This window comes from Pyramidobacter sp. CG50-2, from assembly GCF_003612005.1.
Classification (GTDB): Bacteria; Synergistota; Synergistia; order Synergistales; family Dethiosulfovibrionaceae; genus Pyramidobacter.
This window is the reverse complement of sequence record NZ_RAWT01000005.1, coordinates 1-57,671: the sequence shown is the minus strand read 5'-3', so window position 1 is coordinate 57,671 and position 57,671 is coordinate 1. Positions and strand designations below refer to the sequence as shown.

General features: G+C 60.2%; 52 protein-coding genes and 1 other RNA gene (1 of these 53 running past the window's edge). 9 read left to right on the top strand and 44 right to left on the bottom strand.

The genetic code is table 11. The features are described 5' to 3' along the window. The 23 genes from D7D26_RS01920 to D7D26_RS01810 form a co-directional block, all read right to left on the bottom strand. Positions 1–574 carry the 5' portion of a radical SAM protein gene (locus tag D7D26_RS01920; RefSeq protein WP_120371803.1) on the bottom strand. It extends 335 nt beyond the left edge of the window, so the window shows 574 of its 909 coding nt (coding positions 1–574); the start codon lies at positions 572–574; the stop codon falls past the left edge of the window. A gap of 68 nt (positions 575–642) precedes the next feature. After that, positions 643–1,836 carry a phosphoglycerate kinase gene (locus tag D7D26_RS01915; RefSeq protein ID WP_120371802.1) on the bottom strand — a complete coding sequence of 398 codons (1,194 nt, stop codon included), beginning with the start codon at positions 1,834–1,836 and terminating at the stop codon, positions 643–645. A 1-nt stretch (position 1,837) separates the two neighbouring features. Beyond that, positions 1,838–2,860: a type I glyceraldehyde-3-phosphate dehydrogenase gene (gene gap, locus D7D26_RS01910; protein ID WP_078015357.1), complete on the bottom strand. Its 1,023-nt coding sequence runs from the start codon at positions 2,858–2,860 to the stop codon at positions 1,838–1,840. A 129-nt stretch (positions 2,861–2,989) separates the two neighbouring features. Further along, entirely contained in the window at positions 2,990–3,868 is an 879-nt protein-coding gene (whiA, locus tag D7D26_RS01905) for a DNA-binding protein WhiA (protein ID WP_120371801.1), read from the bottom strand. Then, positions 3,865–5,004 (bottom strand): gluconeogenesis factor YvcK family protein, encoded by a 1,140-nt coding sequence (locus D7D26_RS01900; RefSeq protein WP_120371800.1) that lies wholly within the window; start codon positions 5,002–5,004, stop codon positions 3,865–3,867. Before D7D26_RS01900 ends, whiA begins: the two co-directional genes overlap by 4 nt. Next, positions 5,001–5,888 (bottom strand): RNase adapter RapZ, encoded by an 888-nt coding sequence (gene rapZ / locus D7D26_RS01895; RefSeq protein ID WP_120371823.1) that lies wholly within the window; start codon positions 5,886–5,888, stop codon positions 5,001–5,003. Before rapZ ends, D7D26_RS01900 begins: the two co-directional genes overlap by 4 nt. Positions 5,889–5,899: 11 nt before the next feature. Further along, the gene (locus tag D7D26_RS01890) at positions 5,900–6,580 is read right to left on the bottom strand and encodes an SPOR domain-containing protein (RefSeq protein ID WP_078015360.1); all 681 of its coding nucleotides are present in this window, start codon (positions 6,578–6,580) and stop codon (positions 5,900–5,902) included. Positions 6,581–6,659: 79 nt separating this feature from the next. Beyond that, the gene (ftsZ, locus tag D7D26_RS01885; RefSeq protein WP_078015361.1) at positions 6,660–7,832 is read right to left on the bottom strand and encodes a cell division protein FtsZ; all 1,173 of its coding nucleotides are present in this window, start codon (positions 7,830–7,832) and stop codon (positions 6,660–6,662) included. A gap of 14 nt (positions 7,833–7,846) precedes the next feature. After that, positions 7,847–9,130 carry a cell division protein FtsA gene (gene ftsA / locus D7D26_RS01880; protein ID WP_233543429.1) on the bottom strand — a complete coding sequence of 428 codons (1,284 nt, stop codon included), beginning with the start codon at positions 9,128–9,130 and terminating at the stop codon, positions 7,847–7,849. Between the two features lie 51 nt (positions 9,131–9,181). Then, positions 9,182–9,943: a hypothetical protein gene (locus tag D7D26_RS01875; RefSeq protein WP_147413027.1), complete on the bottom strand. Its 762-nt coding sequence runs from the start codon at positions 9,941–9,943 to the stop codon at positions 9,182–9,184. Positions 9,944–9,969: 26 nt separating this feature from the next. Further along, positions 9,970–11,400 carry a UDP-N-acetylmuramate--L-alanine ligase gene (gene murC / locus D7D26_RS01870; protein ID WP_120371797.1) on the bottom strand — a complete coding sequence of 477 codons (1,431 nt, stop codon included), beginning with the start codon at positions 11,398–11,400 and terminating at the stop codon, positions 9,970–9,972. A gap of 14 nt (positions 11,401–11,414) precedes the next feature. Next, positions 11,415–12,524: a UDP-N-acetylglucosamine--N-acetylmuramyl-(pentapeptide) pyrophosphoryl-undecaprenol N-acetylglucosamine transferase gene (locus D7D26_RS01865; RefSeq protein WP_158606231.1), complete on the bottom strand. Its 1,110-nt coding sequence runs from the start codon at positions 12,522–12,524 to the stop codon at positions 11,415–11,417. Further along, on the bottom strand, positions 12,467–13,480 hold the full coding sequence (locus D7D26_RS01860) for an FtsW/RodA/SpoVE family cell cycle protein (RefSeq protein WP_233543428.1): 1,014 nt from the start codon (positions 13,478–13,480) through the stop codon (positions 12,467–12,469). Before D7D26_RS01860 ends, D7D26_RS01865 begins: the two co-directional genes overlap by 58 nt. Before the next feature lie 67 nt (positions 13,481–13,547). Then, positions 13,548–14,858, bottom strand: a complete 1,311-nt coding sequence (murD, locus tag D7D26_RS01855; RefSeq protein ID WP_120371794.1) for a UDP-N-acetylmuramoyl-L-alanine--D-glutamate ligase — start codon at positions 14,856–14,858, stop codon at positions 13,548–13,550. 72 nt (positions 14,859–14,930) lie between these two features. Then, complete coding sequence (locus D7D26_RS01850) at positions 14,931–15,899, bottom strand: phospho-N-acetylmuramoyl-pentapeptide-transferase (protein WP_078015368.1); 969 nt, start codon at positions 15,897–15,899, stop codon at positions 14,931–14,933. Next, entirely contained in the window at positions 15,896–17,266 is a 1,371-nt protein-coding gene (locus tag D7D26_RS01845) for a UDP-N-acetylmuramoyl-tripeptide--D-alanyl-D-alanine ligase (RefSeq protein WP_158606230.1), read from the bottom strand. The genes D7D26_RS01850 and D7D26_RS01845 overlap by 4 nt, the downstream gene beginning before the upstream one ends. Then, positions 17,263–18,762: a UDP-N-acetylmuramoyl-L-alanyl-D-glutamate--2,6-diaminopimelate ligase gene (locus tag D7D26_RS01840; protein ID WP_120371792.1), complete on the bottom strand. Its 1,500-nt coding sequence runs from the start codon at positions 18,760–18,762 to the stop codon at positions 17,263–17,265. The genes D7D26_RS01845 and D7D26_RS01840 overlap by 4 nt, the downstream gene beginning before the upstream one ends. 15 nt (positions 18,763–18,777) lie before the next feature. Next, positions 18,778–20,394 carry a peptidoglycan D,D-transpeptidase FtsI family protein gene (locus D7D26_RS01835; protein ID WP_233543427.1) on the bottom strand — a complete coding sequence of 539 codons (1,617 nt, stop codon included), beginning with the start codon at positions 20,392–20,394 and terminating at the stop codon, positions 18,778–18,780. 118 nt (positions 20,395–20,512) lie between these two features. After that, positions 20,513–20,821: a hypothetical protein gene (locus tag D7D26_RS01830; protein WP_147413025.1), complete on the bottom strand. Its 309-nt coding sequence runs from the start codon at positions 20,819–20,821 to the stop codon at positions 20,513–20,515. Positions 20,822–20,862: 41 nt separating this feature from the next. Beyond that, positions 20,863–21,804, bottom strand: coding sequence for a 16S rRNA (cytosine(1402)-N(4))-methyltransferase RsmH (gene rsmH, locus D7D26_RS01825; protein WP_120371789.1), 942 nt, complete (start codon positions 21,802–21,804; stop codon positions 20,863–20,865). After that, positions 21,794–22,231 carry a division/cell wall cluster transcriptional repressor MraZ gene (gene mraZ, locus D7D26_RS01820; RefSeq protein ID WP_199674648.1) on the bottom strand — a complete coding sequence of 146 codons (438 nt, stop codon included), beginning with the start codon at positions 22,229–22,231 and terminating at the stop codon, positions 21,794–21,796. The genes rsmH and mraZ overlap by 11 nt, the downstream gene beginning before the upstream one ends. 309 nt (positions 22,232–22,540) lie before the next feature. Then, positions 22,541–22,884, bottom strand: an RNA gene (gene rnpB / locus D7D26_RS01815) — RNase P RNA component class A. A 262-nt stretch (positions 22,885–23,146) separates the two neighbouring features. Further along, on the bottom strand, positions 23,147–23,707 hold the full coding sequence (locus D7D26_RS01810) for a hydrolase (protein ID WP_120371788.1): 561 nt from the start codon (positions 23,705–23,707) through the stop codon (positions 23,147–23,149). 172 nt (positions 23,708–23,879) lie between these two features. Between D7D26_RS01810 and D7D26_RS01805 the strand changes: the two genes are divergently transcribed. Next, positions 23,880–24,365 (top strand): DNA-deoxyinosine glycosylase, encoded by a 486-nt coding sequence (locus D7D26_RS01805; protein ID WP_120371787.1) that lies wholly within the window; start codon positions 23,880–23,882, stop codon positions 24,363–24,365. A 70-nt stretch (positions 24,366–24,435) separates the two neighbouring features. Here the strand turns inward: D7D26_RS01805 and D7D26_RS01800 are convergent, their stop codons facing one another. Both D7D26_RS01800 and D7D26_RS01795 read right to left on the bottom strand, forming a co-directional pair. Then, positions 24,436–25,398: an ArsA family ATPase gene (locus D7D26_RS01800; RefSeq protein WP_078015376.1), complete on the bottom strand. Its 963-nt coding sequence runs from the start codon at positions 25,396–25,398 to the stop codon at positions 24,436–24,438. Positions 25,399–25,408: 10 nt separating this feature from the next. Next, the gene (locus D7D26_RS01795) at positions 25,409–25,705 is read right to left on the bottom strand and encodes a hypothetical protein (protein ID WP_120371786.1); all 297 of its coding nucleotides are present in this window, start codon (positions 25,703–25,705) and stop codon (positions 25,409–25,411) included. A gap of 394 nt (positions 25,706–26,099) precedes the next feature. On the opposite strand from D7D26_RS01795, the gene D7D26_RS01790 reads away from it, so the two are divergent. Then, a complete protein-coding gene (locus D7D26_RS01790) occupies positions 26,100–29,162 on the top strand; it encodes a hypothetical protein (RefSeq protein ID WP_147413024.1) in 3,063 nt (1,020 codons plus the stop codon). Between the two features lie 147 nt (positions 29,163–29,309). Beyond that, positions 29,310–30,140 carry a nucleoside phosphorylase gene (locus D7D26_RS01785; RefSeq protein ID WP_120371784.1) on the top strand — a complete coding sequence of 277 codons (831 nt, stop codon included), beginning with the start codon at positions 29,310–29,312 and terminating at the stop codon, positions 30,138–30,140. A gap of 101 nt (positions 30,141–30,241) precedes the next feature. On the opposite strand, the gene D7D26_RS01780 is transcribed toward D7D26_RS01785, so the two are convergent. The 3 genes from D7D26_RS01780 to metF are packed head-to-tail and all read right to left on the bottom strand — an operon-like array spanning position 30,242 to position 34,171. Continuing rightward, positions 30,242–32,635: a homocysteine S-methyltransferase family protein gene (locus D7D26_RS01780; RefSeq protein WP_120371783.1), complete on the bottom strand. Its 2,394-nt coding sequence runs from the start codon at positions 32,633–32,635 to the stop codon at positions 30,242–30,244. Next, positions 32,619–33,245, bottom strand: coding sequence for a vitamin B12 dependent-methionine synthase activation domain-containing protein (locus D7D26_RS01775; protein WP_158606229.1), 627 nt, complete (start codon positions 33,243–33,245; stop codon positions 32,619–32,621). The genes D7D26_RS01780 and D7D26_RS01775 overlap by 17 nt, the downstream gene beginning before the upstream one ends. Positions 33,246–33,292: 47 nt before the next feature. Next, entirely contained in the window at positions 33,293–34,171 is an 879-nt protein-coding gene (gene metF, locus D7D26_RS01770; RefSeq protein WP_078015429.1) for a methylenetetrahydrofolate reductase [NAD(P)H], read from the bottom strand. Between the two features lie 380 nt (positions 34,172–34,551). On the opposite strand from metF, the gene D7D26_RS01765 reads away from it, so the two are divergent. Continuing rightward, positions 34,552–35,397 (top strand): AraC family transcriptional regulator, encoded by an 846-nt coding sequence (locus D7D26_RS01765; RefSeq protein WP_120371781.1) that lies wholly within the window; start codon positions 34,552–34,554, stop codon positions 35,395–35,397. Between the two features lie 125 nt (positions 35,398–35,522). Here the strand turns inward: D7D26_RS01765 and sdaAA are convergent, their stop codons facing one another. Together sdaAA and sdaAB are read right to left on the bottom strand one after the other, a co-directional pair. Further along, complete coding sequence (gene sdaAA / locus D7D26_RS01760) at positions 35,523–36,404, bottom strand: L-serine ammonia-lyase, iron-sulfur-dependent, subunit alpha (protein ID WP_120371780.1); 882 nt, start codon at positions 36,402–36,404, stop codon at positions 35,523–35,525. Continuing rightward, a complete protein-coding gene (sdaAB, locus tag D7D26_RS01755; protein WP_120371779.1) occupies positions 36,401–37,084 on the bottom strand; it encodes an L-serine ammonia-lyase, iron-sulfur-dependent subunit beta in 684 nt (227 codons plus the stop codon). The genes sdaAA and sdaAB overlap by 4 nt, the downstream gene beginning before the upstream one ends. 245 nt (positions 37,085–37,329) lie before the next feature. On the opposite strand from sdaAB, the gene D7D26_RS01750 reads away from it, so the two are divergent. From D7D26_RS01750 to D7D26_RS12110, 3 genes are read left to right on the top strand one after another with little or no spacing between them, the layout of a single operon-like run. Continuing rightward, entirely contained in the window at positions 37,330–39,114 is a 1,785-nt protein-coding gene (locus tag D7D26_RS01750; protein ID WP_120371778.1) for a hypothetical protein, read from the top strand. Between the two features lie 56 nt (positions 39,115–39,170). Continuing rightward, positions 39,171–39,518: a hypothetical protein gene (locus tag D7D26_RS12115; protein WP_147413023.1), complete on the top strand. Its 348-nt coding sequence runs from the start codon at positions 39,171–39,173 to the stop codon at positions 39,516–39,518. Then, the gene (locus D7D26_RS12110) at positions 39,515–40,507 is read left to right on the top strand and encodes a hypothetical protein (RefSeq protein WP_147413022.1); all 993 of its coding nucleotides are present in this window, start codon (positions 39,515–39,517) and stop codon (positions 40,505–40,507) included. The genes D7D26_RS12115 and D7D26_RS12110 overlap by 4 nt, the downstream gene beginning before the upstream one ends. Here D7D26_RS12110 and D7D26_RS01740 read toward each other — a convergent pair. The 3 genes from D7D26_RS01740 to D7D26_RS01730 all read right to left on the bottom strand — a co-directional run bounded on the left by D7D26_RS01740 (position 40,393) and on the right by D7D26_RS01730 (position 43,875). Then, positions 40,393–41,457, bottom strand: coding sequence for a threonine aldolase family protein (locus tag D7D26_RS01740; RefSeq protein ID WP_233543426.1), 1,065 nt, complete (start codon positions 41,455–41,457; stop codon positions 40,393–40,395). The genes D7D26_RS12110 and D7D26_RS01740 overlap by 115 nt on opposite strands. Before the next feature lie 9 nt (positions 41,458–41,466). Further along, positions 41,467–42,534, bottom strand: coding sequence for a butyrate kinase (buk, locus tag D7D26_RS01735; protein WP_120371776.1), 1,068 nt, complete (start codon positions 42,532–42,534; stop codon positions 41,467–41,469). Between the two features lie 261 nt (positions 42,535–42,795). After that, positions 42,796–43,875, bottom strand: coding sequence for a bifunctional enoyl-CoA hydratase/phosphate acetyltransferase (locus D7D26_RS01730; protein WP_255415960.1), 1,080 nt, complete (start codon positions 43,873–43,875; stop codon positions 42,796–42,798). 90 nt (positions 43,876–43,965) lie between these two features. Between D7D26_RS01730 and D7D26_RS01725 the strand changes: the two genes are divergently transcribed. Next, on the top strand, positions 43,966–45,867 hold the full coding sequence (locus D7D26_RS01725; protein ID WP_233543425.1) for a S9 family peptidase: 1,902 nt from the start codon (positions 43,966–43,968) through the stop codon (positions 45,865–45,867). 114 nt (positions 45,868–45,981) lie between these two features. On the opposite strand, the gene D7D26_RS01720 is transcribed toward D7D26_RS01725, so the two are convergent. The 6 genes from D7D26_RS01720 to D7D26_RS01695 all read right to left on the bottom strand — a co-directional run bounded on the left by D7D26_RS01720 (position 45,982) and on the right by D7D26_RS01695 (position 50,629). After that, the gene (locus D7D26_RS01720) at positions 45,982–46,821 is read right to left on the bottom strand and encodes a Jag family protein (RefSeq protein WP_120371774.1); all 840 of its coding nucleotides are present in this window, start codon (positions 46,819–46,821) and stop codon (positions 45,982–45,984) included. A gap of 29 nt (positions 46,822–46,850) precedes the next feature. Further along, entirely contained in the window at positions 46,851–47,777 is a 927-nt protein-coding gene (locus tag D7D26_RS01715; protein WP_120371773.1) for a YidC/Oxa1 family membrane protein insertase, read from the bottom strand. Positions 47,778–47,784: 7 nt separating this feature from the next. Continuing rightward, positions 47,785–48,075 carry a membrane protein insertion efficiency factor YidD gene (gene yidD / locus D7D26_RS01710; protein ID WP_274703147.1) on the bottom strand — a complete coding sequence of 97 codons (291 nt, stop codon included), beginning with the start codon at positions 48,073–48,075 and terminating at the stop codon, positions 47,785–47,787. Beyond that, entirely contained in the window at positions 48,056–48,433 is a 378-nt protein-coding gene (locus D7D26_RS01705) for a ribonuclease P protein component (protein WP_078015439.1), read from the bottom strand. Before D7D26_RS01705 ends, yidD begins: the two co-directional genes overlap by 20 nt. A 10-nt stretch (positions 48,434–48,443) precedes the next feature. Next, entirely contained in the window at positions 48,444–48,578 is a 135-nt protein-coding gene (gene rpmH, locus D7D26_RS01700; RefSeq protein WP_078015440.1) for a 50S ribosomal protein L34, read from the bottom strand. A 110-nt stretch (positions 48,579–48,688) separates the two neighbouring features. Then, positions 48,689–50,629 (bottom strand): ATP-dependent DNA helicase, encoded by a 1,941-nt coding sequence (locus D7D26_RS01695; protein ID WP_120371772.1) that lies wholly within the window; start codon positions 50,627–50,629, stop codon positions 48,689–48,691. Between the two features lie 194 nt (positions 50,630–50,823). On the opposite strand from D7D26_RS01695, the gene rpsT reads away from it, so the two are divergent. Then, positions 50,824–51,105: a 30S ribosomal protein S20 gene (gene rpsT / locus D7D26_RS01690; protein WP_120371771.1), complete on the top strand. Its 282-nt coding sequence runs from the start codon at positions 50,824–50,826 to the stop codon at positions 51,103–51,105. Positions 51,106–51,186: 81 nt separating this feature from the next. Here rpsT and holA read toward each other — a convergent pair whose 3' ends face one another. The 5 genes from holA to D7D26_RS01665 form a co-directional block, all read right to left on the bottom strand. Then, positions 51,187–52,101, bottom strand: coding sequence for a DNA polymerase III subunit delta (gene holA, locus D7D26_RS01685; RefSeq protein ID WP_120371770.1), 915 nt, complete (start codon positions 52,099–52,101; stop codon positions 51,187–51,189). Beyond that, positions 52,102–54,612 carry a leucine--tRNA ligase gene (gene leuS, locus D7D26_RS01680; protein ID WP_078017159.1) on the bottom strand — a complete coding sequence of 837 codons (2,511 nt, stop codon included), beginning with the start codon at positions 54,610–54,612 and terminating at the stop codon, positions 52,102–52,104. A 94-nt stretch (positions 54,613–54,706) separates the two neighbouring features. After that, on the bottom strand, positions 54,707–56,062 hold the full coding sequence (gene radA / locus D7D26_RS01675) for a DNA repair protein RadA (protein WP_120371769.1): 1,356 nt from the start codon (positions 56,060–56,062) through the stop codon (positions 54,707–54,709). Positions 56,063–56,089: 27 nt separating this feature from the next. Then, the gene (locus D7D26_RS01670) at positions 56,090–56,584 is read right to left on the bottom strand and encodes an adenosine-specific kinase (RefSeq protein WP_120371768.1); all 495 of its coding nucleotides are present in this window, start codon (positions 56,582–56,584) and stop codon (positions 56,090–56,092) included. A 119-nt stretch (positions 56,585–56,703) separates the two neighbouring features. After that, the gene (locus tag D7D26_RS01665; protein WP_078017162.1) at positions 56,704–57,129 is read right to left on the bottom strand and encodes an OmpH family outer membrane protein; all 426 of its coding nucleotides are present in this window, start codon (positions 57,127–57,129) and stop codon (positions 56,704–56,706) included. Positions 57,130–57,671 lie beyond the last annotated feature (542 nt).

Below are 57,671 nucleotides of genomic sequence, written 5' to 3'. Positions count from 1 at the left end.
CGAAAGGCCCCGTGATCTCGAACATCTTCTCGATCGACGCCGAAGCGTATCGAAAATAATCCGGAGCGTTGGAGTATCGCCGCGCCAAAGAATCGGCGCAGTATTTCAGATCGGGCAGGAACACGTCCACGGAACCGCGCAGCGCTTCGATCGTCTCCGGCAGCTCGTAGCCGCCGCAGTTGTACACGACCGGCAGGATAAATCCATGCCGTTTGGCCCGATCGAGCGCCGCGAGGATCTGCGGCACGTAGTGCGTCGGCGTCACCAGATCGAGCGAGGCGGCGCCGCGCCGCTGCTGTTCGAGAAAGATTTCGGCCAGGCGTTCCACGCTCACGTCGACGCCTTTTCCCCGGTGGCTGACGTCGTAGTTCTGGCAGAAGACGCACTTCATGGTGCAGTGGGAGAAAAAAACCGTTCCGGCACCGTTTTCGCCCGTCAGGCACGGTTCTTCCCAGCGGTGCAGCGACACCAGCGCCACGCGCGCCAGTTCGCCGGCGCCGCACCAGCCTTTTTGCCCGTTTTGCCTGTCCGCGCCGCAACGGCGCGGGCATAGGTCACATGAACGCAGATCCATCGTCGCGCTTCCCCCACATACAAAAATCGCCCCGGGAACCTTTTCCCGGGGCGATTGTACTCTCCAAATTATTCGATTTCAAGCGCGGCGATGCCGGGCAGGCTTTTGCCCTCGCAGTATTCGAGGCTGGCGCCGCCGCCGGTGGACACGTGGGACATCGCGTCTTTGAGGCCGAATTTCTTCACGGCCGAGGCGGTGTCGCCGCCGCCGACCACGGTGAACGCGCCCGTGGCGGTCGCCGCCGCCATCGCCTCGGCCACGGCGCGGCTGCCGACGGCAAACGGTTTGTTCTCGAACACGCCCATGGGGCCGTTCCAGAGCACCGTTTTGGCTTTCGCTATTTCAGCCGCAAACGCTTTGGCCGTCTCCGGGCCGATGTCCAGTCCCATCAGACCGTCGGGCACCGACGACGCGGGAACCACGGAACAGCGCGCTTCGTCGCCGATCTCCGCGGCCGCGATCACATCCGTCGGCAGCAAAATCTTCACGCCCTTCGCCGCGGCGCGCGCCAGCACGTCTTTGGCAAAATCCACGTGCTCGGCGTCGTACAGCGATCTGCCGATCGTTCCGCCCTGCACGGACAGGAAGGTGAAGGCCATGCCGCCGCCGATCAGGATCGTGTCGGCCGTGTCGAGCATGCGTTCGATCACGCCGATCTTGTCGGAGACTTTCGCGCCGCCCAGCACCAGCACATACGGTTTTTCCGGATCGGACTTGACGCGCTCGAGCGCTTCCACCTCGCGGGCGATCAAAAAGCCGGCGTAGGCGGGCAGCACGCGGGCGACGCCTTCGGTGGTGCAGTCGCCGCGGTGCGAAGCGCTGAAAGCGTCCATGACGAACAGGTCGAACGGTTTGGCCAGCATCTTGCTGAACTCGGGATCGTTCTTCTGCTCCTCGGCGTGAAAGCGCGAGTTCTCCAGCAGCAACAATTCGCCGGGCTTCTGCGCCGCGACGGCCGCTTCGACCTCGGGACCGACGCACTCGGGAACGAAACGCACCGGATGCCCCAGCCCCTTTTCCACGTCTTCGCGGATCTGCCCCAGCGACATCTCCGGCACGACCTGCCCTTTGGGACGCCCGAAGTGCGAGATCATCGTCACCCGCGCGCCGCCGGCCAGCAGCGCGTCGATCGTCTTTTTATGAGCGACGATGCGGGAGTTGTCCTTGACTTTGCCGTCCTTGAACGGCACGTTGAAATCGACGCGGATCAGAACTTTTTTGCCCTCCAGGGGCGCTTCGGAAATTCCGCGCAGTCTCAGCATTTTACAGCCCCTTGGAGATCACGTAGTTGACTAGGTCGACGCAGCGGCAGGAATAGCCCCACTCGTTGTCGTACCAAGCGAAAACTTTGACGAGTCCGTTCATCTCGATGGTCTGATCGGGCGCGAAAATGCTGGAGCGGTCGTCGTGAATGAAGTCGGCGGACACGCACTCGTCGGTGACGTATCCCACGTAGGGAGCCATGGCGCCCGCGGCGGCCTTTTTCACGGCCGCGTTCACTTCGTCGGCCGTCACGGCGCGGCCGGGGACGAAGGTCAGATCGACGATGGAAACGTCGGGCGTGGGCACGCGCAGCGCCATGCCGCTCAGTTTGCCTTTCAGGGCCGGGATGACGAGCGCCACGGCCTTGGCGGCGCCGGTCGTGGTGGGGACCATGGAACAGGCCGCCGCGCGGGCGCGGTAGTTGCTCTTCTTGTGGGACTTGTCGACCAGGTTCTGATCGCCCGTGTAAGAGTGGACGGTCGTCATCAATCCTTTTTCGATGCCGAACGCGTCGTTGAGGATCTTGGCGATCGGCGCCAGGCAGTTGGTCGTGCAGGACGCGTTGGAAACGATATGGTCCTTGGCGGGATCGTACTTTTCCTCGTTGACGCCCATGACGAACGTCGCCACGCCGTCGCCCTTGCCGGGAGCGGTGATGACGACCTTTTTGGCGCCGCAGGCGATATGGGCCCCGGCCTTTTCGGCCGTCACGTTCTTGCCGGTCGCTTCGATGACCAGCTCGACGCCCAGTTCCTTCCAGGGATACACGTCGTTTTCGGGCGTGACGCAGAGGATCTTCTGGCCGTTGACGACAATGGAGTCGCCTTCCGAAGTGACTGTGCCGTTGAAACGGCCGTGCACGGAATCGTACTTGAAAAGATACGCCATCTGGTCGGCCGACGCGCTGTGCCTCGTAACGGCGACAACCTCAAAAAGACCTTTTTTGTCGTACTCCGACATGGCACGAAGAACAAGACGGCCAATTCTGCCAAAACCACTGATCGCAACTCGAACTTTGCTCATAGCAGCAGCCTCCTAAGAATTATTAGCCGTCTCCGCCGGGAAAACGGCTTTCGCAAGCGACATCATACCGTGTGTTTAGATTAAGCGCAAAACGGCCGGCTGTCAAGATTCGTGCCGATTAATTTCGCGTCAGGACCGCTTCGACGGATCAAAACCGGCCTCTTCCGCGATCGCGAGCAATTTTTTCAGACGATATTTCACGGTGCTTTTGCTCACCTGCGGGCGAAGCAGATCGCCAAGATCGGACAGCGTCGCTTCCGGATTCTCGAGCCGGGCCCGGGCCAGGGGGATCAACTTTTCGGGGATCAGCTTCACGTCGAGTCGGCGCAGAAAATCGATCATCGCCACATGCTGGCGGGAAGTTTTCACGCTGCGGCGAATATTGGCGCTGTCGCAATTGGCCTGCTTATTGGCCAAGTCGCGGCTGCCGCGCATTATCGAACGCTTTTCAAGGTTCTGCGCCAAAGCCGACATGCCCATAAAATAACAGAAACGCATGATCTGCTGAAGGTCGCGAATCGTCAGCTCGCGCACGTTTCCCTTATCCCGCGCCGAGAAGGTAATCTCGCTGCCCTCCAGCAGTTCGCTCATACTGCGCGCCACCGACGCATCGTGAAAACGCATGATGCAGTAATATCCCCGCTTGGGATTGTAAACGCTCCCCGCGCAGCCGAAAACGCCGTGCGCCCAGGCCCAGCGGATGAAATCGCGGCGGTGACGTTTGGCGAGAATCGTCCTATAAAGAGACTGCGGCAAAACGACCGCCACTTTCCGATTCTGCACGCGCAGGATCTCGCTCAGGTCCGCTTCGCCGCTCCAGCGCACATACGGCCAGAGACGGCGGAAGCGGCGGTAGACCCACAGCCGCGACGAGGAGATACGCGCCTCGATCCCGACGGTCTGCCTGTTCATGCAGGCGACGATCCCGGACAGCTCGGACTCCGCGGAAACGGCGTCGGTCACGGGAGCCAGAAACCATTCGTCCCATTGCTCGGTGCTAATCTTCATAGCTCATACCCGCCGTTCAGCTTGCGGTTGATCCTCATCAGCGCCTCGGCCAGGCGGGCGCTGTGATGACGTACGACGCCGCTCTCCTGGATCTGAAGCAGCGAAGCGCGGAAAACCTGGCAGCTCCTCGAGATCAAAAACTCTTCATCCTGCCGCCCCAGCGACAAAGGTTCCGCTCCTTGAGCGCGATACTTTTCCCGAAGCGGTTCGGGAATGACGTCTTCGTTGAGAACCACCACGTCGGGGTAACGTCCCAGCGCTTTGGCGACCCACTGAATGTGATTGAGCTGCGTCATGCCGCTGGTTTCCCCCGGCTGAGTCATCAGGTTGGCAACGTAAACGACGGGGCGCTTCGACTTGCGCAGCGTGGCGGTAAAATCTTCCACCAGCAGATTGGGGATGACGCTCGTAAAAAGGCTGCCCGGCCCCAGAATGACCAGATCGGCATGGTGAAGGACCGAAAATGCTTCGCGCACCGGCTTCACGCCCGAAGGCTCGAGACGGATGCTGCGAATGTCGCGTCCGCGCTCCGCCACCGCCAGTTCGCCGCGCAGCGTCGCGCCGTCGTTCGTCTCGGCGACGAGCGTGACGTTTTCCGTCGTGATCGGCAGCACCCGGCCGCGGATCGCCAGCAAACTGTTGACGAGCTCCACGGCGTTTTTGAAATCGCCCGACTGCTCCGTCGCCGCCAACAGGATCAGATTGCCGAGACTATGTCCTTTCAGATCGCCCTGGCCGAAACGGAAGTTCATGAAGGCCCGCAGCTGATCGTCGTTTTCGCTGAGGGCGACCAGACAGTTGCGGATGTCGCCGGGAGGCAGCATGCCCCAGTCGCGCACCAGGCGTCCGGAACTGCCCCCTTCGTCGGTCACCGTGACCAAGGCGACGATATTGCGCGTATAGCCTTTCAGCCCCTTTAAGAGAGAAGAAAGCCCCGTCCCGCCGCCGACTGCCACAAAATGGGGCCCTCCCGCGAGACGGAGCTGTACGGCTGCCGCCGCCGCTTCCCGTTCGTTCGTTCTTTTCGATATGAAACTTCGCACGCGGCGACTGTTGCGGAACAGAAGAGACACGGTCACGCCGCCGGCCAGACAGCCGCCGACAAAGATCAGCGCCACGGCGAACAAAAGCGTCATGATTTCCGCCCTCCCCGTTCATCCCGTTCGAGGTCGCGATGCTTGACGCGGCACTCCACGCCGTCAATCCCTCCCAATCGCTCACCCAGCCATTCAGCCGCAAAAACAGAACGATGACGGCCGCCTGTACAGCCGATGGCGATCTGCAAATAATTTTTGCCGCTGAGGTGGTACACGGGAATGATGTTTTCGAAAAGCTCCAGACTCTGGTGTAAAAAGGAGCTGGCCATCGGATCGTTGTAGATGTACTTTTGCACCGGTTCGTCACGACCCGACAGATATTTCAGCGTCTCCACGTAATAAGGATTGACGAGGAAACGCACGTCCAACACAAAATCGGCGTCAAGCGCCACGCCGTACTTGAAGCCAAACGAACTGACCGTCACCTGCAGTCCGGCTGGATTGCGCGCCAAGATCGAGAAGATCTCGGCGCGAAGCTGGGCGTTCGACAGTGCGGATGTATCGATGATACGGTCGGCGATGCGCCGGAACTGCGCCAATTGCTTACGCTCGATGCCGATTCCTTCCAGCAGCGAATTCATGAAGCCCAACGGATGACGCCGGCGCGTCAGGCTATAGCGGCGCAGCAGCACATCCTCGGACGCCTCGAGAAAAAGGATCTGAACGTTGACGCCCTTCTGTTTCAGATCGTCGAGCACGCGCGGCAGACAATCCGGCAGATCGAGGCTGCGCACGTCGATCACGGCCGCTACGCCGTTCTCCAGCGCTCTGGGATGCTGAGACAAGATCCCGATCAGCCCTGGAAGCATACCGACAGGAATGTTATCGACCGTAAAAAAGCCCTGATCTTCCAGAAGATGCAGCACGCTGCTTTTTCCGCTGCCAGACAGCCCCGTGATGATCAGCAGTTTTTTCGGAAGCATGGTCTCGCCGCTCACTGATTCTGCCGCACTAAGACCGGATGCCCCGCCGCCTTGATGTCCTTCGCGATCTCGTCGGCCACCGCCCGTTCGCGCCCGCCGGCCACGATCACGCGATAATAATTCTTACCGCGCACTTCCGCCTGGCGCACCACGGCGCTGTGTCCCATCTTCTGAAGCGACGAAACGACGGCGTTTGCCGCCGCGCGATCAGTGTAGGAACCGCACTGGATAATAAACAGACTTTTGTCGATGCTGCCGCCGCGGACAATGACGCGGTTTTCCCCTGGCGCGGCATCGCCTTTCTTGGGATCGACACGAGCAGCTCGCGGTTGTGACGGGCTTTTCGACGACGCATTGTCCCCTCCCTCGCCGCCTGTCGTGGCCGGGCGATCTTCGTTCTGGGACCGACCGCCGCTTTTACGCTGCACGGGTTGAGCGATGATCACGTTGTCAATTTTCTCTTTTTTCGTCACCACGCCGTCTTTCTTGTCCCCGACGATCCCCGCACTCTGGTGTTGGGCAATCGGGCGCGGCTGTGTGATAACGGTCGGCTTCGGAGGACTGGGAGCCCAAAGAAGGCGGATCCCCACCACGACAATGCCCAACGCGACAACGCCAAGAATCGGCAGCATAAAGTCGCCAAACGGGACAGCCGGCTTCTGCTTGAAACGGCTTGTTGATCTGGCTGCCATAAAAATCACCTCAGTTTCATAGAATCATGACATAACAACAACGGAGACAAGCAGACTTGTCCCCGTCCGAGAATCTTCGTTACTTTTTGCGGCGTCTGTAAGTCGTCGGGATATCAAGTCCGGAGCCAAGCCCTTCAAAAATACTGTGCGGCTCTTCCGAAACCACGTCGCTGGGCGTTAGGTTCTGTTTCTCGAACAAGCCGGCGGAATCTGAACCAGCCTGCGTCTTGGCGTCGTTCTTATCGGCAAGAATGTCCTTGAATCCCGTAGCGATCAAGGTAAAGCGCACGGTATCGCCCATCGAGGGATCGATGCCCTGTCCCCAGATGATGTTCGCGTCCTCGCGGGCAGAAGCGGAGATCAACTTCGCCGCTTCGTTCATCTCGAGAATGCTCAGATCCTCGCCGGACTCGATGCAGTACAGCACAGAAGAAGCTCCGTTCATCGGCGCTGTCATCAGCGGCCCGTTCATCGCCGCGCGGGCCGCCGCGAGCACACGGCCATCGCCCTTGGCTTCGCCGACTCCCATGATCGCCGTCCCCGCGTCGCGCATGATCGTGCATACGTCCGCAAAATCCACGTTGACCTGCATGATTTTGCGAATGACGCCCGTCACGCCGGCAACGGCCTGCCGAAGGACTTCGTCGCTCATCTTGAAGGCTTCCTGCCACGTCGTCGATTTATCGGAAAGCTCGATGATGCGGTCGTTGTGTACGATGACCAGAGCGTCGACTTTCTCGCGCAATCTGCTGATGCCCTCGGTCGCCTGCCGAATGCGCTTCGGCCCCTCCCAGCTGAAAGGATACGTAACGATCGCGACGACCAGCGCGCCGACCTTTTCCTTGGCGATGCCGGCGATCACGGGAGCAGCGCCCGTACCGGTCCCGCCGCCCATACCGGCGGTGATGAAGACCATGTCGGCTCCTTCAAGAAGGTTCGTGATCTCCTCTTCAGACTCCTGAGCCGCTTCCTGTCCCACGCTGGGATTCGCACCGGCGCCCCGCCCCTTGGTCAGATTGCGTCCCAGGATCAGTTTCGACGAGGCTTCCGAAAGCCGCAGCGCCGCAACGTCAGTATTGCCGGCAATAAAATCCACATCATCAATGCCGCTGCGAATGATCGTATTCAGCGCGTTGCCGCCGGCGCCGCCGACACCTATAACCTTGATAACTTCTCGAGGAACTAACGCACTGATATCGTCATCCTCAAGGGGTGCATCGTTGGTGATCGAGAAGATCTCGCTGTCGTCCATGGAACCGGTCCTCCTTAGAATAATTCTCTGAAAAGTTCTTTCGCATTGCGGGCAAAGGCTTTAAGGGGCGACTGAGAAGGTCTTCTTGCACCTTTCATTCTCTTAGAAGATTTGCCGGGGGCAATGTTTTTGAAGATCGACATAGGCGCTTCCACGTATACGAAGGGATTCTTTCTCCTTTCCATCAGATACACGATGATCCCCGATACGGCACTGTAGCGGCAGTCATTGCGTCCTCGCTGCATCTCCTCCCGAAGCACGGGCACGCCGACTCGCACGGATGTTCCCAAATAAGAATCAGCAAACGGAACGATACCTTTGGTCATCACGACGCCGCCCGTCAGAATCACATCAGTGGGAAGCCCTGCTTTTTGGATAGCCTTGAGACTGGGAACGACGCTGTCGGCAAAAAGTTCGTCCAGACGGCTCGCAATGATCTCCCCCACTTCCTCCTTGCCGAGTTCACGCTTCCGGCCGCGGTGTTCCACTGTCAGCGATCCGTCTGTTTCCGCCTTCGGATCCACGTCAATATCCTTTTTCAGCTCTTCCGCAATCGCAAAGGGAATTTTCATGACGCAGGAAATGTCGTTGGTAATATGATCGCCGCCAACGGGAATCTCCGCGGCGTGGATCATACGTCCTTCGGAAAAGATCGACACGCTCGTCGTTCCGCCGCCGATCGCCACAAGGGAAGCGCCCATCGACCGCTCGTCGACACTCAGCGTTCCCAAAGCTTCGGCGACAGGTTTCAGAACAAGACCGACTACAGAGACTCCCGCTTTTTCCACACAGTTTACCACATTTTGCGCTACGGTAGTAGGGATTACGAGCGCCGTCAGTTCGACCTCCAGACGGATGCCCGTCATCTCCAAAGGGTTGTCGATCCCGCTGTTCCCGTCGATAGCATATTTGATGGGAATTGAATGAAGACAGCAGCTGCTCGGCGGCAGCTGGAGCTCGCTCAATGCCGTCTCGATGACCCGTTCGATGTCTTCGGCCATGATCTGGCGCGGCGAACGTCCCAGGGAAATCTTTCCCTTCAGTACGTGGCATTTTACGTCGATGCCGCTGAAAGCGACCACAGCACGGCTGATCTTTATACCGCTGAGCATAGATTCGGCATCGGCGATAGCGTCGGAGACCGAACTGACCGCCTGATCGAGATTGACGATCATGCCTTTGCGCAGACCTCGGGAAGGCGCCTGTCCTATGCCTATGATCTGCGCTTTATCGGGATTTTCCGGCGCTCGTTCGGCAACTGCCACGGCTATTTTCTTCGTACCGAGATCAAGTCCCACCAGGATGTCAGAATCTCTGCCCATGAATTCTCTCTCCTTTGCCCTCAAACATCATTCAGGGATGACGCTGTTCTTCTTAATAATTATTTTATCCTCGTACGTCGCGTCGATCGACGTTTTTTGTTCCGGTTTCGCGCCAGTCAATTCTCTCACGACGATGAGACTTTTTTCAAGATGAGACACTTTTCCAATAAAAGACGACTGGCTTTTTGTCCTCATGTTTTCAAAAACACAGGCGATCACATCTTCTCCGCCGCGGCGGAGCAGTTCAATGTCGGAAGCTTTCAGGTCCTTCTGGGAAAGCAGGGTCTGCTGCAGTGAATCAAGCCATTGATACGAAACCGTCAAATGAGTAACTCCGTTGAGTCCCAGATCCTCAAGCAAGGGGAACGAATTCCCCACCCGAAGTTCAGGGAGCTGCGGAATTTCCGCAGTCAGCACCTTCTCCCACAGATCGCGGCGCCATGCCGCGCCGTCCTGCGCGATAAGATACTCGGCATGCTGCCAGACGATTTTCATGGCCGGAACAAAGGGGACCGCGGTCAGCTTCAGAGCGCCGCGAAAGGGGTTCCACTGCGTTTCTATCGTAAAGGGGTACTGTCGCTCATAGCTTTTGAGTTCGCTTTTTGCCAGAAGCCATGCCGGATGAAAATTCAGGAACGACTCGCTCCAATCGCGCAGATTCGTCTCGAACTCGGCCGAAAAATTCTCCACCTGCAACGACTTCAGATGAAAGGGTTGAAAATGATCGTTCAGGCACAGGAAAGATCCCGTTAAAAAAGAGTATAGGCACCACCGCAATCTTTTCCCCATTGCCCGCCCCCATAAAATTTAAGACGTCAAAGAGCCGACGCGAAACCCCTGTTCAACTCCTGAACGACCAGATCTCCAATCACACAGACATCGCCCGCTCCTTCAGTCAGGACCAAGTCGCCGGGACGAACCAACGACAGGACTCTTTCAGCGGCTTCAACTTTATTCTGAGCGAGGACACAGTTTCCGCCGCGTCTGGCCACTGTGGCGCCGATCAGTTCGGACGACACGCCGGGAATCGGTTGCTCGTCCGCCGCATAGATCGGCAGCAGCACGACCTGGGGCACGCTGGCCAGCACTTCTGCGAAACGATCGAAAAGAGCCTGGGTCCGCGTGTAGCGATGAGGCTGAAATATCAACAGGATTCGACGGTCAGGGTACATAAGCCTGACCGCATTCAGCGTTGCCTCAATCTCGCGGGGATGGTGTCCATAGTCGTCGTATACCAGGATATTGCCAGGACACATGGCGCGCAGCTGAAGACGCCGCTTCGCCCCGTGAAACATCCTCATGGCCTTTTGAATGATATCGAAAGAAACTCCCAATTCATGAGCGACGCCGCACGCCGCAAGCGAATCGAGAACGTTATGTTCGCCGGAAATCGCCAGCTCAATGGTTCCCATTTTCCGGCCCTTCGCATGGAAAGTGTAGTTCAAACCGCCGCCGCAATGATACTGGATATCCGCAGCGTAAAAATCGAACGAAGGGTCGCGCCCGAAAAGATACACGCGCTTCTTCAAATCGTCCGGAAGCGCTTCGATCACCCTTTTAACTCCGACATCTTCCCCGCACAGGAAAAGCTTGCCACCTTCCTTGGTGTTGCAGAGGAAACGGCCAAAAGCGTCGATGACGGCCTGAAGATCGGGATACTGATTCACGTGGTCCCAATCGACGTTGGTCACGACGGAGTAAAGAGGATGGAAATACTCAAAAGACTCGTCGCTTTCGTCAAGCTCGGCGACCATATACTCCCCCATGCCGAGCTTGGCGTTGCATCCGATGTCACAAAGTTCACCGCCAACCGCAATGGTAGGCTGCATGTCGGCCTGCTCAAGGATATAGCTGATCAGCGAAGTCGTCGTCGTTTTGCCATGGGTTCCGGCCACGCCGATGCCGCGTTTGGAGTCGAAAAGAAGGCTCAGCAGCTCGGCCCGCTGCAGCACAGGGATCTCTTTCCTGCGCGCCTCGGCCAGCTCGGGATTGGACGCGGGAATAGCGCTGCTGTACGCCAGCAAATCGACTCTGCATTCATCCAAATGGTGCACGTCGTGTCCGTAAAGGATTTTTACGCCGGCTTTCTCCAGCTTTTCGACGTAAGCCGTGCGTCCCATATCGCAACCGCTGACATTGAAGCCCAACTCGTGGAAAAGCAGTGCCAGCCCGCTCATCCCCGCTCCGCCAACACCCATAAGGTGGATGTTCTTGATACTGCCCAGATCTATTTTTTTTCGACTCACGTGGGATTCCCCTTTCAAACTGTGAGGCTGCGCAAGGCTTCATAAAGTTTTACCGCGCCTGCACTCAGATCCTCACAGCTCACGCGCCGCTCTGCGACAGACTGCAAGGCCGCGCGAAACTGCTCCTGTGAAGAGCCTTCCAAAAAGACGGGGGCTCCCGTCAATTTGGAGAAATATTGGGCATTGCTCAACTGGTGCTGTCCAACGGCTTTTAACCACGGCACGACGAGCACCGGAATTCCCAGAGCCCGAAGCTCTGCCAGCGTCGAAGCTCCGGCCCGACAGACGATCATGTCCGCGGCAGAAAACACCGTCGTCATGTCCCAGCAGGCTTCATGAACCAGCGCTTCAGGGAAAGGACGATCTTCGGCTTTGATGCCCATGCACAGGACTTTACAACTCGTTGATTTTATCATATTTTGTGCGTCTTGCAGCACTTTTCTCAGGCCGCCGCTCCCCAGAGAGCCGCCCAAAATAATAATCAATTTCTCGTCATCCCTCAAAAACGTCCCCAGCAGCCGTTTCTGAGCGTCCTTTTTATCGATCAGACGGATCTCGCGCAACGGCATCCCCGTCACAATCTTTTTTGCCGTGTCCAGTCCCTTGCAGTCTTCCCAGGCACAAGCGACAGGAATACCGCATCTGGCCGCAAAACGGGTGACTTTCCCCGCCACAGTGTTCTGTTCATGCATGAGCACGGGAACATGGAGGCAACGCGCCGCCAGCAAGACGGGCATCGAAAGATAACCGCCGAACAGCACACAACGGTCGATCCGTTCTTTCTTTAAAATCGCGCGCGCCTCGAAAAAAGAACTGAAAAGGTGTTTCCAGCGCGTCAGCGAACGCAGGCCGGACACGCCCAAAGGAGAACCTTCCAGCGGCAATCTTTGAGGAACTACGCCATGAGCCTTATAAATTTCATCTTCCAGCGGACGGCTGCCCGAGAGCCAAATGACCGACTCCCCCCGCTTCTGCAGCCACAGGCCGAAAGCAATGGACGGGATGATATGACCGCCGGTCCCCCCGGCCGCCAATAGGATTCTGTACGTCACGTCACCGTCCTCCTCTACGCGTCTTCTATCGGTTCTTTGATCAGTCTGATCAGCAAACCGATCCTTGCCCACATGAATACCAGCGAGGTGCCTCCGTAACTGATAAACGGCAGAGGCATGCCTGTCAGAGGGATCAGTTTCATGACGCCGCCCAGATTGATGAAAAACGGCAACAGTACCGCGACGCAGCATCCCCAAATGAGAATACGCCGTTCCGGCGTCGCTTTTCTGTATGCGGCATAGACGCGCAGCGTCCAAAACACAAACAGAAGAAAAACGCTCATCGTGCCGACAAGCCCCAACTGTTCCCCGAGAGCAGGGAAAATAAAATCGTTATGCACTTCCGGCAAGAACTGCTGGCTCCGCCCAAGCCCGATGCCCCATATTCGCCCGTTGGCAAAAGCGATCAGTCCCTGAATAACCTGATAACCGGAACCCAGCGGATCGGTCCAGGGATCGAGCCATGTTTCGATCCGCTCGGCGCGATATCCATAATTCGCCATGTACCATAGCACCGGAGACGCGGCAATTCCCGTGACCAATGGCAACAGAATGCCGTACCGTTCGATGAAAAGAGCGCCGACGATGCCCACGAGCAGCAGCAGACCGCCAAAGTCAGGTTGTTTCATGATGATCAGGGCAAAGGGAGCAAACAGGATGCCGCTGAGGATCAGCGCTTTCCACATGCCGTCCACCCGCATGTAGACTTTGGCAAGATGGATCATCATCACAAAGCTCACGACTTCCAACGGCTGGAAGTTGACCGGACCGAGGCGGATCCAGCGGGAAGCCCCTTTGACGACGACTTTCAACGGAGAAAAGACCGTCATCGCCAGCAGCCCAAAGGCCACGGCCAGCAAAAAAACGCTGTGTCTCGACCAGAAACTCAGCGGCACCTGCGTCACCACGATAAATCCCGTCAAAGCTACCATGAGCCACAGCGCCTGCTTCAATCCCGGCGAAGAAAGATCCCAGCCCGTCATCGACGAGACTACAACAACGCCTAACGTGGAAAGGATCAAGGGCACAATCCAAAGCCCAAAAACGCTCCCGCCGCCGGCGTCGCGGTTATAAAACCGCGAATCCCTTATCTGGTTAGAACAGTGTTCTGACGAGTTGGGCAAAATGATCTCCCCGTTCTTCATAACTATGATACATGTCCCAGCTTGTGCAGGCGGGAGAAAGAAGGACTTTATCGCCGGGACCGGCAAGTTCCGAGGCTTTCTTCACGGCCTCGCCCATATCCTTCGCCCGCACGGCGTGTCGGTAACCGGCAGACCGCAGCGCCGCAAAAATTTTTTCGGCTTCGGAACCGATCACAATCGCGGCAAACGTCTCTTCGCACACGACGCGGGCAAGTTCATCATAGCGTTCGCCCTTGCCCTGGCCGCCAAGGATGACGAGTTTGCGGCCGCTGATGCTGTGCAAAGCCGCGATCACAGCGGCCACGTTGGTCCCTTTGGAATCGTCGATGTAAAGGACGCCATTGTGTTCGCCCACCGGTTCACAGCGATGATGGAGGACTTCGAAACTGGCAAGTCCCGCGGAGGGATCGACGTCGCGAAACGCAAGCGCTACGGCGGCACAAGACATGGCGGCATTTTCCAAATTATGGGCGCCGAGCAGTTTCAATGAGCTTTTACGGAACAACAGGCGGCGTCTTTCGCGATCGACCAGAAGCACATCGCTGTCGTCCATGTCGATCCTCAAATTGCCGCGTCCCAACGCACAAACGGTGCGTCCCGCCGGGACGCGGAACGCGTCGACGTCATGCGTCACCGCGTAGCACTCCCCCTGACGGGGCAGAAAGATCTTGCACTTGTCGCTTTTGTAGCTCTCGTAACTGCCATGCCAATCAAGATGGTCAGGGGCCAGATTCGTCAGGACGGCAACGTCCGGCCTGAGCTGCGTGTTCCAGTGCAGCTGAAAACTGCTCAGCTCCATCACGATTGCATCATAGCTTCTGTCCGCATGAGCCGCCAGGGGATCGCCGATGTTCCCCACGGAGACGGCATTCAGACCGCAACTTTGCAACAGGTGGGCGATCAGCGCCGTGCAGGTCGTTTTGCCGTTTGTCCCCGTCACGGCGATGATCTTTCCTTTCAGGAACGGGGCGAGAAGGTCGAGCTCTCCCTGCACAGGCACGTTTTTTGCGCGGGCCATCGACACCGCATCCGATTTTTCCGAGACGCCCGAGCTCACGACCATCAGGTCGCACTCGCAGCATCTGGGCGTATGGCCGCCGGTTTCCCATTGGATCCGCGTCTTGCTGAAAAGCTCCTGCGTCTCGCGGGGGATCTCCGCCCGATGATCGGTCACGAAAACACCGGCGCCGCGGCTGGCCGCCCAGAGCGCCAGAGCCCTTCCGCTCACGCCGGCGCCGACGACGGTGATCTTATGAACCATCTAAACTCCTCCTTCCGCCGCGCCCGAAAAGACCAAACGCACGGTAGCGACGTCGCGCTCAACGAAAATCGATCACGGCATAAAAAAGAACGCCACGGACTGCGCCGCCGCGGCGCACAGCAGCGAACAAAGCGTATGGACCAGCAAAAAACGGACGACGATGCGGTCTTCGGGCCAGCCCAACAGTTGAAAATGATGGTGAAGGGGACTCATTCTAAAAACGCGCCGGCCCCAACCATGAATGGCGATCAGCTGGATCACGACCGACAGCATCTCAATGCCGAATCCCGTTCCCGCGGGGATCAGGACCAACACGCCGCCAGCGCCCATAAAAGCGCAGGAAGCCATCAGCCCGGCCAAAAAATGTGCTCCCGCGTCGCCCATGAAGACCTGAGCGGGATGACAGTTATGCCATAGGAATCCCAAAGCGACGGCCAATCCCGTCAGAGATCCCAGGTAAGGTTCCGGCGAGAGCGACGCCAAAACGACGAAAGTCACGACGCTTGCCCCCGCCGCCAGACCGTCCAGACCGTCGGTCACGTTCACCGAATTCTGAATGCCCACGGCGAAAAACAGCGCCAGAGGCCAGATCCAGCCGCCGATCGAAAAGCCCCAGAACAGAGCGGGAACTTTGCCGTCCAATGCCAGAAGGATGAACCACAGCCCCGTCGTCGTCGCCTGCAGAGCGAACTTTTGCAGGCTGCGCAGCCCCTCGCTGGAACTGTTTTTGAACTTCAACATGTCGTCGCATAAGCCGACCATAGCGGAAAGGATCGGATACGACCAGAAGATCACGCCGGCGCGATCGCCCCGAATCATGTGAGTCAGCAAAAGCCCTGAACCGATCAGCAAAAATACCACGCCGCCCGCCGCAGGAACTTTCGCCTTGATCTTCTCGTCGATATGCGTTCCATAAGCCTTCTGCACCTGAGACACGTGACGGCGCCGCATCCAGTCGATCCACGAATGCTGCGCGGCGACCTCACAGAAGAAAATCACGAAAAGAAGGATCAGCGAATGAGGAGCCAGAAGAGTCATCATAGTTCGAGCGCCCTCACCACGCGCTCAAGATGATTGCCGCGCGATCCCTTGACGAGAATCACGTCGCCTTCGCCGGGGCGCGTTCCATCCACCGCCTCGATCAGCGCATCGATGGAGTCGTAGTAATAATCCGCCGTCCCATCGACGTTCTTCCATTCCTCGCCGAAGAGATACAGCAGGTCGCTGACGTGAAGCGCCCGCTCAAAGATCCTGCCATGTTCCGAAACCGACGCCGTTCCCAGCTCCAACATTTCGCCGAGGATCAAAAAGCGGCGCCCGGGGATGTCGGCCGAGTCCATGGCAGCCAGAGACGCTTTCACGGCCGCCGGGCTGGCATTGTAACACTCGTCGAGAATCGCCGCGCCGCTTTCGGACAGGCGGATCTCTCCGCGCCCGGCGCTGTTGCGGCACTTGGGCAAAGACGCCGCGATCTCGCGGCTGGAAAGCCCCGCACGCCCCGCGATGGCGATGGCGCAGCAGAGCGGATAGAGCTGATGTACGCCGGCCAACGGCAGAGAAAGGTTGAATGACAAACCGTCCAGCCCCGTCAGGATCGCGCGCACCGTAAAATGATCTTTTTCCCAGCTCAATCGCTCGCGGGCAAAGAGCACTTCGCCGCGGCGTCCGAAACGGATCACTTCCGGCAGTCTCAGTTCTTCGGCGCGTCTGCAAAGCATTCCGTTGTCGCCGTTGATCACGGCGCAGCGCAGATTTTTCGACGCCAAGATCTCCGATTTGGCCTGAAGCACGCCTTCAAGGGAAGCGAAACTTTCCAGATGCGCCGGAGCCACCTCGGTGATCGCGGCGATCGTGGGCGGCAGATAATTCACCATCGCGGCGATTTCCCCGTGGTGATTGGCGCCCATTTCCAGCAGCATGATTTCCGTGTCTGCCGGCGCGGCCAGCACCGTCACGGCGCAGCCGATGAGCGTATTATAGTTGCCTCCGGCGGCGTGAAGTTTGAAATAATCTTCCAAAAGAGCTTTCGTATCGTTCTTCGCCGAAGTTTTGCCGACGCTGCCCGTGATCGCGATCGTTTCGCGCAGATGCTCCAGCGACCTCAGATAGGCCGAAGCCAAAGAGGCAAGGCCGTATTCGCAGCGTTCCGGCGTCAGAACAAAAGCGCACTGGGGATACAGCGAACTCCATTCATCCCGATAGGAGCCAGCCTCGCAGACGATCAGCGAAGCTCCTTTGGCGAGCACGTCGGGAATGAAGCGGTGCCCGTCGACCTTGGCGCCGTGAAGCGCCACAAATCCTTCGCCTTTTTGCGTTTCGCGGCTGTCTACCCGAATGATCAGAGGCAGCTCGGGGTCGGCGCCTTTCACCGTCACGCCGGCCTGCGACGCTAATCGACTCAATCTCACCGGATCTTCACGCCCCTCTCGACAGCCCAGCCCTCGACGACCGACTGGTCGCTGTAAGGATATTTGACGCCGTTGATTTCCAGATACGGCTCCGGCCCCTTGCCGGAGAGCACTAACAGATCGCCGCGGCGGCACCAGTCCAGGGCCTTGCGGATCGCCGCGTCGCGAGGCAGCTCGACGGACCAGCAATCGTCGGCGCGGACTTCCTTGATGCCCGCCACGATCTGCTCGGCGATCTTGACGGGATCTTCCGTGCGCGGGTTGTCCATGGTGACGAAGATCCGGTCGGCTTTCTGCGCCGCCGCCCGTCCCAGCAGCGGACGATGCCCGGCGAAACGATCGCCGCCGTGCCCGAAGAGGCTGACGAGCCGGCCTTCGGTCAACGGGCGCAGCGTCTCCAGCAACGCTTTCAGCGAATCGGCCGTGTGCGCGTAATCGACGATGACGCGCACGCCGTTGTCGAGATTCAGGCGTTCCATGCGTCCGGGCACCTGAGGCATGAGAGCCAGGCCTTCGGCGACCTTTCTTTCGTCGCAGCCCTCGGCTAAACAGACGGCCGCCGCGCCAAGCGCGTTTTCCACGTTGTATCGTCCCGAAAGCGGGATACGGACGCGGCCCATCTTGCGCCCGTCGAGGAGCAGATCGAACTCGCTCCCGTCGATGTCGAGTTTTACGTTCGTCCCTTGGAGGCGGGCCGGAGATTCGAGCGCCCAGGTCATGGCCTTCGGAAATTCGGCCACAAGACGGCGGCCGTATTCGCTGGCGACGTTCGGCGCCACGGCCGCGCCCGGCTTGAGGTATTTGCGGAACAGCGCCGCTTTGGCTTCGTAGTAGTTCTCCATCGTCCCGTGAAAGTCGAGATGTTCGGGCGTCAGATTGGTGAACACGGCGCCGTCGTAGACGCACCCGCTCAGACGTCCCTGCACGATGCCGTGCGAAGAGCACTCCATGGAACAGGCCTGGCAGCCGTTGTCGATCATTCTCTTCAAAAACTGCTGGATCTCGCTGCCTTCGGGCGTAGTTCGATCGGCCAGCTCTACCGTAGCGCCGTCGTCGTAAACGATCGTTCCCAGCAGGCCGCATTTGACGCCGCAGTTTTGCAGAATGCTGCGCATCATATAGCTGGTGGTGCTTTTGCCCTGAGTGCCCGTGACGGCGAACATTTTCATCTTTTCAGACGGCTCTTCGTTCAAAGCCGCGGCGAGATACCCCATCGCCGACCGGACGTCGGTTACCTGGATCCAGGGGATCGGCAGCCCCGGCTCGGGACGCTGGATCAAAAGATACGACACGCCGGCTTTCAGCGCCTGCTCGATAAAACGATGTCCGTCGGCATGAAGCCCTACGACGCAGGCAAAAATATCTCCCGGGCCGACGGTCCGGGAGTCGCTTTTCAGGGTACAGTCCGCCGGTATTTTGTTCCAGTCACCGCCGATATCTGTCAGAAGCCCAGCATTTTTCAGATCTTCAAGTCCTCTTTTCAATCGCCGATCCATGGTCACGCACTCCTCTTACTTGACGCCGACGCCCTTCAGACGTTCCACTTCGTCGACAATTTTTTTGAAAACCGAACCGGCAACGGGACCGCCGTAGTACAGGCTGCCCGTCACGTCGCCGAAAACGATCAGCATGGTATACTGGGGATCGTTCGCGGGCCAGAAGCCGATCATGGACGAATTGTAAAGCCCTTTGACATACTTCCCGTTCCGGGCGACCTGAGCGGTGCCGGTTTTTCCGGCCACGTGGACCAGTTCGCTGTCGGCCGGTTTACCTGTGCCGCTGACCACGACCTGGCGCAGGACGCCGCGAAGCCATTTGGAATTTCGCGGCGAAACGACGCGGTTCACCTCCATCGGCTCGGAGTGATACACCTGATGCCCCTCGCCGTCGACGGCCGACCGCACCAAGTAGGGGCGAACGAGGATACCGTCGTTGACGATGGCGTTAAAAGCCGTGACGAGCTGAAGCGGCGTCACCGCGAATCCCTGCCCGATGGCGACGTTTGCGGGAGTGATCCCGTACCATTTATCGGCCGTCGGCAGCAGCCCCATTTCCTCACCGTTCAGTTTGATGCCCGTGCGGGAACCGATCCCCCAAGAGCGCATCTCTTCATAGGTGCTGAAGGGGGGCATTTTCATACCGATCTGGGCCATGCCCACGTTCGACGATTTCTCGATGATCTGCGCTACCTTCATGACGCCGTTGTCCCTTGGATGGGAATCGCTGATATAACCGTCGGCCACCTTCAGATGCGCGGGACAACGGAACGAGTCGCTCTGTTTCACCCGTCCCTGTTCGAGCGCCATGGCGACCATGATGGGCTTGAAGGTCGAACCCGGTTCGTACACCCGGTTTACGGCATTGTTGCTCAAAGCCTTCAGATTCTTAAAGGTAGAACGATTGTTTGAATCGAAAACGGGATAGCTGGCCATGGCCTTGACGGCGCCGGTCCTCGTTTCCAGACAAATTCCCGCCGCCCAGGGAGCCTTGATCTCGGCGGCCTGAGCGCCAAGAAAGCGTTCTACCGCGTACTGAATTTCAGAGTCGATGGTCAAATACAGCCCCTGGGTGTCGTTGCGGTTTCTCGATTCCCGTTTCATGCCCGCAGCGACCGAGGCGCCGCGGTACCCCGTGTGCATTTTTTCTGGCACCACCAGCGTGCCGTTCCACATCAGCTCGATGCCGGCAAGCCCCCAGCCGTCCTGATCGCAAAATCCCAGCAGGTGGGAAAGCATATTCCCTTTCGGGTAGATCCGTTTGCGTTCCTCTCTGATGTAAAATCCCTTGCCGCAGTTCTTTACGATCTCTTCCGCTTCGCTGCGCTCGAGATAACGTTTGATCCAATAAAAACGGCGGTCCAATTTCTCCCCCAGAGCCTGAACTTTCTCCTTACCGATATAAGGCGTCAGATTACTGAGGCTTCCGGGCTCAAAGCCTTCCACTCCCGGATCGAGGAACACGCTGTACATCGTAATGGAGAGAGCCAGCGGCTCGCCGCGGCCGTCGTAAATGCTGCCCCGGTCCATCGCCTTGCGCTCGCTCTGCTGATACTGCTTGGCGAGCTGCTCGACCGCCCGCCGGTCCGGGTAAATATGGACCCTCACCAGCGCGCCCAGATACCAGGCCATCACGAGAAAGACGAGACACCATTGAATTTTTCTGCGTCTGGGCTCTTTCTCCGTTTCATTCGTTCCCCATTCCGGCATTTTTCCGCATCACCCGTTTTTTGTCACAAACGATCCATCATCAATTGGGCAATCTTATTCCCGAATTGGTCAAAGAAGCAGACATCGTGCCGCCAGAACGTCCCACACCATCCAGACGGACAGCCCCCGCCAGATGGACCTGGGTCATCCCGAGCTGACGGGCCGCATAGGTATGAATCGCACGGGGCGACATCATGGCCGCCGCTTCGCGCTCCAGATCGCGGCATTCTTTTTCGCACGTTTCCAGCTGTCCCTGAACTACAGAGATGGCGTCGTCCATCCGCTGAGAATCGTTCCTCAGCATCGACAGAAGCCCCAGACACATGATCGAAGTGATGAAGAACGTCACCAACGCCTGTCCAAACTTTCCGGAATTCCTTCTCGAATATCTCACACCTTGCGCCATGGTCCGATCCGCCCTTCCGCCTTATTCGGCATATCTTTCTTGAAAAAACCGCGAAGCCGTGCGCTGCGCGACTTCGGATTGCGTTCTATCTCCTCGTCGTCCGGAACCTGTCCCTTTCGCGGCTCCGGAACGCCTTTTCCCTCTTCGCTCCATTCTTTGAACCGCCGCTTGACGATGCGATCCTCCAGCGAGTGATACGTCACGACGAGCAGACGTCCTCCCTGAGCCAAGAGCGAAAACGCCTCGTTCAATCCCTGTTCCAGCGCGCCCAGTTCGTCGTTCACCGCGATCCTCAGGGCCTGGAACACCTTCCGCGCCGGATGCCCGTTCATTTTCCGCATTACCGGAGCGGGGATCCCCCGGCGGATCACTTCCACCAGTCCCGCCGTGGTCGTTATCGGCCTTTTCAGCCGTTCCTTGACGATCTCGCCGGCAATGCTCCAGGCAAAACGTTCTTCGCCGTATTTCCTGAAAATCTCCGCCAGAGCTTCCCGTGAAATACCGTTCACCAATTCCGCCGCCGAGAGAGTTCCCGCAGCGGGATCCATCCTCATATCCAGCGGCCCGTCCTCGCGGAACGAAAAACCGCGCCGGCCGTCGGCCAGCTGCATATTCGACACGCCCAGATCGAGCACCACACAGTCAACCGCACAGATCCCGGCGGATACGCACAGTTCCTTCATATTTCGAAAGTCTCCGTCGAGAGCCAGAAAACGCTCCCCAAAAGGAGCCAGCCGCCGGCAGGCAATGTCTCGCGCCTGTTCGTCGCGATCGATGCCGACGACCCGCCACCGGGAGGAGCGCTTTAAAAACGCCTCCGAATAACCGCCCAGTCCCAACGTGCCGTCAACGATCAACGCGTCGGCTTTGAGGTCCATGCACTCGACGACTTTCGTCAGGAGCACGGGGACATGTTCAAACTCCAAGGTCCGCCACCCCTTCGGCCAGGGAGGTGAAATTCTCCAGCATCTCGTCATTGCTGGCGGACCATTTCTCGCTGTTCCAGATTTCCAAATGATCATTGACGCCATTGACGACGACCGCGTCGCTTAACTGCGCGTATTTGCGCAGCTTGACGGAAAGAAGGATGCGTCCCTGTCCGTCCACGGGGAGTTCCTCCGCCGCGCCGAGAAGCGTGCGCATAAACTGACGGGCCTGCCCCTTGGTGAACGGCAGAGACTGAAGCTTTTGCAGATATACGCTCCATGCGTCCATGGGGTAGACGGCAAGACAGTTGTCGAGGCCCACCGTGCAGACCACGGTGTCCCCGATCTGGGAACGAAACTTCGCCGGCATGACGAGTCGCCCCTTGTTGTCTATGCGATGGTCATAGCTTCCCATGAACATGTCCATTTTTCCCCACTTTCTACCACTTTATTCCACCACGGCCAGAATATCGTTTTTTTGGAAGAGGGTCAATAAGCTGAAAGATCCTATCAATCGTAGCAAAATGAACCTTTGGTACAATTGTTTACGATTTAAACATCCAACAAAAAAAAGGATGACACGCCGAAAGCAAAAAAATTGGATCTTCCCCCATCCAGGGAAGATCCACAATGAATTGTCTAAATTGTAGAATTACTAATTACAAAAATAATACAGATAATTCAAAATATTATCCGCCCGACGCAGAACTTCTCAGACGGGTCATGCTTTGAGGAAATGACGGAGTGGCCCGTAAGCCGGGTTCTGTCTGGGATAGTCATTTATCTAGAACATGCATTGCTGCATGTCTCGAGCGATCTGTACCCGGAGGTCAGCGGGCAGCCTCGGCCCTCCCTATTCGATCTTGCTCCAGACGGGGTTTGCCAGGCACGACAGTCGCCTGTCGTCCGGTGGGCTCTTACCCCACCCTTTCACCTTGACCCGGTGCGGAAACCGGGCGGTCTGCTCTCTGTTGCACTTTCCTGTGGCTCGCGCCAACTGGACGTTATCCAGCGTCTTGCCCTGTGGAGCCCGGACTTTCCTCTCCCGTTTGCACGGCAGCGACTATCAGGACCACTCCGGTTCTGAAGTATATCATCGTTTCGTGCCCGCGTCACGCTGCAGTTTTCCGCCAGCGACTTCCCGCGGCGCTCTTGCCGCGGGAAGTCCGACGACGGAAACCATTTCGCTGAAGCCCCGGTTCTCATAACACAGGCGGCACTTGACTTGATACAGATCTTTGATTCATACTATGTCTCAGTTGGAAGATCGAACCTCGCGGCGCTTCGTATGTGAATGCGTTTTATCAAGAAACAGTGTCGGGTTTTTGATTGAAAATCAGCATCAGTCCACGTTCTCGCTGGCACGCATCGCCTCTATCGTTTTGCCGATCAGTTCGTCGAGTTCCCAACCCAGCATTTCGGCTCCCTGACGGATCACGTCACGTGAACAGCCAGCGGCGAAGCTTTTGTCCTTGAATTTTTTCTTCACGGACTTCACTTCAAGATCGCCGACGCTCTTGGAGGGACGCATGACCGCCACAGCGCCGATCAGACCGGTCAGTTCGTCGGCAGCGAAGAGAATTTTTTCCATCTGGTGCTCCGGTTGGACCGCAATCCCCGTCAGACCGAAACCATGGCTGGTCGTCGCATGGATTACGCGTTCGTCGACGCCGCGCTCGCGCATGATCTCTTCTTCTTTGACACAGTGCTGCTCCGGATATTTTTCGAAGTCAAGATCATGAAGAATCCCCACCGTCTGCCAAAAGTCGGCCTCATCGCCGAACCCCTGATCGACGGCGAACCAGCGCATCACGTCGCCGACGATGCGGCCATGTTTGAGATGAAACTCCCCGTTGTTGTACTCTTTCAACAGTTCATAGGCTTCCTGCGGTGTCGGTGTCATCGCCTCACAACCTCCCCTGAAAATTTTCGGATAAAAGAGCCGCCCCGCGGTGGCATGTTTTTTATTGTACTCTTTTGCACGGTGCGAATCAAACCGGCGCGTTCCATTTTAATCCGACGAGAGACCGCCCCTCCAATGAAGGTCATACGTCGTTGCGCAGGAGGAAAATCACATGCTCATCGTTCATCCTCTGGAACCTGTTTTCGACGCCTCATCCCGCGTTTTGCTCCTCGGCACCATGCCCTCGCCGAAATCGCGGGAGGCCGGGTTCTATTACGCCCATCCGCAGAACCGTTTCTGGAAGGTTCTGGCGGCGCTTTTCAAGAGCGAGGTCCCTTTCGGCCGGGAGGCTCGGCGAGAGTTCGTCCTGCGCCGTCGTATCGCGCTGTGGGACGTGCTGCGCTCGTGCAAGATCGAAGGCGCCAGCGACGCCTCGATCAAGCGCCCGGTGCCCAACGATCTATCGGTCGTTCTCGATCGCGCCCCGATTCAGGCCATTTTCTGCACTGGCACAAAATCAGCCGCTTTCTACCGCAAATTGATCGAACCGGTTACGGGGCATCCGGCAACAACGTTGCCCTCCACCAGCCCCGCCAACTGCGCCGTATCCTTCGAACGGCTTTGCGCCGCCTACGGCGCCATCCTTCCCTGGCTGTAGGCGCGCGCTCGCACAAGAGAAAAGCGGACGGAAGGCCCCAGTGCCTTCCGTCCGCTTTTATGCCGTCGTCTTACGAAGCTGCGCTTTTCTTCGCCTCAAGCGCAGCCAGCAGGGGCAGGAGCTTTTCCAGCTCCCCCATGCCTTCGATGTCGCCGTCGAGCATCGGCAGCTGCACGACGCCATACTTTCCGAACTCCTTTTGGATCTGTTCGAGATATTGAGCCTGCTGAGCTCTTCTTTTCTCGAAAAAACTCCCCGCTTCCGGCGGCATGACGCGGTTGACGATCAGCGGCCCCACGGCGATTTCGAATTCGTTCATCAGGGCCACGGCCCGCTCCGTCTCGAGGACTGCCAATTTCTCGGCGTTGAGTACAAAGTGGAAGGTCGTCAGTTCGTGATCGGTCAACAAATCGCGGGCACGCTGAAAACGGTCGCGGCGGCGAGTCAGCAGATCGAAGACGGGATCTTCTTTCAGTTTCTCGAGCAGGTCGCGTTCGTAATGGGAGGCCAAGCGCATCATGTCCATAGCCTTGCGGCGTTTTTCCAGCAGATGTTCCATCCACATGCCAAGCACCTCGGGCAGCGTCAACAGGCGCAGCGTATGCCCGGTGGGGGCCGTATCGAAAACGATCGCGTCGTATTTCTCCCCCGCGCGCTCCATCAGATCGACAAAACAATCAAAGATCGCAGATTCCTCCGAACCGGGAGACACATAAGCGATGCGCAGCTGTTTGTCGATCTCCTCCACAATTGCGGGACTGACGATCTGACGCATCTGTTCGCGAATGCCTTCCATGTATTTCTTCGCTTCGAGCGCAGCGTCGATCTCCAGTCCCCAGAGATTTTCCTCGAGCTTGACCACAGAGCTGCCGATTCCGGTGCCAAACGCATCGGCCAGGGAATGAGCCGGATCGGTGGACACCGCCAGCGTACGCACGCCTTGGCGAGCCAGATGAAGCGCATAAGCCGACGAACACGTCGTCTTGCCGGTACCGCCCTTGCCGCCGAAGAATGTGAACCGTTTATAAGTCATGATTTTCTCCTTAGCCGTCAAATCCGTACTGTCCCGCTTTTTCCGCGATGAGCATCTGCCGGTTCATCATGCGGCGCTCCCAGCCGGGAATATCCTTCGCAATGTAAGGCAGCAGCTCCATCATATAGTAAGAGACCGGATTGGGGATGCCCAGATAATCGCCGAAAAGCAGCAGCATCAACTCGTCGTTGACGTCGTAAGCTTCCTTGCGAACGACGCCCATGCGCTTGTCAAACGAAGCGCCCCAGAAAAAGAGACGGATCCACTCCCACGCGGCGGCCATTTTTTCTTTAAAAGTTCTGTCCACTCTGCTCCACCTCTATGCATGATCGTCATATAATCCAGCACAGCTCACCGTTTCGTTTATTATACACCACTCCGGCGTATCGGCGACGCCGAAGAGAACCGAACGTCGTTCCGATTTTGTCGCGGGCTCCATTTCATCCGCTGAAACCGATCCCCGCCGCGCGGATGACGGAACGTCTTGCATGACGAATCACGAGAAACGCTCGCGATGCCCTCTTGCCGGAGTTCCTTCAAGATATTACAATGAAAATTACAGGATCAAAAATTCCACGGACATTTACCGGGACGTTGCTGAAATGGGGTTGATGATCATCGACGCGATAAAAAGCAAAGAGCCGCTTCCACAAAAGCGAAACGGCAAAGGACGATCTCGTTGGTTTCTTGTCCCCAAGATATTGCTGGCGCTGATTGCGCTCATGGTCGGGCTGACCGCTTTCGCGATCTGGGGAGGGCCGCTGGCCACCGACACGATCGCGTTCGGCGCGGGGAAATATCTGTCGAGAATGCAGTACCTCAGCGCCGCGTTCGAAAAGTTCGACGGCAATCCGTTCGACGGTTACGAACTGCGCGGGCTGACCGTCGGCGATAAAAAAGATCCCGCCATCGTCGCCGTGCGAAGGATCTTCGTCGCCGTCGACCCCGAAGAAAGCTGGCGGCAGCGCAAAGTGATCCTGCGCGGCGAGCTGGAGGGGCTGCGCGTCACGGAGGACCGGCTGGCGCGGCTGGCCGCCGCGGCGCAAAAAGAGTTTTTTCCCTCGCGGAAAGCCTCCCGCCCGGACGAAGAAGGCCTGCCCATCCTCTCGATCGTAACGCCGCGGAGCTTCACCGCCAGCGATCTGTCCGGCTCCCGGGGCTGGAAAGTCGAACGCCTGAACGTCGAACAGCCGGAACCGGACAAACTGGCTTACACTCTGGAACTCGACGCCGATTATTTAAAGGAGCGGATCCGCCTCGACGGCACGTTCGCCGTCGCGGAAACGGGCCGGCCGGAACGGCTCGACCTGCGCCTCCGCGCGCTGCAAAGCGACGTGCAGATGCAGGCGTCGCTGAAAGACGGACAGATCGCGCTGAAAAAACTCGAAGGTACGCTGCTGGGCGCCTCCGTTACGGGCAGCGCTTCCATCGACGCGGCGCCGGCAGATCCGCGCATCGCCGCCGACCTGACGCTGCAAAAAGTCGACTTCAAGCCTTTGCGCAAGTGGATCCCCGGACTGGGGGCAAGCACGTTGGAAAGCCTTCAGGCCCATATCGCGGGAACGCTTGCCCGGCCGACCGGTAAAATCGCCCTGAAAAACGGCGACATCGCTTACCAAAAGTATCGGGCCGACAACGTAGAAGGCGTCGTCGAACTGAACGGCGCCAACGTTCAGGCGGCTCTCTCCGCCAATCTTCTGGGCTCGTCGCTCTCAGTCGTTGGTTCGCTGGGACTGACGCCGGACGCGGCGCTGAACATGAAAGCCACAATTCCCTCGCTGGCGCTGAAGCACCTCGCCTCATGGTTCCCCGAGACGGCCGGCGCCGGACTTGACGGCACGCTCCACGCCGAGCTCGGCATCACGGGCACGTTGGCGCAGCCCCGCGTCCGAATGCTCGCGCACCTGCCGCGCCTGACGGTCCAAAAACAATACGTCGTCTCCGACATTGCCGCCAAAGTGTTTGTCAGCCCCACAGAGCTGACGATAGAGAACGTATCCGCCAACGTCTTCAAAGGACGCGTCCAGCTTCAGGGGACCGTCGGCCTGACCGGCAAAACGCCGGCGCTCGATCTGAACGGTATGGCCGAACGCCTCGACCTCGGCTCGGCCGTTCCCGGCGGAACCGTCGCCGGCACTTTTCACGGCAAATTCCATTTGAAAGGCACGGCGGCCAGGCCCGAACTCGCGCTCGATTCCCGCATCGACAGGCTGGACGCGGGTCAGTTCGGCGTCAAAGAAGTCGCCCTGAACGTCAGCGGCGGCCGCGAAAAGATGAACGTGGAGATGAAAGGGCGCACCAAACGGGACGCGCCCTTCGGCGGCGGCGGGACCGTCGTCCTGCCGCTCGACAGACGTCGTTCATCGCTCGACCTGCGGCTCGACGTGGAGAAAATGGATCTGACGGAAATCCTTCCCCACACGATGAAATTTGCCGGCAGCGTGACGGCCTCTCTTCTCGTCAAGGGATCTCTGGAAAAACCGCACGTCAGCGCCGAACTGGAAAGCGAAGAGATCCAGCTCAGCGGATTCAAGATCGTCAATCCCAAAGGCGCAGCCGAGCTGAAAGAGAACCGCGTCGAAATAAAGGCTTCGATCGCCGTGGGCGACCGCCGCCCCGAGATCGCCGGCACGGTGGATTTCAAAAAGGGACTGAAAGGCGCGTTCGACGTCACGGCCCCCACGGTCCGCCTCGACGCGCTCGATCCCTCTCTGGCCGGCGTCGCGAACGGCCGCGTTTCGCTCACCGTCCACAGCGAGATCGACGGCAGCGATATCAGCGTGACAGGACAGGCCGCTTCGCCGCTTATCACCGCCGCACAGGTGCCGGTGAGCAACGTGCTGATCCCTTTCGCTTTCAGGCAGAACAAAGTGGATATCCCCGACGGACAGTTCGAACTCGGCGGCGGCGCGTTCCATGTGAAAGCGGACGGCGACGTGGCCAAGGGGACTTATTCGGTGCAGCTGAACGGCAAGGACATCGACCTGAACCGTCTCGCGGCTCCGTTCGCGCCTCCGGCACAGATCGCCGGAAAAAGCGAAGTCAGCTTCAGGGGCACCGTCCGTTCCGGACTGACCACGCTGGTACAGGGCGACGGCAGGATCCGCGTCCGGGACGTTGTCGTCGACAAATATCCGGGACAGCTCGCCGTCACCGGCAAAGCCCCGTTCAGAATCCAGCACGGCAACGTTTTCTTCAACGTCAACGACGGCGAAGTTTTCGTCCTGCCCGGCAGCGCCATCACGGCATGGCCCGACGACACGTTCTTCCACTTCGTTTCCTTCACCGGCACGGCATGGAAGCGGGCGCGCACGCTCCCCAAACTGGATCCCGCCATGATCCCCAAGGATCTGCTGCAACGCGGCGACACCGTCTATCACATGTTCGTCAGCGGCAGCGTCAACATGCGCGTTCTCAACGGTCTGCTGGGCGGCCTTGGCGCCGTCATGCAGGCCGGAGTGTCGGGCAACGTTTCCGCCGAGAGCCTCGCCTCCAACTTTCTGCAAAAATTCATCGGCGGCAGCCTCGCCGCGCAGTTCCGCGACTTCGATCTGGAAGTTTCCGGCAAAAATTACGGAGAATTCAACATCGGCCTGATGAAATTCGGCGGCGAAGGCAGCTATGCCGACGTGGCGACCACCGACTGGACCGAAGACGCCGGGCAGAAAAAAACGTATCAGCGCTACTCTCTCAGTTATCCTCTTCCCGTCGGCCCCGATCCCGCCAAGCTCAAAGCGAAAAACAGGAACGGCAGGAAGAAATAAGCGTTTCGCCCCCTGTACGACGACACAAGACTCCGCAGCCGGAATACCTGCGGAGTCTTGTGTCGTCGTGCCGCCGCCGTGTTATAATTTTTTGTAAAGTCTCGCGCTGTCATTGAATTCCAACGGCGCAGAAGGAGTGACCTGACCATGACGGGAAATTGGAAATCCAGCGCCGACGCGCCGGAGATGGAGGGGCGGCAGTACCACATCCAGTGCGCGCCCGGCGACGTGGCGCCTTATGTGCTTCTGCCCGGCGATCCCGGCCGCGCCGACGTGATCGCCGCAACATGGGACGAGCGGCGCTTCGTCGCCGGCAATCGCGAGCACCGCACGTTTACGGGAACGACCGGCGGCGCGCCCGTTTCCGTCACTTCCACGGGCATGGGCGGCCCCTCGACTGCCATCGCCGTGGAAGAATTGCTCCGCGTCGGCGCCGACACGTTCATCCGCCTCGGCACCTGCGGCGTCATCCAAGAAGACATCGCCTGCGGCGATCTGATCGTCAACACGGCGGCGGTGCGTCACGACGGGGCCAGCAACCTGTACGTGGAAGACTGTTACCCGGCCGCCGCCGATCACGAGGTGACGCTGGCGCTGATCGAGGCCTGCGAGGAACTCGACCTGACGTATCACGTGGGGCTCACCTGCTCCACCGGCTCGTTCCACTGCGGGCAGGGGCGCCCCGGTTACCGCGGCTACCGGCAGTCGTTTTTCGAAAACGTCGTCGAGGATCTACGCCGCGCCCGCGTGCTCAATTTCGAGATGGAGGCGGCCACGCTTTTCACGATGGGCAATCTGTACGGCTTCCGCAGCGGCTGCCTCTGCGTGGCCGTGGCCAACCGCGTCACCGACGAGATGGTCTCGGCTCCGCTCGAACCGGCCATGGCCGCCTGCAATCGGGCGGTCCAGATCCTCTGCGTCCGCGACGCGAAAAAACGCGCCGCCGGCAAAAAATACTGGACGCCGCGGCTCGGGTAAAAGGCGCGGCGCGAGCGCCGCCCGTCGAATTTTTTCCGCGCGCCGCCGGCAAAAGCAATCAAAAAGGGATCTGAACTCATGCCGAGCTCAGATCCCTGTTTTTATTTTTGCGACAGGAACTCTTCCGCCGCGCGCACGGTATCCATGGCGTCGCGGGCGTAACGGTCGGCGCCGACGTGACGGGCCAGATCGGGCGTGAGCACCGCGCCGCCGACGATGACGCGCACTTCCGGACACTCGCGCCGCAGCGCGGCGATCGCTTCTTTCATGCTGGCAACCGTGGTGGTCATCAGCGCGCTGAGGCCGACCACCGCAGCCCCCGTCTCCTTGACGGCGGCCACGATGGCATCCGCGGACACGTCCTTGCCAAGATCGATCACGTCGAAATTGTAATTTTCCATGATCACCTTGACGATGTTCTTGCCGATGTCGTGCACGTCGCCGTAGACCGTCGCGACGATGACTTTGGGACCGCTGCGGGGGACGCCGCTCTGACCGCCGGCCAGCACGGCCTTCACCACTTCGAGGGCCGCCTTCGCGGCGTCGGCCGATTTTATCAGCTGCGGCAGATAGATTCTCTGCGCCTCGTAATCGCGTCCCACGGCGTCGAGCGCGGGGATCAGCGTTTTCTCGATGATCTCGAGCGGCGGCCGTTCTTTGACGAGCTCGGCCGCGCAGGCGCGGGCTTCGTCTTTCAGACCGCGGGCGACCGCTTCGCCGAGGCCGCCGGAAAACTTTCCCCGATCCGAAACGGCGGCGGCACGCGGAGCGGACGCCGTCTCTTCGGGATTGGCGGCGCAGTAATCGATATATTCTTTGGCGTCGCGGTCCTGAGCGCTGAGCACCCGCCAGGCGGCCAGCGTCTCCTGCACGTTCCTCTCGCCGGGATTGACGATGGCGGCGCTGAGTCCGTTCGCCAGCGCCGCGGCCAGCATCGTCCGGTTGATCAGCGGGCGGCGCGGCAGGCCGAAGGAAACGTTGCTCACGCCCAGCGTCGTTTTGACGGCAAGGCGCTCGCCGACCAGGCGCACGGCCTTGATCGTTTCCAGCGCCAGATCCTGCTGCGCGGAGGCGGTCAGCGTCAGACAGTCGATAAAAACGTCGTCTTTGGGGATGCCCAGCGCCGCGGCGCGGCCGACGATTTTCCGCGCCACGGCGAGCCGCGCTTCGGCGGTCGGGGGGATGCCGCCGTCGTCAAGGCAGAGGCCAAGCACGCAGGCGCCGTATTTTTTCGCCACGGGCAGCACGGCGGCGAGGCTGGACTCTTTGCCGCTGACGGAATTCAGCAGCGGCTTTCCCGCGTAACGCCGGGCGGCTGCTTCCAGCGCCGCGGCGTTGGCCGAGTCGAGCTGCAGCGGCAGATCGACGGCGCCCTGAAGCTCCGTGACGACTTCCCGGAGCATGGCCGGCTCGTCGACGTCGGGCAGTCCCACGTTGACGTCGAGCACCCCGGCGCCTTGTTCTTTTTGCTTCTGCGCCTCGAGCACGACGTAGTCGAGATCGTGCTCGTACAGCGCCAGTTTGAGTCGCTTCTTGCCCGTGGGATTGAGGCGCTCGCCGATGACCACGCTGCGGTCGAACGGTTCGACGCGCGTGGCGCTGCATACGCCGCGCAGAGGCGCGACCTTGCGCGGACGCAGGCGGCGGTTTCCGATCGCGTCATTGGCGGCGGACAAAAATTCGGGCGTGGTGCCGCAGCAGCCGCCGACAAAAGCCGCTCCCCAACCGACGAACTGCCCGAGCCAGTCCGCGAACTCGGCGGGGCTCACGTCCCATCCGGAAACGCCGTCGCGCACGACCGGCAGGCCGGCGTTGGGCTGGACGATGACCGGCACTCGCGAACGAGCGGTCAGTTTTTTCACGATCGGCGCCAGCTGGGCCGGCCCCAGCGAACAGTTCACGCCCAGTCCCGACAGGCCCAGCCCCTCGAAAGTCATGATCATGGCTTCCACGGGCGTGCCGAAAAACGTGCGTCCGTCCTCCTGAAAGCTCATGGTCAAAAACACCGGCTTGTCGCTGTTCTCCAGCGCCGCCAGCGCGGAAGCCTTCGCCTCCAGCAGATCGGTGAAGGTCTCGAGCAGGATGCCGTCGCACAGTTCCGCGCCGGCGCGCACCTGACGGGCCACCGATCCGTAGATCTCGTCGAAATCGGCGTCGCCGACGGGAGCCATGGCGCGCCCCGAAGGGCCGATGTCGAGCAGGATCCCTTTGCCGGAAAAAGCGTCCGCGGCACGGCGCGCGATCTTCGCGGCCGCCTCGATGACCTGTTCCGTTCCATACCCCGTTCCCTCGAGCTTGTACGGATTGGCGCCGAACGTGTTGGTCTGCACAAAATCGCTGCCGGCCGCGAAGTATTCGCGATGGATCGACTCGATCAGTTCCGGCCGGCTCACGTTCAGGCTTTCGGGAATCTCGCGGAGCTTCAGGCCTTTTTTCTGAAGCATCGTGCCCATGGCGCCGTCGAACATGACGACATGATCAAATTCTTTCATCATGGCAGAAACCGCCCTCTCTTCTGTATTGGCAGGCCGCAAAGGAGCAGTCGTCGCAGCCGCGCCGCCGCCGTTCCGGTACGCTGGAAATCCCGATCAGCGCCGTCACCGACTTGATGGGGATCATCATGCCCTGCCGCGTCATCGTCAGGCCGATGCGGCGTTCCGCATCGACAAGCCGGAGCAGGTCGCCGGAAAATTGCATGGGAACGTCGCCGTAACCGGGGCTGAAGCGCCGCGTCAGGTACTCGCCTTCGCGCAGCGTTTCCCCGACTTCGTCTTCGATCTCGTCGCAAAGCGAATCGGCCCGCACGGACGCGCAGGCGTCAAGGCACAGCGCCCGGCTCATGCTGCCGCGGCCGAGAAGCTGCGTGCGGCGATCGACTTCCGGTCCCAGCGTCACCGCCATGACGACGCAGGAACGGCAGTTTTTGAACAGCCGGGACAGATCGCGCGAGACGCACTCCACCGAACCGTCCCCCAGCGCAATGCCGCGCTCCCCGACCGTCAGCGGGAAACGTTTCCAGACTTTGCGCGGATGCGCGCAGCCGCCCAGCTCCGCGAAACCGGCGCGCGCCATCTCCAACACTTCCTCGCGCCCCCGATCAGGCACGCGGAGATAGCGCAATGCTTCTTCCAGATGTCTGCGCGTCGGCTCCATCAGGATCTCTTCACCCGCAGCGAATAAAGGATGCCGTGGATATTCTGGGCGATCTGGCGGGTGACGCCGGCCTTGTTCATGCTGTAAATGTGAATGCCCTCCACGCCCGACGCGAGCAGATCGACGATCTGCGACGCCGCGTAAGCGATCCCCGCTTCCCGGACGGCTTCGGCGTTATGGCCGTAGGCGTCTACAAAGCGCCGCACTGCCGGCGGGATCGAAGCGCCGCACAGGGAGACCACTTTGTCCAGCATGCTGGCCTGGGTGATCGGCATGATGCCGGCGATGATCGGGACGTTGACGCCGGCTTTCTGCGCCAGATCACGAAAACGATAAAAATCGTCGTTGTTCAGAAAGAGCTGAGTGATCAGCGCGTCCACGCCGGCGTCGACCTTCTCCTTCAGATGGGCGATATCGGCTTCCAGCGAAGGCGCTTCGGGATGTTTCTCCGGATAACAGGCCCCCAGCACGCGAAAATCGTAATTTTTCTTGATGTGAGCCACAAGTTCCGCCGCGTGCTTGAAGTAACCGTCCCCGAAATCCGCGTCGGCACGGCGGTCGCCGCGCAGCGCCAGGATCGTGCGCACGCCTTTTTCCTTCAGCTCCGCCAGCAGCGCGTCGGTCTGTTCCAGCGAACTGCCCACGCAGGTCAGATGAGCCACGGCGGGCAGCATGTAACGGTTCTGGATCGTGGAGGCAATTTCGATCGTGTTGTCGCGGTTCGAACCGCCCGCGCCGTACGTGACGCTGATCAGGTCGGGACGCAGGCTGGCCAGCGCGTCTACCGTGTCGTAAATCGACTCCAGACTGCCGGTCCTCTTCGGGGGAAAAATTTCAAAGGAGAAATTGGGAAGCATCTCTTCAAAAGCGTTGTTCATTCGGACACGACTCCTTTTACCTCAAATTTCCATAAAAAAAACAGCCGCCCTGTTCACGACAAGACGGCTGCAAAATTTTCTCGCCCCAGCGGCTTATCGCTGTCAGCAGGACCACCACGTCCGCACGACGCGGACAGGTTGGCGCAGGATCGTTGAGCTGACTCTCTCCCCTGACTCTGGATAAAGGAAAACCGATTATTCGGATTTTTGGATAGTATCACAGAATACCGATGGGCGCAAGAGCCTGTTTGCTCGACAACAGGTTAAAATGATGGAGACGAATGATGTTCTAAATCAGCGGCCGATACTTTTTTTGTACGGGAAATATAGGGTATTCGCCAGAGAACTCGGCTAAAATATGTGTCGTAGGGGGTCGTGCCATGCAGATGATAAGAGCGTTCAACGAAACCATACGCTATATCGAAAGCGTATTGAGCGGCGAAATCGACGAAAGCAGAGTCACCTGTCTGTCAAGTTATTCCTACGCCATGTTCAGCAGATTGTTTTCTATTTTGACAAATATGACGCTGTCGGAATATATACGGCTTAGGAAGCTGACGAAGGCCGCCGTGGAGATCAAGGAAACAAGCGGCAAAATCATAGATATTGCCATGAAATACGGCTACGAATCATCAAATTCCTTTACGAACGCTTTTAAGAATTTTCATCGCGTCACGCCTACGCAAGTACGAAACGGGGAAGCATACCGGGTGTTTTCTCCCATTCAATTAACGCTCAGCATAAGAGGAGGAAAAAGCATGGATGTGAAAATCCAAAAGAAAAGCGGATTTGCCGTGGCCGGAGTCAAATTGGAGAATATCGATTCGGCCTCCTGCCCAGCGGTTTGGGATCAACTGTTCGCAAAGTGGAGCCACGAAACTCTTTCCCGCCTGGGGAACGGTCAAAGCTATGGGATGTGCTTTGACATGAAAAATGGGAACAAGATCAACTATATGGCCTGCTACCATGTCAACGACATCCCCAAGGCACGGGAAATGGGACTGGAGGTCGTAGAGATCAAAGAAGCTGAATATGCCGTTCTGTCATTGGAGGGAGCGATTCCCGACTGCATTCACGAAGGGTGGAAATACGCCATGGAAGTGTTCTTGCCGGAACAGGGATACATGCACGCGGGAACACCTGATTTTGAAGTATATTTTAAGGGCGATATGTACAGTCCGGGGTACACGATGGAACTGTGGATTCCCATCGCCAAAAAGGAATAATCAAAAATCAAGAGGGCGACAGCCAAAAGCGCTGCCGCCCTCTTTCCATCGTTGAAAATGTATTGTGGACGAAGAGCATCGAACATGGGCTTTTCGCCCGGGGAACTGGATTCTTTCCGAGCGTTTCAGGCGAGAGCCGCTCCCGCTTCCGCTCGGTTCTCGTTCAGCCTCTTCGTCAGCGCCTTGCCCGTGGGCGTCAGCGCGCAGCCGCCGCGGGCCGTTTCCCGCAGCGAGGGCGGCAGAGCGCGGCCGACGTCGCCCATGGCGTCGATCACCTCGTCGGGCGGGATGATCGAGCGGATCCCCGCCAGCGCCATGTCGGCGGCAATCGCGCCGATGGAAACGAGCGTGCCGTTGCGCTTGACGCAGGGCGATTCCACCAGTCCCGCCACGGGATCGCAGGCCAGCCCGAGGATCGACTTGAACGCCAGCGCCACGGCGTGGGCGCAGGCTTCCGGCAAGCCGCCTTCCATGTGGCAGAGCGCGGCCGCGCCCATGGCGGCCGCCGCGCCGCACTCGGCCTGACAGCCGCCGGAAGCGCCCGCCAGCGTGGCACGCTGGGAGACGATCTCGCCCACCGCCGCGGCGACAATCAGCCCTTCCAGAAGTTTTTCGTCGCCGCCATGCCGCGTTTCCTGCCAGGCAAAGAGCAGTCCCGGCAGAATGCCGCAGCTGCCTGCCGTCGGCGCGGCGACGATGCGCCCCATCGAGGCGTTGCAGGTGCCCAGCGCCACGGCGATCTCGCTGGCGCGCCAGACCAATTCGCCCGACATCGGGGCGCGCCGCAAAGCCGCGTATTTGTCCTTGTCGTCGCCGATCAGCTTCGGCTGCCAGCGCCCGGCCAGCGCCGCGGCGACCGTTTCGCGCAGCACCTCGAGGCGCGCGCGCAGACGCGAACGCAGCGCGGCTGCGTCGATCATCTGCTCTTCGGCGTCCATGGCGAGGACGGCTTCCGGCAGCGAGCCGCGCTCGCCGGCGCGGACGACCAATTCTTCAAGGGATCTCATGCGGACGCTCCTTCCTCGGCGCTTTTCAGCAGGATCACGCGCCGGCAGGCGGGAACGATCGTCCGGATCCGCTCGTCCAGATCGGCGGGAACGGCGCCGTCGAGGACGAACACGAAAACGGCCATGCCGCCGCGCACGCGGCGTTCCATCTCCATGCGCGCCACGTTCAGCCCCCGGCGGAAAAATTCGCCGGTGATGGCGGAGACGACGCCCGGCTGGTCGCGATGCATGACGATCAGCGCCGGCTGATCGAACGGCACGACCATGGGGAAACCGTCGACGGCGCGCAGTTCCACGGCGCCGCCGCCGATGGAAGCGCCGACGACCTCGCACTGTTCCGCGCCGTCCGACATGACGACGCGCACGGAATTGGGATGCGCGCCGTCGATCTCTTCCGTGTCGAAAGAAAAATCCAGCCCTTCCGCGCGGGCGACCTCAAACGATCTGGGAATGCGCAGATCGTCGGGCCGCATGCGCAGCAGGCCGGCCACCAGCCCGCAGTCGGTGCCGTGCCCCCAATAAGTGGCGGCGAAGGAACCGCGCAGGAACAGTTTAGCCGCGTGCAGCGGACGCTCCCATCCCCAGAGACGCCGCGCCAGCATGCCGATCCTGACGGCGCCGGCGGTATGGCTCGAGGACGGCCCGATCATCACCGGGCCGACAATATCCAGTAACGACATCTCGATCGACTCTTCCTTAAAGGATGATAAAAATCAGCGGCCGCCCGTTCGCGGAGAGCCGCCCGCGAGACTTTTCCGAAAGGGAACGCCTCGCCGGATAGCGTGACATTTTACCACAGCGGCATGGTCCCGTCAAAAATACGCGGCGCGGCGTTTTCAAAAATGCGCTTGATTTCGGAAAACATTTTCATTATATTGAATCCGTCCTATTCGTGTTGACTATCTGCCATAAAAGGAGCGATCGCATGTCTTTCATATCGTACCGAACAACGCCGCTGCTTCTCGCCGCCGCGCTGTGGGCCGTTCCCGCCGGGGCGGTGACCACGGCGCAGCTGGTTTCGCCTTTTTTCAAGGAAGAAAGCCGGCTCTCCATGAGCTGCGAGAACGTGAAAGCGCTTTTCAACGACGGCGCAAGGCCGCTGGAACGGATTTTCAGCAAAGCGGCGGCCGCCGCCATGGAACTGGACGAAGACCCCGATTTCCGCGAACTGGTCCTGCACGCCGGCAGCGTCGAAGGCCGGTGGCGCTACGACGTCGGCGCGCGGAGCGTCGGCGCGGGAGTTTTCGCCGTCGAACTGGACGACGGATTTCAGCTGCCCTTCGGGAGCGAAACCTTTCCTCTTCATCTGAACGCGGCGCCTCCGGGGACCACGCTTGAGACGTTGGCGGTGGCCGGTTCCACGGAGTCGCCCGTCTATATCGCGCTGCTGACGCGCGGCGGGCAGCGCTTCATCGTCGGCGCTTCGGACGATTCCACCCTGCTCGAAACGATGGCCGCCGTGCCGGATACCGAGCTGCTGGAGCCGAAGCACGCGCCGGCGCCCATAGGATTTGCCTTTTTCGTGCCGCCGTCGCAGCTGCCGCTCCTGTTCGGACGGAGAAACCTGCCCGGCAGGTTCCTTAAGGCTCCTTTTGCGTTCGAAGTGGGCATCAGCGACACCGAGCGTTCGCTGCGCGCCCGGCTGTGGAGCAACGCAAGCGGGACCGGGGCGTTCGAAGCCGCCAATGGCAGCGCCGTTACTCGTCCTGGATACGTGCTCCCTCCCGTTCAGGAAAAGCCGTTTCTTGTCGGCGGCGGACCGCTGCTGGCGCTGCTGAGCGTTGAAAAACTGCTGCCGAGCGAAGACGCTCTGGACAGCTCGCTGCGCCAGAAGCTGCTCCCCGCGCTGGAAAATTTCGGTCTGACCATGAGCGATCTGGCGGAAGCGCTGCGCGGCCGCATCACCATCGCCGTATCAGGGAGATCCAGCGGGCTGCTGGGGTCTTATCCCGGTTTTTACATCCATCTGAGCGGCGCCAACCGGCGCGTCTGCGATCTGCTGCTGGGGCTTCTCCAAAAGCAGACTGAATCCCGCGCCGCCGCCAAGACCGAGCCGTTCGCCCAAGGACAGTGGAAAGGACTGCGCCTGTCGAACAATCTGCTCTTTTCCGGCTACGCCGCTTCGTCGCCGCGGGGCTTCATCGCCGCTTTTCAGGACAGCGCCGAACTGGAACGGACGCCCTCGCCGGCCGACGACATCCGGAACGCGCTGGACAAGCCCGGCTATTTCGCCTTCAGTTTGGATCTCCCCGCCCTCAGGACCGAGCTGAAAAAACTGATCGACCGGTTCGGTTCGCCGGACATGGACGACGAACGACGCCGCGCCGCCGAAGAGACCGTCGACGCGATGGACGCTTTCGGCGTCTTCAATATCACCATGACCGGCCTCGACGGCGCCGACGCCGAACTGTTCGTCAGGGAACCCCAGTTCAGCCGTCTGCTTGAGCGGAAAATGCGCGAAGGACGGAGAGCCCCCGCCGACGGAGAAAAGTCCACAGGCCCCGATGCCGCCCCGGAGCAGAGGCAAGAAGAAGCTCCCGGACCAGACGCCGGCATCAGAGCGCGCTCCGGGCGCCAGGTCCACCGGGTCGTCGGCAACGCCGCCGTGGAATCACCTCTTCGGGTGAGGCGCGGACATCACGAAACGGTTATGATATTTTCAACGGCGAAAACGTCCCCCCGCGGCGATTGTGGAAATCTTTGCGCCTGATGTAATGAACACAAGGGATTGATTTTAAATTTTTATTGCAAGAGAGTGACTTTATCATGAAAAAGGCAAGGACCGCCGCGCTGGCCGCGGCGGCGCCCGAGGCCGATCAGGATCCGCCTCGGCTCCCGGTGCCGGAAATCAGTCCCGAGGGACTGAACCTGAAAGTCGCGATGGATTTGCTGGAGCAGATGCACGATATCCGTCGTCCGCTGGTCGTCGGCTCGGTCTTCAAAGACCCCTCCATGGAATTCGCCCTCAGGAATTTCCAGGTCTACACGACGGCGCGCAATTGTTCGACGAGCGGACCGCCATCCGCGACACGGCCCGGAACGTTCAGCGCGTCAAGGAAATCATCGAGGCCTACAACACTTACGCAAGAAAATCTACCCTCGACCAATATATGAACCAGCTCGTCACCAGCATCATGGTCAACAGCATGGTGCTGCGCGCCAACCGGCTCCACGAGTCTTTCGAGTGGTTTCGCAAGTACGACGCGGAGTACGCCGAGACGCTTAGAGAGTACAACGCCGCCTACCGCGCTTTTCTCTCCATGGTGGAATCGCTGCGCGGCGGGCAGGGGATTTCCGGCCGCGCCTCCCGCAGCGGCGCGTACCCGAACAATTATCTTTTCAACGACGTGCTGCTTTATTCCGGCCTCGCTCAATACGTCAACGTCGACGGCAAACGCGCTCGCAGCGGCATCGCCAACCTCGCCCGCATCATCGACAATCACGTCATGGCCGTCAGCGACGCTAAGCTGAAAGAATATGAAGAGTCCTTCGCGGAGCTGGATCGGCAGCAAAAAGCCGCCAGGAGTTTCTACGACAAGGCCGTGGACGCCGTGTCGAAACTGCCCGGCGCCGACGCGCTCGGCACCATAGGCGTGGACGACTCTCAGATCCTCGACAACGTCGATAAACTGGCCGCACAGGCGATCGCCGAGATCGTCGTCCTGCGCGACCCCGAACTGACCCCCGCTGCGCACGAACAAGAACGTCGCCCCCGACGCCTTCAAGGTCGATCCCTCGTACAGCTCCACCGGCGGCCCCGCATACGCGCGCAAGGTGCGCCGTTCCGTCGAGGAGCTGCGCGCGATCTGGAACGGCATGGCCGGCCGGCTCGACCAGCAGCACCGCGGCGATCCCGGCTGGCACAGGATGCACGCCGATTAGAAAAGCCGCAAGTTTTTTCGATATATCGCAAAAAAGACGCCGCCTCGATCATCGTTTCGAGGCGGCGTTTTGTGTTCCACGTGGAACATTGTGCCGGCAAAATTCTCTACGATCCGGCGATGTCGGCGGCGAGCGCGCGAACGTCTTCTTCCCTGGTCGCCCAGCTGGTGCAGAAGCGCACGGCCTCGCGGCGTTCGTCGATTTTCGCCCACGGCGAATAAGCGTACTTCTCGCCGAGTTTTTTCAGCGCTTCGACGGGAACGATCGGGAACTGCTGGTTCGTCGGCGACTCCATCAAAAATTCCCAGCCCTTGGCGCGGCAGGCGTCGCGGATCAGCATGGCCATGCCCACGGCGTGGCGGGAAATTTTCAGGTACAGATCGTCCGTAAAGAGCGTCTCGAACTGCACGCCCAGCAGGCGTCCCTTGGCAAGCATGGCGCCGCGCTGTTTTTCGATGTAACGGAAGTCTTCCTTCAGCGCCTCGTTGGCGATGACCAGCGCCTCGCCGAACAGCGCGCCGACTTTGGTGCCGCCGATGTAAAAGGCGTCGGTCAGGCGGGCGACGTCGGCCAGCGTCAGGTCGTTGCCCGCGGCCGCCAGACCGTAGCCCAGGCGCGCGCCGTCCATGTAAAGGAAAAGATTCTTTTCGCGGCACAGATCGTGCAGCGCCGTCAGCTCGGCCAGGCTGTAGATCGTGCCCAGCTCGGTCGGGTTGGAGACGTAGACCAGCTTGGGCTGGGCCATGTGCTCGTGGGTGGCGTCGTCCCAATGGTTTTCGACGACGGCGCGCACCTGGGCGGCCGAGATCTTGCCGTCCGTCCCGGGCACGGCGATCACCTTGTGCCCGGTCGCCTCCACGGCACCGCTTTCGTGCACGTTGATGTGCCCGGTGTCGGCGCAGACGGCGGCCTGGTGCGGGCGCAGCGCCGCGGCGATCATGACGAAGTTGGCCTGCGTGCCGCCGACGAGGAAATGCACGCCCGCCTCCGGCGCGGCGCAGGCGGCTCGGATCAGCGCGGCGGCGCGTTCGCAGTGCGCGTCCTCGCCGTAACCGGGCGTCTGCTCCATGTTGGTGCGGACCAGGGCTTCGAGAAGAGAGGGATGGCAGCCCTCGCTGTAATCGCAGTTGAAACGGATCATGACCTTCGCTCCTTCGTTTTCGTTCGTCACGCCGCGCGGTCAGGCGTAAATTTTGGCCGACTCGGCTCCCGAAAGAACTCTGGCTCCGCCATCGGCGAGGGCTTTCAGCTCGTCCTCGCCGGGATAAACCTTGACAGAGGCGATAAAGCCGATCCAGCCTCTGATTTCGTCGTCGAACGCCTCGGAATAGGCGAGACCGCCCGTCAGAACCACCGCGTCAACCCGTCCCCTCAGCGCGACCGCACGAGCGCCGATCTCGCAGGCGACGCGATACGCCATCGCATGGAAGACCGGCTTCGCGCGCGCATCGCCGGATTCGACGCGGCGGCAAACCTCGCGCATGTCGTTGGTGCCGAGCAGCGCGACGAGTCCTCCTGCGCCGTTGATCATTTTCTGAAGTTGTTCGCGGCGGTATTCGCCGCTGAAGCACAGTTTCACGACATCGGCAGCGGGCAGCGCGCCGCTGCGCTCCGGCGAGAAGGGGCCTTCGCCGTCAAGGCCGTTGCTCACGTCGATAACGCGGCCGCAGTCGTGCGCGCCGACGGTGACGCCGCCGCCCATATGGGCGACGATCAGGCGGCACTCCTCGTAGGGCTTGCCGAGATCGGCCGCGGCGCGGCGGGCGATGGCTTTCTGGTTCAGCGCGTGGAACACCGAGCGGCGGCGAGCCTGCGGCAGTCCCGTGACGCGCGCCTCGTCCATCAGCTCGTCAACGACGACCGGATCGACGATAAACGCCTTGCCGCAGCCGCCCTCCGTTGCCAGGCTCAGCGCAAGCCGCGCGCCGAGATTGCTGGCATGCGAGCCGTATTTGGCGCTTTCGAGGTCGGCCAGCATCGCCTCGTTGACGACGTACGTGCCGCTGACGATGGGCTTCATCAGGCCGCCGCGGCCGACGACGGCATCGAGCTCCGACGGTTTCGTCCCGTGCTTCGCCATGGCTTCTTTGATGGCCGCGAGGCGGAAATCGTGCTGGGCGGCGATGGTCGCGTACTGCGCCGTCACGCCGGCGTCGTAGCGCTGCGTGTCGTCCCAGAGCTGACGGCCGTCCTCGAACAGGGCGATTTTCGTGCTGGTCGAGCCGGGATTGATCGCGAGAATTTTCATGATGATCGTTCGTCTCCTTCCATATTCCGCAGAGAGATTTTCATACTTGTTTTCGCTGAAAAGAGCGAAGAACTCCCGCCCTTTTCAGAGCGCCGCTCCTCAAGGGACTCGCTTCGCTTTTTGTGCGGTGCTGCCTCCGCGCGGCATTTTCAACGATGCCTTTTATTTAATTGAAAATGAATATCAATGCGCCGCGAGAGACCTTCGTTCGGCAAGAAGCCGCCCGACGACGGTCGAACGGCTTCTTGCGCGCGAAACGTTTTATTTTTTCATGCTGTCGGCGAGCACGACCGCCGCGGCCGCGGAAAGCAGCTTGGCGCGCGGCGAATCGGCGCGGCTGGTCAGGATGACGGGCGCCGCGGCGCCGAGCACGAGGCCGGCGGTCTCGTTCTTCGAGAAGTAGACGATAGCTTTCGCCAGCGCGTTGCCGGTTTCGATGTTGGGAACCAGCAGGATATCGGCTTTGCCGGCGACCAGCGAAGCGATGCCCTTGGTTTTGGCCGACTCCTCGGAGATCGCGTTGTCAAGCGCGAACGGGCCGTCGACGACGCAGTTGGTAATCTGGCCGCGGTTGCCCATCGCCGTCAGCGCGGCGGCGTCGAGCGTGGCGGGCATGTCGGGGTTGACTTCCTCGACCGCGGCCAGACAGGCGACCTTGGGGCGCTCGATGCCGAAGGAATGGGCCAGCTGGACGGCGTTGCGGATGATGTCGGCCTTCTGGGCCACGTCGGGATACATGTTGAAAGCGGCGTCGGCGACGAAGAAGATCCGGTCGTACCCTTCGACATGGTGGAAATAGCAGTGGGAAATGGTGTTCTTGCCGCGGCGCAGGCCCACTTCCTTGTTCAGCATGCCGCGCAGGAAGTTGGCGGTGTGCAGCTGCCCCTTCATGTAGATGTCGGCCTTGCCGGAGGAAACTTCGGTGACGGCCTTGATCGCCATTTCCGCCTCGCTGGCGGAGCACTCGATCACGTTGTAGTCGGCCAGATCGGCGCCGGCGGCCTTTGCGGCGGCCTCGATCTTGGCGCGCTCGCCGGTGAGGGTGAACCTGGCGATGCCGGCCTTGCGGGCGTCTTCCATGGCCTCGAACAGGCCGGGATCGTCGGCTTTGGCGACGGCGATGCATTTGGGACCTTTGGCGGCGGTGATCTGCTTGGCGTAATCCAGAAGCGCGCTCAGACTGCGAAGCTGTTCCATAAAAAATTCCTCCTTGGATGATTTGCGCCACAGGAGAAAAGACCTCCAGCGCGATTTTATGCCTTGATTATACACTCGGCGGCAAAAGATTGAAAGGCGAAAGTCAAAATCATCCCCTCGGCGGTCTGCCGCAAAAAATTCCATATTGTGCGTTTCGCCATGTTCTTTCCCGCCGATTCTGCTAAACTACAAAGGTGTTTTTCAAATTCAACGCTACCGAAAGGACTGATCGTTTTGAAATTTCTGCTTCTGATCGCCGCTCTGCTGACGCTTGCCTCGAGCGCCGGCGCCGCCCAGCGCCCGCCGCTGATCCCCGTCGAGGATTTTTTCCGCCTGCCGGACAAGGCGCGCTTCACGATCGCGCCGGACGGGCTCCATTACGCCTGGCTGGCCCCTTGGAAAGGCCGCATGAACGTCTACGTCGCCGCCGTCGACGCGCTCAGCTCGGGCGAAGGCACGCGCGTCACCTCCGCCACCGAGCGCGACATCGCCGGCTACGGCTGGGTCAGCAACGACCGCCTCGTCTACATGCAGGACAAGGGCGGCGACGAGAACCACCACATTTACTCCGTCGCCAGGGACGGCTCCGACGTCAGGGACATGACGCCGTTCGACGGCGTCAAAAGCGGCATCGTCGACCAGCTCGAGGAGGACGACGAGCACATCCTCATCGAGATGAACAAACGCGACCGCCGCGTCTTCGACGTCTACCGCCTGAACGTGCTCACCGGCGCGCTCGAACTGATCGCCGAAAATCCCGGCACGATCGTGGGCTGGGGCACCGACCACGACGGCAAACTGCGCCTCGCCACCGAATACGTGGGCACCACGACGCGACTGCTTTATCGCGACAGCGAGGATTCGCCGTGGAAAACGCTGTTCGAGACCGATTTTCGCGACAGCGTCTCGCCCCAGGTCTTCACGGCCGACAACAAACGCCTCTACATCATTTCCGACATCGGCCGCGACAAGGGCGCGCTGTTCGAGTACGATCCCGCCGCCGGCACGCAGAAACTGATCTACGAAAACGGCGAAGCCGGCGTCGGCGGCATCATCTGGTCCAACCTGCACAAAAAACTGCTCGGAGCCACCTACTACACCGACAAGCTGCACCGCGTCTACTTCGACACGGAAGCCGAGGCCTTTTACAACGCGCTTCAGGCGCGGTTCCCCGGCCTGCGCGTCGGCGTCAGCGACATGTCGAGAGACGAAAAACGCCTGTTCGTCGCCGTCGGTTCGGACCGCGTGCCCGGACGGCTGTATTACTACGACAAGGACCAGCCCGGCGCCTTTACGCAGGTCACCGATTTCTACCCGTGGCTCAAGGAAGAACATCTCGCCGAGATGAAACCGATCAGCTACGCCGCCCGCGACGGCCTGACCATCCACGGTTACCTGACGCTGCCCGTCGGCGTGGAAGCGAAAAATCTGCCCGCGATCGTCGTCGTCCACGGCGGCCCCGAAGCCCGCGACACCTGGGGCTACGACACCGAAGCCCAGCTCCTCGCCAACCGCGGCCTGGCCGTGCTGCAGGTCAATTACCGCGTTTCCACCGGCTACGGCAAAGCCTTCTGGGAAGCCGGCTTCAAACAGTGGGGACTGAAACAGCAGGACGACATCAGCGACGGCGTCGCATGGCTGATCGATCAGGGCATCGCCGATCCCAAGCGCATCGCCATTTACGGCGGCTCCTACGGCGGCTACGCGACGCTGATGGGGCTGATCAAGACGCCGGAACTCTACGCCTGCGGCGTCGATTACGTGGGCGTCAGCAACATCTTCACGCTTTTCCAGTCCATCCCCGAATACTGGAAGCCGCTGCTCGAACAGATGTACGAAACCATCGGCCATCCCGAAAAGGACAAAGCCCAGTTCGAAGCCACCTCGCCCGCGCTCCACGCCGACAAAATCAAAGCGCCACTGTTCATCGCCCAGGGCGCCAACGATCCCCGCGTCGTCAAGGCGCAGTCCGACGCCATGGTCGAGGCCATGCGCCGCCGCGGCGTGAAAGTGCAGTACATGGTCAAGGACAACGAAGGCCACGGCTTCCACAACGAGGAAAACCGCTTCGACTTCTACCGCGCCATGGACGCGTTCCTCACCGAGCATCTGGGACTCGGCCGCGACGGCGAATAATCCGTCACCCCGCAACAAAAAGATCGTCCTGTCCGCAAATTGGCACGGACAGGACGATCCCTTGAACGAAAAAATCCATCCCGATGTTTTCAGACATCGGGATGGATTTTTTCGTTACTCTGCGTTGTCGTCCGCGGACGCCTGAGACGCTCCGCCCGACGATGCGTCCGAACGGTGAGAGCGGCGGCGACGGGGCCGGCGGCTGCCGGAGCGCTCGCCGCGCTGGCGGTCGGGACGTTCGCGCCGCTCCTCGTCCTCGTAACGACGCTCGGGACGCCCGCCGCTGATCAGGCGGACGGCCACTTTGCGGCCGGGCTCGACGCCGATGGAATGAGTTTCCACGTTGGCGCTTTCGCGCAGGGTCAGGTGGACGATGCGGCGCTCCCAGCTGGACATGGGCTGAAGGTACACGGTGCGCCGCGTCTTCATGGCTTCCTTGGCGGCGTCCATGGCGATGCGCTCCAGATCCTTCTCGCGCTTGCGACGGAACCCTTCGCAGTCGATGCGCACGTGAGGCACGGGACCGTCGTTGCGGGCCATCAGGTTGACGATGTAATCGAGGGCTTTCAGCCCCTCGCCCTGACGACCGGCCAGCAGGATGCGGCTGTCGGGGCCGGAGAGGTTAACCGAGCCGTCGGACTGGACGTTGACTTCGAGGTCAAGCCCCGCCGCCTTCAGGACTCTTTCAAGCAAAACGACAAATCCGCCGTCCGCTTCGGCCGCTTTCGCCGGTCCCGCCGGTCCCGCCGCGGGGGCGGCGGGGCGGCGCGCTTCGACCTTCAGCTTGCGGCCGAAAAGCCCAAAGAGTTTTTTCTCTTCGCCGACGACGGTGAGGAGCACATCTTCCCTGGCGATGTTCCAACGAGACGCGGCGCGGTCGCGCGCCTCGTCTTCCGAGGAAACTTCCAGCACCAGCACTTCGTCGTCCTGAGTCTTCAGAATGTTTTCTTCCATAGTGCGGGAACCTCCTTCGACGTCAGGCTTTACTTACGCCGTTTGGGGATGAAGTCGCTGAAATCATCGTAAGCTTCACCGCTCTGCACGGCAGCGGAGGGGATTTCCCCGAGCTCGCGCCGGGGAGCCGGGCGGTTCTCTTTGACGGGACGGCGCGTAAAGACGGCTTTCTGAGCGGGCGCTTCGCCCTCGCGGGGCTTGTCCTTGAACAGGACGGGCTTCTCCTCTTTGGCCACCTTGCGCACCGTGAACCACTGCTGGATCACGGCGAACAGCGAGGACAGCATCCAGTAAAGGAGCAGCCCGCCGGGCATCGAAAGGCAGATGAACCCCATAAAGATGGGCATGACGACGTTCATCGTCGCCATCTGCGGATTGCCCTGCGCGCTGAGCTTCTGCTGATACCAGGTCAAAAAGACGATGAACAGCAACAGGAACGTGATCGGCAGCCAGACGCCGACGGCGGAAAGTCCTGCGGGATTGGTGCCGACGGCGCGGCACGTGTCCATGAAGCCGGCCGTCAGAGGATCGCCGCTGAAACCGACCGCCTTGGCAATCGAGGAGAGCACCGTGCCGGCCAGAGGCACGCCGCAGAAAGTGGACTCGCCGAACTGGGCGCTGGCGTCGCGCAGCACGTTGAACAGCAGGATCAGGATCGGCAGCTGGATGATCAGCGGCAGACAGCCCGAAGCCGGATTGACCTTGTTCTCCTTGTAGAGCGCCATCGTTTCGCGGCTGAGGGTATCGCGGTCATTGGCGTATTTTTCCTGAAGCACCTTGAGACGAGGCTGAAGACGCTGCATCTGCTGCATGCTGCGCATCTGCTTGGCGTTCAGCGGATGCAGCGCCAGGCGGACGATCACCGTCAGGGCGACGATAGCCCAGCCCCAGTTGCCGGTCATGCTGTAAAGGAAGTTCAAAAACTGAAAGAGATAATCACTCAGAGCTTTCCACAAAATCAAGTCACCTTCTCAGTAAATTTGTGAACCACGGAAAGAACCTGGAGCTTTTTTTCCGCGCCGGCGGCACCGGATCGAAACCGCCCTCGCTCCAGGGGCCGCAGCGGAGCAGCCGCCAGACGGCGAGCGCCAGCCCTTTCACGGGACCGTGGACTTTCAGCGCCTCGACGGCGTAACTTGAACAGCTGGGATAAAAACGGCAGTGATGGCCCAGCAGCGGCGAGATCCAGCGCTTGTAGCCGTGGATCGGCAGCACCAGGAGCCAGACGAAGAACCTACTGATACCAGATCGCACCGGGCCAGTCATCTTTCATAAAGCCTCTGCGCTTCAACAAAGCGCCAAGATCGGCATACACCTCGTCGGCTTTCGCCCGAAGCCCCTGCTCGTTCAGCATGCAGGCGAACCACCAGCCCTCTTTCATCCAGGGGTGGAGACGGCGCAGCGATTCTTTGAGCATGCGGCGGCCGCGGTTGCGCAGGTGCGCCTTGGCGACCTTTCTGCCGACCGCCATGGCGAAGCGCGTTTTGCCGTCGGGCGCCTTAACAAACAACAACCGCACCAGCCTGCCTTTTAAACGACTGCCGGTGCGGAATAGTGTGTCGTATTCCCAGCCCTGTTTAAGCCGTAATGAAGCGGGATATGGGAAGACCAAGGCTTGCGGATCAGACGGCCAGGCGCTTGCGGCCTTTGGCGCGACGCGCGGCGAGCACGCCGCGTCCGCCGTGGGACCGGGAACGGGCGAGGAATCCCATGCTCCTCTTGCGCGATCTGACGTGAGGCTGAAAAGTCTGCTTCATCCGATGTACACCTCCTAATCTAGGAACTCCAGCACGAAAATACTTTTCTGGATAGTTAATTCAGCCCTCGAACTATATCACATCCGGGGCGAAGTTGTAAATACGCAAATTCATTTACGAGCGCCGACCAGGCGGTATTTTTTCACGGGGACCGCCGGCAGACTGTTCAGGATTTTCCAGTCGGGGCGGGTCACGATGCGCCCGTCGAGGATCACCACGCGCCCCCGGTCGGCGCCGGTGCGGATCAGCCGTCCCGCCGCCTGGCGCAGCTGCATTTTGGCGCCGGGCAGCACCGCCTTGACGAAATTTTCGCGGCCTTCCAGCTTGGCGCGCGCCTCGCCGACGGGATCGTCGGGATGGGGAAAGGGGATGCGGTCGATGATCACCTGCGTGAGCGCCTCGCCGGGCACGTCGATGCCCTCGCGGAACGACGCCATGCCCACCAGCACGCTGCGCTCGTTTTCCTTGAACAGTTCCAGCAGCTCCGTGCGCGGCAGGTCGCCCTGCACGAGGATGTTCAGCCGGTCCTTTTCAGCGTTCATCTTCAGATACGCGGAAACGGCCGTCAGCAGCCGCCGCGACGAGAGCAGGACCAGCGTCGCGCCGCCGTTTTCGCGCGCGTACTTGCGGCACACCCGCGCCACCGCGTCGGCGTAGCCCGGCGACATCACCTGCAGCCCCAGATCGACGACGTCGATCTCCATCAGCGAAGGCAGATCGAACGGCGAATCGAGCACCGCCGTCTCGTCGGGGGCCAGTCCCGTTTCATTGGCCCAGTATTCGAAAGAACGATCCACCGTCATCGTCGCCGACAGGGCGATGACTTTGATCTCGTCGTCGTCGAAGGCCGGCGGGATCAGGTCGCTGCCGTTCACGCAGGAGCTCTTCAGGCTGCCGCCCTCGCGCCAATAGGCCCATTCGGGATAGTTCTGCGTGTCGCAGCACCAGCGCAGCGAGTCGCGGAACGCCGTCAGTTCGCCGTTCCAGACGGCGATCCTGCCGTCGTCCTGCAGGGCGTTCGCGTCGCGCCCGCCGCCTGCGGCCGCTTCCTGGAGTTCGTCCAGATGGCCGATGATCCGGTCGCATTTGACCAGCAGCTCGGCCGTGTCGTTTTTCAGCTCCGGCGGATAGGCCGTGAAACTTTTCCCGTCGGGCAGCCGCGCGGCGAGCTGATCGAAAACGCTCTCGGAGACCCGGCTCAGATCGGCCACTTCCTCGGCGAAACGATCGGCCGGGCAGTCCACGCTACGCAGCAAAGACGCCTCCACCTTGTCGAGGCGGGGCGCGCGCCGCAAAAGGCGCTGCCAGTCGCGCGCGTCGACGCCCACCTGCGTGACCGCGCGGGCCGCGTCCTCCATCTTGTGCGCCTCGTCGCAGATCAGCAGTCCGAAAGGAGCCGGAAAGGGCTTGCGCTGCCCCAGCACGTAGGAGAAATAGACGTGATAGTTGGCGACGATGACGCGCCAATGCGACAGGCTGCGCATCACCTTGTTGTAGAAACAGCGCTCGTGATGCGGGCAATAAGGACCGAGACAGGTCAGATAGGACGAGGCGATGCGCTCGCGGGCCGGATGGGTGTCGCCCAGGCTCAGTTCGCTCAGGTCGCCGGTTTCGGTGGCGTAAAGCCAGCCGCTGATGTCGCGCGAAGCCTGCCCCTTATCGCCGCCGAAGTCGAGAAAACCTTCCGCGCCGATCTCGCGGGCTTTGCGGATGCAGGCGTAGTTGCTGCGGCCTTTGAGCAGTCCGTAGGGCAGGTCGAGCCCCAGCACGTCCAGCAGCGCGGGAATGTCCTTGTAGATCAGCTGTTCCTGCAGCGTGATGCCCGACGTGAGCACCAGCACGGTGCTGTTGTTCGCCACGGCCCACCGCATGGCGGGGACCAGCATCGCGTAGGTTTTGCCGACGCCCGTGGGCGCTTCCGCCGCCAGAAGACGCCGGTCCGACTGCAAAAAATTCTCTATTTTTTCAGCCAGTTCGCGCTGCTGCCGGCGATATTCGAAATTCGGAAGGCGCGCGTTGAGAATCCCTTCGGGACCGAAAAAATCTTCCATGCGATCACCGTGTTTTTCTGAATAGAATAGGCGGAGTTTTTCAAAGCGCTCCAGGAAGATATTTTACAACGAATCGGACCGTTTGGCCTCCATTCCCATTTTATTGTTTTTCTGGTAGAATATCATTTGTCTGTTGCGAATAAACCACGGTCCGTGGTAGAATTCTTATCGTTTAACCGGAGGAGGTGAACCGAATGCCCAACAAGAAGTCCGCTATCAAGCGCGTCCGCACTTCTGAGAGAAACCGTCTTTACAACCGCTACTGGAAGAGCCGCTGCAAGACCGCCATGAAAAAGGTCCTCGCCACCGTCCAGAACGGCGATGCCGAAGCCGCCGTGCTCCAGCTCAACGCGGCCCAGTCCGTGTTCGACAAAGCCGTTGTCAAAGGCGTGCTCCATCGCAATACAGCCGCCCGCAGAAAGGCCCTGATGACTGCGAAGGTCAAGTTCCTCTCCGCCGAAAAGCCCGCCGAATAAGTTTCAACGACCATAAAAAACGCCGCCGGAAGATGAATGAACGTCTTCCGGCGGCGTTTTTGTCCTTTCGATTTTCGGCCTTTATCCCGCGGCGCGGGACATGACGGCGAGAAGGAGCTTTTCCAGCCCTTCCCAGCCTTCGCCCTCGCCGCTGCGCTCGCTCCAGGACAGGCGGATCAGCTCGCCCAGCCACAGCGACAGGAGTTCGGGGCCGTAGGTCTGCGCCATGGCGCGGGCCATCTTTGTCTGAAAATTGGTGAGATGCACCGCTCCCGCCCCGGCATCGCCCAAGCGAGCCGCGAACATGGCGCCGCGCACGCGCTTATGCACCGCCGCAAGCGCGGGGATCAGTTCGCCTTCCTCGCGCAGGACCGCGAGGCTTTTCACGGCGGCGGCGACGTCGGCCTTGGCGACGGCGTCGAGCAGGTTGAGCACGCCTTTGCCGCCTTCGTCCATGGAGAGGGAATTGACCTGCTGCACCGTGATGCGCTTGTTCGGCGCCGCTTTGGCCAGCTTGTCCACCTCGCTGCGCAGCTCTTCCTCGTCTTCGATCCACTCCGCCAGCAGCGCCGCCGCCGCCGCGTCCAGAGAGCAGCCCGAAGCGCGGGCAAGCCTTTGCAACCAGCCGACACGCTGGTTCGGCCAATAAGGCGCCGCTTCATAGGATACGGAAAAGGCCGTTTCGAAAACGTCGCCCAGTTCCTTCTGCAAAGGTTTGTCGGAATGGATCAGAAAGATCACGTCGGCGTCGCCGCGCTCGACATATTTTTTGTACGTGTCGGGCAAAACGCCCAGCGACCGGCCGTCGTCGACCTCGAAAATCCGCCGGGGGGCGAAGAGGCTCGGCGTCAGAGCCTCTTCGAACAGATCGGGCCACGCGGCTGTTTCCAGACGCCGGTCCAGCGCGTAGCCTTTCTTTTCGTAAGCGGAGAGCGTTTCCGCGCGAAGGCGGGGCTGAGCGCCCGCCGGCGCCGCGATGAGCACCAGCGCGGGCATTTACTTCACCACCAGATTGACCAGCTTTCCGGGAACGACGATGGTCTTGACGATCGTCTTGCCCTCGAGACGCCGTTTGACCGCCTGGTCGGCCATGACGGCGGCCAGCAGCGCGTCTTTGTCCAACCCGGCCGGCAGTTCGAGTTTCTCGCGCACTTTGCCGCTGAACTGCACGGGCACCGTCACCGTCTCGCTGACAGTCAATCTCTCGTCATACTCCGGCCACTTCGCCAGCGACACGCACGGCGCGTTGCCGATCTTGGCCCACAACTCTTCGGCCAGATGCGGCGCATAAGGCGACAGCAAACGGGCGAAGACGTCCATCATGCCGCGGTAGCACACGTCGGCCTTGCCGGCTTCGTTGACCAGCACCATCATCTGCGAAATGGCGGTGTTGAAGTTCAGCGTCGCCGTATCGTCGCTCACCTTCTTGATGGTCCGGTGCAGCGTCTTTTCCAGTTCGGCCGGCACCGGCTCGTCGCTGAGGGGCTTTTCGCCCAGCTTCCAGACCTTTTCGAGGAAGCGGTACACGCCTTGAAGCCCCTGCGTGGACCAAGGTTTGGACATCTGCAGCGGCCCCATGAACATCTCGTACAGCCGCAGCGAATCGGCGCCATAGTTCTTGACGATCTCGTCGGGGTTGATGACGTTCTTGAGCGACTTCGACATCTTGGCGACGACGCGCTCCAGCTTCACGCCGGTCCCCTTTTCGACGAACGTGTCGGGAGCGGGGTCCTCCACCTGATCGACGGCGACCAAAGATTTGTCGGGACGCTGATAGGCAAAGGACGTGATCATGCCCTGGTTGACGAGGCGGGCAAACGGTTCGTCCGTGTTGACCAGGCCAAGATCGTAGAACACTTTGTGCCAGAAGCGGGCGTACAGCAGGTGAAGCACGGCGTGTTCGGCGCCGCCTACGTACAGATCGACCGGCATCCAGTAGTCGATGGTGTCGCGAGCCGCGAATTCCTTGTCGTTGTGCGGGTCAAGGAAGCGCAAATAATACCAGCACGAACCGGCCCACTGAGGCATGGTATTGGTCTCGCGTTTGGCGGGAGCGCCGCAGACGGGGCAGGTCGTGTTCACCCATTCTTCCACGTTGGCTAACGGCGACTCGCCGGTACCGGTCGGTTCATACTTCTTCACCTCGGGCAGCAGCAGAGGCAGCTGCTCCTCGGGAACGGGGACGGTGCCGCAGTGCGGGCAGTGGATCAGCGGCATCGGTTCGCCCCAGTAGCGCTGGCGCGAGAAGATCCAGTCGCGCAGCTTGTAGTTGACGGCTTTTTTGCCTTTGCCATGCTCTTCCAGCCACGCAATGACCGCATCGATTGCCTCCTGCATGCCAAGACCGTCGAGGAAACCGGAATTGACGTGGGGACCGTCGCCTTCGTAAACTTCTTCCTGCACGTCCACGTTGCCTTTCAGGACTTCGACGATGGGCAGGCCGAATTTCTTGGCGAACTCCCAGTCGCGGCCGTCGTGCGCCGGCACGGCCATGATGGCGCCGGTGCCGTAGGAGATCAGCACGTAGTCGGAGATCCAGATCGGCACGCGCTGCTCGTTCAGCGGGTTGACCGCATACGCGCCGGTGAAGACGCCGGTCTTGTCCTTGTTCAGCTCCGTTCGTTCGAGCTCCGATTTGAGCGACGCCTCGCGCACGTATTCCCGCACCGCTTCGCGGCACGCGGAGGTCGTGATCTTCTCCACCAGCGGATGCTCCGGCGACAGCACCATGTAGGTAACGCCGAAAAGCGTGTCGGGGCGGGTCGTATAAACCTTGAGATCGCCGTGCCCCCCCTCGATCTCGAAGGTCACTTCAGCGCCGACGCTCTTGCCGATCCAGTTGCGCTGCATGATTTTGATCGGCTCGGGCCAGTCGAGCTTGTCCACATCGTTCAACAGGCGCTCGGCGTAATCCGTGATCTTCAGCACCCACTGGCGCAGGTTGCGGCGGTAGACCTGATGTCCGCAGCGCTCGCAATGTCCTTCCTTGACTTCCTCGTTCGCCAGTCCCGTCTGGCAGGAAGGACACCAGTTGATGGGGATCTGCGCCTCGTAGGCCAGCCCCTTCTTGAACATCTGCAAGAACAGCCACTGCGTCCACTTATAATATTCGGGATCGCAGGTGGAGACCTCGCGGTCCCAGTCGTAGCTGAACCCCAACGATTTGATCTGAGCGCGGAAAATGTCGATGTTCTTCTCCGTCGTCACCTTGGGATGAGTGCCCGTCTTGATGGCGTAGTTCTCGGCCGGCAGTCCGAAAGAGTCGAATCCCATCGGGTGCAGCACGTTGTAGCCGTTCATGCGCAGATAACGGCAGTAGATATCCGTCGCCGTATAGCCTTCGGGATGCCCCACGTGAAGCCCGGCTCCCGAAGGATAGGGGAACATGTCCAGAACGTAACGCCGCTTATCGGCGGGGACCGAAGGGTCTTCCACAGTCTTGAAGGTTTTGTGCTCGTCCCAGTAGTCTTGCCATTTTTTTTCAATCGACTTGAAATCGTATTCCATGCAGAAGCTTCCTCCTCGAAAATTCTTGCGCACAAGAAAAAAATCACTGCGATTATAGCAGTTTTTCGGGATCTGTTCACAAAATTTTGAAAAACTATGGCTCAACCACACTGGCGCGGGTCAGCGCTTCGCTGACCGAAAGCACGCGGATCAGCTCGATTTCGGCGTCGAGCTGCGGCTTCTCCTCGCGGGAACTGACCACGGCGCGTTTGAAGCCCAGCCGCGCCGCCTCGCGCAATCTCTGCGCCAGACCGGAAACGGGACGCACTTCGCCGGCCAGTCCGACCTCGCCGATCAGGCAGCACTCGGGCAGGACGTTCCGCCCCGTCAGCGCCGAAGCCATCGACGCCGCCAGCGCCAGATCGGCGCCGGGATCGTGGATCTCCAGCCCGCCGGCGACGTTGCAGTAAATGTCGTCGCGCAGCGAGGGCAAGGCACAGCGGCTCTGCAGCACCGCCAGCAGCATGCCGATCTTGTTGGCGCCGAGGCCGATGCCGGCGCGCTTGGGGTAGGCGAAACTGCTTTGGCTCGCCAGCGTCTGGATTTCGGCCACCAGCGGACGCGAGCCTTCCATGATCACGGTCATGACGACGCCCGACACAGCGCCGTCGGAACGGTTCCAATAGAGATAGCTGGGATCGGGCACTTCCGCCAAGCCGTCGCTGCGCATCTCGAAAATGCCCATCTCGTCGGTGCCTCCGTAACGGTTCTTGCTGGCCCGCAGCGTGCGGTACACCGACGAATTGTCGTCGGCGAACATGATCACCGCGTCCACCATGTGCTCCAGCAGCATGGGGCCGGCGATGCGCCCTTCCTTGGTAATGTGTCCGACGAGCACCATGGGGATGCCGTGTTCCTTGGCATAGTTGACGCAAACCTGCGCCGTGGCGCGCACCTGCGTGGGCGTGCCCGGCCAGCCTTCGGCCTGCGAAGTGCGCATGGCCTGCACGCTGTCCACGACGATCAGGCTGTGATCCTTCGCCAGCGCCAGGGCGTCGTCGACGACCGTGTGACAGCAGACGTCGAGCCCGTCGTGAAGGATCCTCAGCCGTTTGGCGCGCAGCCCCAGCTGCGACGGCGACTCTTCGCCGGAGATATAGAGCACGCGCCGCCCCGTCGACGAAATGTGACCGCAGACTTGCAGCAGCAGCGTCGATTTGCCGATGCCGGGCTGGCCGCCCAGCAGCACGACGCCGCCGGGCACCCAGCCGCCGCCCAGCACGCGGTCCAGCTCGCCGAAACCGGAGGCGAGCCGCTGAGGCGGTTCCAGCGTGCTGATGTCCACCGGCGTGAGGATCTTCGCCGTGCCGGCGGCCGCCATGCTGGGCGCGACGGGGATCTCCTCTTCCAGGGTGCCCCAGGCGCCGCAGCGCGGGCACTTGCCCGAAGGGACCAGGGAAACGTAGCCGCATTCGATGCAGCAGTACCGCTTGCCGTCTTTTTTCGCCATGGTTCCTCCTTCGCCTCTGACGGCGCGCTAACGCTTGTAGCCGATGATCCGGTTCAGCAGATCGCGGCGAGCTTCGATGTCTTCCGCCGTCTCGACGCCCGCCGGCGGGAAGCCGTCGATCACGCCGGCGATACCGCGCCCCTGTTCGGTCTGAGCGACGATGATCTGCGGCGGGTTAGCCGTCGCCGCGAAAACGCGGCACACTTCCTGACAGTTTTTGACGCGGTCCAGCACGTTGAGCGGGTACGCCTTGCGCAGAGCGATGAAGAACGTGTGTCCGCAGGCGATCGCCCGGGCGTTCTTGACGGCCAGATCGACCATCTCCTGATTATTGCCTTCGTAGCGGATCTTGCAGTCGCCCGACGCTTCGCAGAAGGCCACGCCGAACTCCATGCCCGGCGCCGAAGTCGCCATGACCTCGTAAAGGTCCTCCGCCGTCTTGATGAAGTGGCTCTGTCCGACGATCACGTTGCAGTCCGAGGGAAATTCCGTCTGTACGATGTGCCATTGAATGTCCGCCATTGTATTCTCCTCCGTTTCAAGCGTTTTTTTGAGAGCTTGTTCAATCATACAACTTCAGCCGTGAAATCGCGACAAAAAAATATCCCGCGTCAGGACGCGGGATATTTTTCGTATCAGAGTTACTTCTTTTTCTTTAGCTCATTGATGACGTCGGCGGTGAGATCGACGCCGCCGAACTGAACGGCCTGTGAGTCGAGAACCACGTCGCAGCCCTTGTTCTTGGCCACGGTGCGGACGGCCTGGCGGATCTCCTTGTAAATGGGTTCCTTGAGCTTCATCTCTTCCTGCGCGGCTTCGCGGCGTTTGGCTTCGATCGTCTCGGCGCCTTTCTTCTTGTCGGTAACCTTTTCGAGAGCGCTTTTCAGCTCCTGCTCCTTGGAACGATACACCGCTTCGATCCTCTTGCTGACCTGCGCAAAGCTGGGATGATTGAAAAGGATCCTCTGCATGTCGGCTACGCCGATCTTCGTATCGGCGTAAGCCGCGCCGGCGATGACCAGCGTCAGAGCCGCAAGCAGTGTAAAGACATGGAAAAACTTCTTCATTTGGTAATTCCTCCTTGGTTCATTCTGATTGACCGCGATTATTGTACTGCAAAGACGCCGTCCCGTCCAGACGACGGCTCGACGTACGCCGCCGCTCCCCGACGACGGCTTATTGTACCATCAATCGACTCTCTGCGCACGTTTGCCTGTTTTCTGATAAAATTAAGAAACAAATTTTATTAAAATTCGTCCGAGGTAAAAGAATTTGAACTTCGATCCCTGATACAACACGCTGGTCAGCGCCACCGAGCCAAGCGCCGACGACTGCGTCGCCGCTTGGCAGCCTTTATCCGGCAGCCCGACCGCAAAAGCGAAGAGACCGTCTTATACTGTTTCTTGACTAAAAACTAAAATCTCGAACAGCAAAAGAACGCAAACCACCGCGGAGAAACCGGACGGAGAAAAAATGAAACGTGACTTTCCGCGAACGAAAGATCCCCGATCGGGAGACGCGTTTTTTGCGCGTCCCCCGCTCGGGGATCCTTCGTTCCGTTTTTCCCGTTTCGGCCGTTACTTCGCTTCCGCAGGCGCCTGTTCCGGCC

Coding starts and splice junctions, on each gene's coding strand:
- D7D26_RS01915 (WP_120371802.1), bottom strand. CDS start 1,836: ATGCTGAGACTGCGCGGAATTTCCGAAGCGCCCCTGGAGGGCAAAAAA.
- gap (WP_078015357.1), bottom strand. CDS start 2,860: ATGAGCAAAGTTCGAGTTGCGATCAGTGGTTTTGGCAGAATTGGCCGT.
- whiA (WP_120371801.1), bottom strand. CDS start 3,868: ATGAAGATTAGCACCGAGCAATGGGACGAATGGTTTCTGGCTCCCGTG.
- D7D26_RS01900 (WP_120371800.1), bottom strand. CDS start 5,004: ATGACGCTTTTGTTCGCCGTGGCGCTGATCTTTGTCGGCGGCTGTCTG.
- rapZ (WP_120371823.1), bottom strand. CDS start 5,888: ATGCTTCCGAAAAAACTGCTGATCATCACGGGGCTGTCTGGCAGCGGA.
- D7D26_RS01890 (WP_078015360.1), bottom strand. CDS start 6,580: ATGGCAGCCAGATCAACAAGCCGTTTCAAGCAGAAGCCGGCTGTCCCG.
- ftsZ (WP_078015361.1), bottom strand. CDS start 7,832: ATGGACGACAGCGAGATCTTCTCGATCACCAACGATGCACCCCTTGAG.
- D7D26_RS01875 (WP_147413027.1), bottom strand. CDS start 9,943: ATGGGGAAAAGATTGCGGTGGTGCCTATACTCTTTTTTAACGGGATCT.
- murD (WP_120371794.1), bottom strand. CDS start 14,858: ATGGTTCATAAGATCACCGTCGTCGGCGCCGGCGTGAGCGGAAGGGCT.
- D7D26_RS01850 (WP_078015368.1), bottom strand. CDS start 15,899: ATGATGACTCTTCTGGCTCCTCATTCGCTGATCCTTCTTTTCGTGATT.
- D7D26_RS01840 (WP_120371792.1), bottom strand. CDS start 18,762: ATGGATCGGCGATTGAAAAGAGGACTTGAAGATCTGAAAAATGCTGGG.
- D7D26_RS01835 (WP_233543427.1), bottom strand. CDS start 20,394: ATGGCCTGGTATCTGGGCGCGCTGGTGAGGGTCCATATTTACCCGGAC.
- mraZ (WP_199674648.1), bottom strand. CDS start 22,231: ATGGACATGTTCATGGGAAGCTATGACCATCGCATAGACAACAAGGGG.
- D7D26_RS01810 (WP_120371788.1), bottom strand. CDS start 23,707: ATGACACCGACACCGCAGGAAGCCTATGAACTGTTGAAAGAGTACAAC.
- D7D26_RS01805 (WP_120371787.1), top strand. CDS start 23,880: ATGCTCATCGTTCATCCTCTGGAACCTGTTTTCGACGCCTCATCCCGC.
- D7D26_RS01800 (WP_078015376.1), bottom strand. CDS start 25,398: ATGACTTATAAACGGTTCACATTCTTCGGCGGCAAGGGCGGTACCGGC.
- D7D26_RS01785 (WP_120371784.1), top strand. CDS start 29,310: ATGACGGGAAATTGGAAATCCAGCGCCGACGCGCCGGAGATGGAGGGG.
- D7D26_RS01780 (WP_120371783.1), bottom strand. CDS start 32,635: ATGATGAAAGAATTTGATCATGTCGTCATGTTCGACGGCGCCATGGGC.
- metF (WP_078015429.1), bottom strand. CDS start 34,171: ATGAACAACGCTTTTGAAGAGATGCTTCCCAATTTCTCCTTTGAAATT.
- D7D26_RS01765 (WP_120371781.1), top strand. CDS start 34,552: ATGCAGATGATAAGAGCGTTCAACGAAACCATACGCTATATCGAAAGC.
- sdaAA (WP_120371780.1), bottom strand. CDS start 36,404: ATGAGATCCCTTGAAGAATTGGTCGTCCGCGCCGGCGAGCGCGGCTCG.
- sdaAB (WP_120371779.1), bottom strand. CDS start 37,084: ATGTCGTTACTGGATATTGTCGGCCCGGTGATGATCGGGCCGTCCTCG.
- D7D26_RS01750 (WP_120371778.1), top strand. CDS start 37,330: ATGTCTTTCATATCGTACCGAACAACGCCGCTGCTTCTCGCCGCCGCG.
- D7D26_RS12115 (WP_147413023.1), top strand. CDS start 39,171: ATGAAAAAGGCAAGGACCGCCGCGCTGGCCGCGGCGGCGCCCGAGGCC.
- D7D26_RS12110 (WP_147413022.1), top strand. CDS start 39,515: ATGAACCAGCTCGTCACCAGCATCATGGTCAACAGCATGGTGCTGCGC.
- buk (WP_120371776.1), bottom strand. CDS start 42,534: ATGAAAATTCTCGCGATCAATCCCGGCTCGACCAGCACGAAAATCGCC.
- D7D26_RS01730 (WP_255415960.1), bottom strand. CDS start 43,875: ATGGAATTTTTTGCGGCAGACCGCCGAGGGGATGATTTTGACTTTCGC.
- D7D26_RS01720 (WP_120371774.1), bottom strand. CDS start 46,821: ATGGAAGAAAACATTCTGAAGACTCAGGACGACGAAGTGCTGGTGCTG.
- rpmH (WP_078015440.1), bottom strand. CDS start 48,578: ATGAAGCAGACTTTTCAGCCTCACGTCAGATCGCGCAAGAGGAGCATG.
- D7D26_RS01695 (WP_120371772.1), bottom strand. CDS start 50,629: ATGGAAGATTTTTTCGGTCCCGAAGGGATTCTCAACGCGCGCCTTCCG.
- rpsT (WP_120371771.1), top strand. CDS start 50,824: ATGCCCAACAAGAAGTCCGCTATCAAGCGCGTCCGCACTTCTGAGAGA.
- holA (WP_120371770.1), bottom strand. CDS start 52,101: ATGCCCGCGCTGGTGCTCATCGCGGCGCCGGCGGGCGCTCAGCCCCGC.
- leuS (WP_078017159.1), bottom strand. CDS start 54,612: ATGGAATACGATTTCAAGTCGATTGAAAAAAAATGGCAAGACTACTGG.
- radA (WP_120371769.1), bottom strand. CDS start 56,062: ATGGCGAAAAAAGACGGCAAGCGGTACTGCTGCATCGAATGCGGCTAC.
- D7D26_RS01670 (WP_120371768.1), bottom strand. CDS start 56,584: ATGGCGGACATTCAATGGCACATCGTACAGACGGAATTTCCCTCGGAC.
- D7D26_RS01665 (WP_078017162.1), bottom strand. CDS start 57,129: ATGAAGAAGTTTTTCCATGTCTTTACACTGCTTGCGGCTCTGACGCTG.